The organism is Candidatus Ornithobacterium hominis, assembly GCF_900538215.1.
Taxonomy (GTDB): Bacteria; Bacteroidota; Bacteroidia; order Flavobacteriales; family Weeksellaceae; genus Ornithobacterium; species Ornithobacterium hominis.
Map to the genome: position 1 here is coordinate 1 of NZ_UNSD01000001.1, position 57,671 is coordinate 57,671.

The 57,671-nt window shown below is 36.1% G+C and carries 53 protein-coding genes (1 of these 53 running past the window's edge); 27 read left to right on the forward strand and 26 right to left on the reverse strand.

Going from position 1 to position 57,671, the window contains the following annotated elements:
• Window positions 1–320: 320 nt before the first annotated feature.
• On the forward strand, window positions 321–1,952 hold the full coding sequence (gene pruA / locus D5J18_RS00005) for an L-glutamate gamma-semialdehyde dehydrogenase (RefSeq protein ID WP_119056970.1): 1,632 nt from the start codon (window positions 321–323) through the stop codon (window positions 1,950–1,952).
• A 90-nt stretch (window positions 1,953–2,042) separates the two neighbouring features.
• On the opposite strand, the gene lon is transcribed toward pruA, so the two are convergent.
• Together lon and D5J18_RS00015 are read right to left on the reverse strand one after the other, a co-directional pair.
• The gene (lon, locus tag D5J18_RS00010) at window positions 2,043–4,460 is read right to left on the reverse strand and encodes an endopeptidase La (RefSeq protein WP_119056971.1); all 2,418 of its coding nucleotides are present in this window, start codon (window positions 4,458–4,460) and stop codon (window positions 2,043–2,045) included.
• Between the two features lie 150 nt (window positions 4,461–4,610).
• Window positions 4,611–6,926, reverse strand: a complete 2,316-nt coding sequence (locus D5J18_RS00015) for an inorganic phosphate transporter (RefSeq protein ID WP_119056972.1) — start codon at window positions 6,924–6,926, stop codon at window positions 4,611–4,613.
• 128 nt (window positions 6,927–7,054) lie between these two features.
• Between D5J18_RS00015 and fabD the strand changes: the two genes are divergently transcribed.
• Complete coding sequence (gene fabD, locus D5J18_RS00020; protein ID WP_119056973.1) at window positions 7,055–7,930, forward strand: ACP S-malonyltransferase; 876 nt, start codon at window positions 7,055–7,057, stop codon at window positions 7,928–7,930.
• On the forward strand, window positions 7,917–8,810 hold the full coding sequence (locus D5J18_RS00025; RefSeq protein WP_119056974.1) for a GYDIA family GHMP kinase: 894 nt from the start codon (window positions 7,917–7,919) through the stop codon (window positions 8,808–8,810). Before fabD ends, D5J18_RS00025 begins: the two co-directional genes overlap by 14 nt.
• A gap of 93 nt (window positions 8,811–8,903) precedes the next feature.
• Here the strand turns inward: D5J18_RS00025 and metK are convergent, their stop codons facing one another.
• Window positions 8,904–10,160, reverse strand: coding sequence for a methionine adenosyltransferase (metK, locus tag D5J18_RS00030; protein ID WP_119056975.1), 1,257 nt, complete (start codon window positions 10,158–10,160; stop codon window positions 8,904–8,906).
• A 311-nt stretch (window positions 10,161–10,471) separates the two neighbouring features.
• On the opposite strand from metK, the gene rpsO reads away from it, so the two are divergent.
• Window positions 10,472–10,741 (forward strand): 30S ribosomal protein S15, encoded by a 270-nt coding sequence (rpsO, locus tag D5J18_RS00035; protein ID WP_119056976.1) that lies wholly within the window; start codon window positions 10,472–10,474, stop codon window positions 10,739–10,741.
• A 211-nt stretch (window positions 10,742–10,952) separates the two neighbouring features.
• On the opposite strand, the gene xerA is transcribed toward rpsO, so the two are convergent.
• Genes xerA through dusB form a run of 4 tightly spaced genes read right to left on the reverse strand, consistent with a single transcriptional unit; the run spans window position 10,953 to window position 14,872 of the window.
• On the reverse strand, window positions 10,953–11,846 hold the full coding sequence (gene xerA, locus D5J18_RS00040; RefSeq protein WP_311394694.1) for a site-specific tyrosine recombinase/integron integrase: 894 nt from the start codon (window positions 11,844–11,846) through the stop codon (window positions 10,953–10,955).
• Complete coding sequence (locus tag D5J18_RS00045; protein WP_119056977.1) at window positions 11,821–13,410, reverse strand: S41 family peptidase; 1,590 nt, start codon at window positions 13,408–13,410, stop codon at window positions 11,821–11,823. Before D5J18_RS00045 ends, xerA begins: the two co-directional genes overlap by 26 nt.
• A 4-nt stretch (window positions 13,411–13,414) precedes the next feature.
• A complete protein-coding gene (locus D5J18_RS00050; protein ID WP_119056978.1) occupies window positions 13,415–13,840 on the reverse strand; it encodes a deoxycytidylate deaminase in 426 nt (141 codons plus the stop codon).
• A 42-nt stretch (window positions 13,841–13,882) separates the two neighbouring features.
• Window positions 13,883–14,872: a tRNA dihydrouridine synthase DusB gene (gene dusB / locus D5J18_RS00055; protein ID WP_119056979.1), complete on the reverse strand. Its 990-nt coding sequence runs from the start codon at window positions 14,870–14,872 to the stop codon at window positions 13,883–13,885.
• Between the two features lie 25 nt (window positions 14,873–14,897).
• Between dusB and D5J18_RS00060 the strand changes: the two genes are divergently transcribed.
• The 7 genes from D5J18_RS00060 (at window position 14,898) to atpG (ending at window position 20,492) form a co-directional block, all read left to right on the forward strand.
• A complete protein-coding gene (locus tag D5J18_RS00060) occupies window positions 14,898–15,104 on the forward strand; it encodes an AtpZ/AtpI family protein (RefSeq protein ID WP_119056980.1) in 207 nt (68 codons plus the stop codon).
• Window positions 15,105–15,530: 426 nt separating this feature from the next.
• Window positions 15,531–16,652 (forward strand): F0F1 ATP synthase subunit A, encoded by a 1,122-nt coding sequence (gene atpB, locus D5J18_RS00070; RefSeq protein ID WP_119056982.1) that lies wholly within the window; start codon window positions 15,531–15,533, stop codon window positions 16,650–16,652.
• A gap of 34 nt (window positions 16,653–16,686) precedes the next feature.
• Window positions 16,687–16,878 carry an ATP synthase F0 subunit C gene (gene atpE, locus D5J18_RS00075; protein ID WP_165844929.1) on the forward strand — a complete coding sequence of 64 codons (192 nt, stop codon included), beginning with the start codon at window positions 16,687–16,689 and terminating at the stop codon, window positions 16,876–16,878.
• 91 nt (window positions 16,879–16,969) lie between these two features.
• The gene (gene atpF / locus D5J18_RS00080; protein WP_119056984.1) at window positions 16,970–17,470 is read left to right on the forward strand and encodes a F0F1 ATP synthase subunit B; all 501 of its coding nucleotides are present in this window, start codon (window positions 16,970–16,972) and stop codon (window positions 17,468–17,470) included.
• A complete protein-coding gene (atpH, locus tag D5J18_RS00085; RefSeq protein WP_119056985.1) occupies window positions 17,470–18,012 on the forward strand; it encodes an ATP synthase F1 subunit delta in 543 nt (180 codons plus the stop codon). Before atpF ends, atpH begins: the two co-directional genes overlap by 1 nt.
• 27 nt (window positions 18,013–18,039) lie before the next feature.
• On the forward strand, window positions 18,040–19,620 hold the full coding sequence (gene atpA, locus D5J18_RS00090) for a F0F1 ATP synthase subunit alpha (protein WP_119056986.1): 1,581 nt from the start codon (window positions 18,040–18,042) through the stop codon (window positions 19,618–19,620).
• Window positions 19,621–19,625: 5 nt separating this feature from the next.
• Complete coding sequence (gene atpG, locus D5J18_RS00095; protein ID WP_119056987.1) at window positions 19,626–20,492, forward strand: ATP synthase F1 subunit gamma; 867 nt, start codon at window positions 19,626–19,628, stop codon at window positions 20,490–20,492.
• Window positions 20,493–20,571: 79 nt separating this feature from the next.
• On the opposite strand, the gene recO is transcribed toward atpG, so the two are convergent.
• On the reverse strand, window positions 20,572–21,288 hold the full coding sequence (gene recO / locus D5J18_RS00100) for a DNA repair protein RecO (protein ID WP_119056988.1): 717 nt from the start codon (window positions 21,286–21,288) through the stop codon (window positions 20,572–20,574).
• A gap of 101 nt (window positions 21,289–21,389) precedes the next feature.
• Here recO and D5J18_RS00105 point away from each other — a divergent pair, with 101 nt between their 5' ends.
• From D5J18_RS00105 to D5J18_RS00115, 3 genes are read left to right on the forward strand one after another with little or no spacing between them, the layout of a single operon-like run.
• On the forward strand, window positions 21,390–22,634 hold the full coding sequence (locus tag D5J18_RS00105; protein WP_119056989.1) for a peptidase U32 family protein: 1,245 nt from the start codon (window positions 21,390–21,392) through the stop codon (window positions 22,632–22,634).
• Entirely contained in the window at window positions 22,631–22,861 is a 231-nt protein-coding gene (locus D5J18_RS00110) for a ferredoxin (RefSeq protein WP_119056990.1), read from the forward strand. The genes D5J18_RS00105 and D5J18_RS00110 overlap by 4 nt, the downstream gene beginning before the upstream one ends.
• A complete protein-coding gene (locus tag D5J18_RS00115; protein WP_119056991.1) occupies window positions 22,861–23,415 on the forward strand; it encodes a 5-formyltetrahydrofolate cyclo-ligase in 555 nt (184 codons plus the stop codon). The genes D5J18_RS00110 and D5J18_RS00115 overlap by 1 nt, the downstream gene beginning before the upstream one ends.
• Before the next feature lie 93 nt (window positions 23,416–23,508).
• Here D5J18_RS00115 and D5J18_RS00120 read toward each other — a convergent pair whose 3' ends face one another.
• Together D5J18_RS00120 and folK are read right to left on the reverse strand one after the other, a co-directional pair.
• Entirely contained in the window at window positions 23,509–24,954 is a 1,446-nt protein-coding gene (locus D5J18_RS00120) for an OmpA family protein (RefSeq protein WP_119056992.1), read from the reverse strand.
• A gap of 100 nt (window positions 24,955–25,054) precedes the next feature.
• Window positions 25,055–25,465 (reverse strand): 2-amino-4-hydroxy-6-hydroxymethyldihydropteridine diphosphokinase, encoded by a 411-nt coding sequence (gene folK / locus D5J18_RS00125; protein ID WP_119056993.1) that lies wholly within the window; start codon window positions 25,463–25,465, stop codon window positions 25,055–25,057.
• Window positions 25,466–25,489: 24 nt separating this feature from the next.
• Here folK and sppA point away from each other — a divergent pair, with 24 nt between their 5' ends.
• A complete protein-coding gene (gene sppA / locus D5J18_RS00130; RefSeq protein ID WP_119056994.1) occupies window positions 25,490–27,235 on the forward strand; it encodes a signal peptide peptidase SppA in 1,746 nt (581 codons plus the stop codon).
• A gap of 55 nt (window positions 27,236–27,290) precedes the next feature.
• On the opposite strand, the gene D5J18_RS00135 is transcribed toward sppA, so the two are convergent.
• The 3 genes from D5J18_RS00135 to D5J18_RS00145 form a co-directional block, all read right to left on the reverse strand.
• Window positions 27,291–28,133 carry a pseudouridine synthase gene (locus tag D5J18_RS00135; protein ID WP_119056995.1) on the reverse strand — a complete coding sequence of 281 codons (843 nt, stop codon included), beginning with the start codon at window positions 28,131–28,133 and terminating at the stop codon, window positions 27,291–27,293.
• Between the two features lie 4 nt (window positions 28,134–28,137).
• Complete coding sequence (locus D5J18_RS00140; protein ID WP_119056996.1) at window positions 28,138–29,058, reverse strand: UbiA family prenyltransferase; 921 nt, start codon at window positions 29,056–29,058, stop codon at window positions 28,138–28,140.
• 107 nt (window positions 29,059–29,165) lie between these two features.
• Window positions 29,166–30,074, reverse strand: coding sequence for a mevalonate kinase family protein (locus tag D5J18_RS00145; RefSeq protein WP_119056997.1), 909 nt, complete (start codon window positions 30,072–30,074; stop codon window positions 29,166–29,168).
• Between the two features lie 127 nt (window positions 30,075–30,201).
• On the opposite strand from D5J18_RS00145, the gene D5J18_RS00150 reads away from it, so the two are divergent.
• The 8 genes from D5J18_RS00150 (at window position 30,202) to rfbD (ending at window position 38,160) form a co-directional block, all read left to right on the forward strand.
• A complete protein-coding gene (locus tag D5J18_RS00150; protein WP_119056998.1) occupies window positions 30,202–30,858 on the forward strand; it encodes a CBS domain-containing protein in 657 nt (218 codons plus the stop codon).
• A 2-nt stretch (window positions 30,859–30,860) separates the two neighbouring features.
• Window positions 30,861–31,751, forward strand: a complete 891-nt coding sequence (locus tag D5J18_RS00155; protein WP_119056999.1) for an NAD kinase — start codon at window positions 30,861–30,863, stop codon at window positions 31,749–31,751.
• Between the two features lie 152 nt (window positions 31,752–31,903).
• A complete protein-coding gene (gene porG, locus D5J18_RS00160; protein ID WP_133298080.1) occupies window positions 31,904–32,746 on the forward strand; it encodes a type IX secretion system protein PorG in 843 nt (280 codons plus the stop codon).
• A gap of 8 nt (window positions 32,747–32,754) precedes the next feature.
• Entirely contained in the window at window positions 32,755–33,501 is a 747-nt protein-coding gene (uppS, locus tag D5J18_RS00165; protein WP_119057023.1) for an undecaprenyl pyrophosphate synthase, read from the forward strand.
• A 10-nt stretch (window positions 33,502–33,511) separates the two neighbouring features.
• Complete coding sequence (locus tag D5J18_RS00170) at window positions 33,512–36,109, forward strand: BamA/OMP85 family outer membrane protein (RefSeq protein ID WP_119057001.1); 2,598 nt, start codon at window positions 33,512–33,514, stop codon at window positions 36,107–36,109.
• A 28-nt stretch (window positions 36,110–36,137) separates the two neighbouring features.
• Complete coding sequence (locus tag D5J18_RS00175) at window positions 36,138–36,653, forward strand: OmpH/Skp family outer membrane protein (RefSeq protein ID WP_119057002.1); 516 nt, start codon at window positions 36,138–36,140, stop codon at window positions 36,651–36,653.
• Window positions 36,654–36,670: 17 nt separating this feature from the next.
• Entirely contained in the window at window positions 36,671–37,216 is a 546-nt protein-coding gene (locus tag D5J18_RS00180; RefSeq protein WP_119057003.1) for an OmpH/Skp family outer membrane protein, read from the forward strand.
• Between the two features lie 80 nt (window positions 37,217–37,296).
• Window positions 37,297–38,160, forward strand: a complete 864-nt coding sequence (rfbD, locus tag D5J18_RS00185) for a dTDP-4-dehydrorhamnose reductase (protein WP_119057004.1) — start codon at window positions 37,297–37,299, stop codon at window positions 38,158–38,160.
• A gap of 85 nt (window positions 38,161–38,245) precedes the next feature.
• Here the strand turns inward: rfbD and D5J18_RS00190 are convergent, their stop codons facing one another.
• Window positions 38,246–38,464 (reverse strand): hypothetical protein, encoded by a 219-nt coding sequence (locus D5J18_RS00190; protein ID WP_119057005.1) that lies wholly within the window; start codon window positions 38,462–38,464, stop codon window positions 38,246–38,248.
• 33 nt (window positions 38,465–38,497) lie between these two features.
• Here D5J18_RS00190 and D5J18_RS00195 point away from each other — a divergent pair, with 33 nt between their 5' ends.
• The gene (locus D5J18_RS00195) at window positions 38,498–39,436 is read left to right on the forward strand and encodes a DUF6427 family protein (protein WP_119057006.1); all 939 of its coding nucleotides are present in this window, start codon (window positions 38,498–38,500) and stop codon (window positions 39,434–39,436) included.
• Here the strand turns inward: D5J18_RS00195 and D5J18_RS00200 are convergent.
• Both D5J18_RS00200 and D5J18_RS00205 read right to left on the reverse strand, forming a co-directional pair.
• Window positions 39,416–40,198, reverse strand: coding sequence for a UDP-2,3-diacylglucosamine diphosphatase (locus D5J18_RS00200; RefSeq protein WP_119057007.1), 783 nt, complete (start codon window positions 40,196–40,198; stop codon window positions 39,416–39,418). The two genes, D5J18_RS00195 and D5J18_RS00200, sit on opposite strands and share 21 nt — an antisense overlap.
• A complete protein-coding gene (locus D5J18_RS00205; protein ID WP_119057008.1) occupies window positions 40,171–40,626 on the reverse strand; it encodes a 6-pyruvoyl trahydropterin synthase family protein in 456 nt (151 codons plus the stop codon). The genes D5J18_RS00200 and D5J18_RS00205 overlap by 28 nt, the downstream gene beginning before the upstream one ends.
• 26 nt (window positions 40,627–40,652) lie before the next feature.
• On the opposite strand from D5J18_RS00205, the gene D5J18_RS00210 reads away from it, so the two are divergent.
• A complete protein-coding gene (locus D5J18_RS00210) occupies window positions 40,653–41,309 on the forward strand; it encodes a ComF family protein (RefSeq protein ID WP_119057009.1) in 657 nt (218 codons plus the stop codon).
• Here the strand turns inward: D5J18_RS00210 and D5J18_RS00215 are convergent.
• Together D5J18_RS00215 and D5J18_RS00220 are read right to left on the reverse strand one after the other, a co-directional pair.
• Window positions 41,306–42,865 (reverse strand): Rne/Rng family ribonuclease, encoded by a 1,560-nt coding sequence (locus D5J18_RS00215; protein WP_119057010.1) that lies wholly within the window; start codon window positions 42,863–42,865, stop codon window positions 41,306–41,308. The genes D5J18_RS00210 and D5J18_RS00215 overlap by 4 nt on opposite strands.
• Before the next feature lie 191 nt (window positions 42,866–43,056).
• Window positions 43,057–43,353: an HU family DNA-binding protein gene (locus D5J18_RS00220; protein WP_119057011.1), complete on the reverse strand. Its 297-nt coding sequence runs from the start codon at window positions 43,351–43,353 to the stop codon at window positions 43,057–43,059.
• An 86-nt stretch (window positions 43,354–43,439) separates the two neighbouring features.
• Here D5J18_RS00220 and mutY point away from each other — a divergent pair, with 86 nt between their 5' ends.
• The gene (gene mutY / locus D5J18_RS00225; protein WP_119057012.1) at window positions 43,440–44,450 is read left to right on the forward strand and encodes an A/G-specific adenine glycosylase; all 1,011 of its coding nucleotides are present in this window, start codon (window positions 43,440–43,442) and stop codon (window positions 44,448–44,450) included.
• On the forward strand, window positions 44,447–45,202 hold the full coding sequence (locus D5J18_RS00230) for an alpha/beta fold hydrolase (RefSeq protein ID WP_119057013.1): 756 nt from the start codon (window positions 44,447–44,449) through the stop codon (window positions 45,200–45,202). Before mutY ends, D5J18_RS00230 begins: the two co-directional genes overlap by 4 nt.
• A gap of 58 nt (window positions 45,203–45,260) precedes the next feature.
• Here the strand turns inward: D5J18_RS00230 and D5J18_RS00235 are convergent, their stop codons facing one another.
• From D5J18_RS00235 to D5J18_RS00270, 8 genes are all read right to left on the reverse strand, one after another.
• Window positions 45,261–46,343, reverse strand: coding sequence for an FISUMP domain-containing protein (locus D5J18_RS00235; protein WP_119057014.1), 1,083 nt, complete (start codon window positions 46,341–46,343; stop codon window positions 45,261–45,263).
• 468 nt (window positions 46,344–46,811) lie between these two features.
• Window positions 46,812–49,946, reverse strand: a complete 3,135-nt coding sequence (locus D5J18_RS00240; protein WP_119057015.1) for a cytochrome c biogenesis protein CcsA — start codon at window positions 49,944–49,946, stop codon at window positions 46,812–46,814.
• Window positions 49,947–50,028: 82 nt separating this feature from the next.
• Window positions 50,029–51,522 (reverse strand): ammonia-forming cytochrome c nitrite reductase, encoded by a 1,494-nt coding sequence (gene nrfA, locus D5J18_RS00245; RefSeq protein ID WP_119057016.1) that lies wholly within the window; start codon window positions 51,520–51,522, stop codon window positions 50,029–50,031.
• An 11-nt stretch (window positions 51,523–51,533) separates the two neighbouring features.
• Window positions 51,534–52,154: a cytochrome c nitrite reductase small subunit gene (nrfH, locus tag D5J18_RS00250; RefSeq protein ID WP_119057017.1), complete on the reverse strand. Its 621-nt coding sequence runs from the start codon at window positions 52,152–52,154 to the stop codon at window positions 51,534–51,536.
• 21 nt (window positions 52,155–52,175) lie between these two features.
• Window positions 52,176–53,414 (reverse strand): alginate export family protein, encoded by a 1,239-nt coding sequence (locus D5J18_RS00255; RefSeq protein ID WP_119057024.1) that lies wholly within the window; start codon window positions 53,412–53,414, stop codon window positions 52,176–52,178.
• A gap of 114 nt (window positions 53,415–53,528) precedes the next feature.
• Window positions 53,529–54,185 (reverse strand): rhomboid family intramembrane serine protease, encoded by a 657-nt coding sequence (locus D5J18_RS00260; RefSeq protein WP_119057018.1) that lies wholly within the window; start codon window positions 54,183–54,185, stop codon window positions 53,529–53,531.
• Window positions 54,186–54,208: 23 nt separating this feature from the next.
• Window positions 54,209–56,791 (reverse strand): DNA gyrase/topoisomerase IV subunit A, encoded by a 2,583-nt coding sequence (locus D5J18_RS00265; protein ID WP_119057019.1) that lies wholly within the window; start codon window positions 56,789–56,791, stop codon window positions 54,209–54,211.
• A 77-nt stretch (window positions 56,792–56,868) separates the two neighbouring features.
• On the reverse strand, window positions 56,869–57,671 hold the 3' end of the coding sequence (locus D5J18_RS00270; RefSeq protein WP_119057020.1) for a DNA topoisomerase IV subunit B. Its footprint extends 1,054 nt past the window's final position; only the last 803 of its 1,857 coding nucleotides appear in the window; the start codon falls outside the window, past its right edge; it ends in the stop codon at window positions 56,869–56,871.

Sequence of the window (57,671 nt, forward strand, 5' to 3'; positions counted from 1 at the left end):
TAGCTCATTGCTTGTGTGTGTGTGTGTGTGTGTTTACACTTTATTTTGAAACTCACAAATTTCATTTGTTAAAATTTCGTTATTTTTTTGTTAAAAATTTTCGTTGAGATTTTTCTCTTCTCTCAACCTGCCCGCAAATGTATTTTACGTTTTTGAATTATGCAAATTTGTTTTTTTTAAAGCAGAGGTATTTTTTTTTAAAGGCTTTAGAAATTTTTGAGAATTGGCGTTTTTTGGCTTTTTTTGGTTGAATTATAATATTTTCTTTGATTTTTAGTAACTTTGGGAAACATCAATAAATCATAAAATTAAATTATATTATGCCAAAAGGAATTTATAATGTGCCTTATGCAGTGAACGAACCTGTTTTGTCTTATGCTCCGGGTTCTCCTGAGAGAGCTTCTCTGCAGGCGGCTTACGACGAAATGTACAACCAAGTAACGGAAGTGCCAATGAGGATTGGGAACCAAGATGTTACAACAGGTAATAGTGTAGATATTCGCCCTCCACATGACCACCAGAAGGTTGTAGGGCATTTCTACAAAGGGGATGCGAGCCACGTGAAACAAGCGATTGCTTCGGCTTTGGAGGCGAGGGAAGAATGGGCTAACCTGCCGTGGGAGCATCGTGCTTCTATCTTCTTGAAGGCTGCTGATTTGATTGCTGGGCCATACCGCGACAAAATGAATGCGGCTACCATGATTGGGCAAGGGAAAAATGCTATGCAGGCTGAGATTGATTCTGCTTGTGAGTTGATTGATTTCTTGAGATTTAACGTTCAGTTTATGACTGAAATTTATGCTGAACAACCCATTACTGAAGGGGCCATCTGGAATCGTGTGGAATATAGGCCATTAGAGGGTTTCTTGTATGCTGTTACGCCGTTTAACTTTACTGCGATTTCTGGTAATTTGCCTACTTGCATGGCTATGCTGGGGAATGTTGTAGTCTGGAAACCAAGTAATAAGCAAATGCTGAGTGCTGGTGTTTTGATGGAAGTTTTCAGGGAAGCTGGTGTGCCAGATGGGGTCATCAATATGATTCAAGGTAGTGCGGCAGAAATTACAGAAGAATGCTTTAATCACCCAGATTTTGCTGGGGTTCACTTCACGGGTTCTACGGCTGTTTTCCACCAATTCTGGAAAAAAATCGGTGATAATATCGGCATCTATAAAAGCTACCCGAAAATTGTAGGCGAAACTGGCGGAAAGGATTTCATTTGGGCTCATCCAACGGCGGATAGGAAGGCTTTGGCAACGGCTATGACTCGTGGTGCTTTTGAATATCAAGGGCAAAAATGTTCTGCGGCCTCTAGAGCTTATGTTCCGCAAAGTATGTGGGAGGAAGTGAAAGGGTACATGCAAGAGGATTTGAATGAAATCAAAGTAGGTGACCCGAGAGATTTTACCAATTTTGTGAATGCCGTTATCAGCAAAGAATCTTTTGATAAAATTAAAGGTTATATTGATAGAGCTAAAGAAAGTGCTGATTCTGAAGTTATTTTTGGTGGAAATTGTGATGATAGCAAAGGTTACTTCATTGAACCGACTGTGATTTTGGCTAAAAAACCTAAGTATGAGTCTATGTGTGAGGAAATCTTCGGCCCTGTGTTGACGGTTTATGTTTATGAGGATGAGCAATGGGAAGAAACGCTGGATACGGTGGATTCCACCTCTGTGTATGCCCTGACGGGAGCTATCTTTGCGCAAGATAGGTATGTTATCAAAAAAGCTACGGATAAATTGGTGAACGCTGCGGGTAATTTCTACATCAATGATAAACCGACTGGAGCCGTGGTGGGGCAACAACCTTTTGGCGGAGCTAGAGCTTCTGGTACAAATGATAAAGCGGGGTCTGCACAAAATCTGTTGCGTTGGTTATCTCCACGCTTGATTAAAGAAAATTTTATTCCACCAAAAGATTATCGTTATTCGTTTTTAGACGAAGACTAATATTTTTTTAAAGGCTTAAAAAATTATTCTAAAAAAAACCACCTTTTTCTGAGGTGGTTTTTCTGTTTATATTTCTGTTTATATTTTTGTTTATGCCTTTGTTTTCAGTAGAGCAATTTCCAAAACTTCTTCCATTCGGTTTACGAAATGAAATTTCAAACCCGTTAAATACTGTTCATTTATTTCTTGAACGTCTTTTTGATTTTGTTCACACAAAATAATTTCTTTGATTCCTGCGCGTTTTGCTGCTAGAATTTTCTCTTTGATTCCCCCCACTGGCAAAACTTTCCCCCGCAATGTGATTTCGCCTGTCATCGCAATATTTTTTTTAACTTTTCTGCGGGTGAATGTACTCACAATACTTGTAAGCATTGTGATTCCGGCCGAAGGACCATCTTTGGGTACAGCCCCCTCTGGAACATGAATGTGCACGTTGCTCTCTTCTATTTTTTGCAGCGGAATATCAAAGCTCTCGTGATTAGCTTTCACGTATTCTAAAGCAATTTGAGCTGATTCTTTCATGACTTTACCCAAATTCCCCGTCATAGACAGATTTCCCTTTCCTTTTGATAAAATGGATTCGATGAATAAAATATCTCCGCCCACGCTCGTCCAGGCCAGCCCAGTTACAACCCCAGGAACATCATTGTTTTCATATTTATTAGACTCCTGCGGGGGGCCTAAAATTTCTTCTATTTTTTCTCTCGTCAATTTAGGGTCAACATCTTTCTCCATTGCGACATCCTTGGCAATGAAACGTGCCAGCGAAGCTATCTTTTTATCTAGCATACGCACACCAGACTCTCGTGTGTACCCATCTACCAAAAAGGTTAACTCCTTCTTCCCTATCTTGATGAAGTCTTTCGCCAAACCATGATCTTCTAGCTGCTTGGGTAATAGATGTTTTTTAGCAATCTGTATTTTTTCCTCAACGGTGTAGCCATTGACTTGCACCATTTCCATGCGGTCTCGCAGTGGAGCCGGAATGTTTGAAATATCATTAGCCGTGGCAATGAACATGACGTTAGACAAATCGTATGCCTGATCTAAATAATTATCATGAAACGTCGTGTTCTGCTCTGGGTCTAGAACTTCTAGCATGGCAGAAGTTGGGTCGCCCTGATTACTACGCCCGAGTTTATCAATCTCATCTAACACAAAAACGGGGTTTGAAACGCCAGCTCTTTTGATGTTTTGTAAAATTCGCCCCGGCATTGCTCCAATGTAAGTTTTGCGGTGCCCACGAATTTCTGACTCATCATGTAGCCCCCCTAGCGACATGCGCTGGTACTCGCGCTGGAGTGCCCGTGCAATGGATTTACCGAGTGAAGTCTTCCCTACACCGGGTGGGCCATACAGGCATAGAATTGGCGACTTCATGTCTCCTTTTAATTTCAATACTGCTAAATATTCCAAAATTCGCTCTTTGACTTTCTCTAGGCCATAGTGATCTTGGTTTAAAATTTTCTTGGCGTAGTTGATGTTTAATTTATCTTTAGAAACTTTTTGCCAAGGCAAGTCAAGCATGAATTCCAAATAATTTCTTTGAATAGAAAATTCTGGCATCTGCGGGTTGAGACGCTCCATTCTCTTCAACTCTTTATCAAAGTATTGTTGTGGTTCCTTGCCCCATTTTTTATTCTTCGCTCTTTGCCTTAATTCTTGAATTTCTTGGTCGCTACTGAATCCTCCACCCAATTCTTCTTGAATGGTTCTCATCTGCTGATTAAGAAAATATTCGCGCTGTTGCTGGTCTAGCTCGTATTTAGTTTTGGAATGGATGTCATTTTTAAGCTTTAATTTCTGAAGCTCAAAATTCAAGTGACGTAAAGTTTTTGTGGCTCGTTCTTTTATAGAAGATTCATTCAATAAATTTTGCTTGTCTTCCATGTTCAAATCCATATTGGAACTCACAAAATTGACTAGAAATGAGGGGCTCTCAATGCTTTTCACCGCAAAGCTTGCTTCTGAAGGCAAGTTGGGGCTGTTTTTCACGATTTGAATCGCTACATCTTTGATGGAATCAATAATGGCGTCATATTCTGCATCGTTTTTCTTTGGTTTTTTGTCTGAAAGTAATGTTATCTCGGCTTTGAAGTAGGGGTCTTCTGATATGAATTCAATAATCTTAAATCTTCTTAAGCCTTGTAGAATAACAGTCGTGTTGCCATCTGGCATTTTTATCATTTTATGAATTTTGGCAACTGTACCGATTTTTGAAATATCGTTTTGCTCAGGTTCATCTTGCTTTACATCTTTTTGGGAAGTTACCCCGATATATTGTTTCTTGGCGTAAGCTTCTTTTAGAAGGTGAATGGATTTATCTCGCCCTGCCGTGATGGGAATTACCACTCCTGGGAATAAAACTGTGTTTCTTAGTGGTAAAATAGCTAATACATTAGGTACATCTGTATTGAGTAATTGCTGCTCTTCTTCCTCAGAAAGCAATGGAATGAATTCAGAATCTTCTGTAATGTTATCTTGAAATGTCAAATTGTCAATTTTCATGAAATGGGGTGCTAATAAAATATTCGAATTAATTTAAACTTTAAAAATTTTATTTGCTTAATTTTTAAAGGCTTAAAAAAATTATTTAAATCGTTTCAATTTAATATGAAACGTGTAGAGACAAATTCAATACCAATTAAACGGAAACTGCTATTTTGTCAATTTACCTTCTTTAGAAATTCGTGTGTAGAGTTTTAAGAAGCGAGCTGCTACGGCGACTAAATCCTTCATTTCTAGTAATAGTGTGAAATAAAGAGATGTGTTTTTGAAGCCATATTTTTTGTTCATAATACCGTTGATTTGCTGGCTGGTAGCTTCTTCGATTTCTCTCAAGAAATTATTTTTCCTAGTGATGAGTTCTTCCAATCGTGCATCAGAAAAATCTCTAGCCGCTATCGTTTCTCTCAAATACGTCAAGTAGTCAGATAATAAATATTTGATGACACCTAAATGCTTGCACTGTTCCTTAGTAAGTGGTTTGTGATTATTTTTCACATGCACGGTAGCGGATTCTACAATTAGGGTTAAACTTTGTAGAATATCTTGCATCAAATCGTAAGTCAAAACATATAAATGAGCTGAAGTTGTCTCGTTGGAATGGTTTTTCTTGATGATTTTAAAAAGGCCATTTTTCACCATGGAATATTTCAAATTCAGGTCGTTTAATTTATCATTGGCATCATTGAGTGCTCTTCGGTTTTCTTTGGTAATTCCAATATTTGTCAACTCAAGCGTTCGTTTAATTTCGCCCAAAGAGCTTTCCACATTTTCTGTCAGTAGCCCCAGGGTTTCATTTACATCTTTATAATTAATTGCTTCTCGAGTTTCAGATAATTTATCTCGTTTTAATTTATTGGTATGAAGTTTTGAAGTTTTATAAATACTGAATACAACTAATAAAGCTAGAAATGATATACCATAAATCCCGCCATAGTACATGATTGCTGCAAACAAAGCGGCGACAGAAGAGGCCGTGAGGGCAGTCAAAAACCATCCGCCAATTACATTCATCACCCCGGCAACTCTGTAAACTGCACTTTCTCTACCCCAAGCTCGGTCGGCCAAAGAAGTACCCATTGCTACCATGAAGGAAACATACGTGGTGGAAAGCGGCAGCTTCAAATCTGTTGCAATGGCTATCAATACCGAAGCTGTCACTAAATTGACTGAAGCTCTCACTAAGTCAAAATGAGCTACAGCTTTCTCATTTTCAGTCACGTCTACAGCAGTGAATTTAAGATTTAGTCGGGCAATCAAAGAAGAGGGCAAAACCTTTATCAGTTCTTTATTTATACTTGAAGAGCTGTTCACAATAGCTCTTGCCACATAATTCGGTTTAAATCTTTCTGCTACTTCAGACTGTGCTCCTAGTTTAATTTCAGTTTCCGTGACTGTTTTTGCTTTTTTTGAAAACCAAAGCGTCAGAGACATAACAATGCCCGCCATTAAAAGCATAAAATAAGGTGTCGCAACTTTTCCTGCCAAGCCAATCATCAGTAAATCAGTCGGTGCTGCTGCTGACTGATTCCATAGGTTAAATGCCTGCCACCCAGCTATAGGAACGCCAATGAAGTTAACTAAATCGTTCCCTGCAAACGCCATGGCTAAAGAAAAAGTACCAAATAGCACCACCATTCTCAAGGGATTGACATTCCATTTTTGAAGTAAAAACAGAGTTATACTTGAAATAATGAAAGTAATGAACAAAAATACTGGAATATTTATAGCTACCCAATCATAGAAATACTTGAAATTTTGCTGAAATAAATTCATTTGATTTGGGTCTACATCCTTCACCACAGAACCCATTCCTTTAAAAATCAAAAAATATAAAATCGCGGCAAAAGCTACCCCACTGAAGATAGAGCCAGCAAATTTCAATCGATTATCATACCTAAATGAAAAGAATAATCTAGAAATGAATTGCACCAAGGCTCCTACCGTAAATGCAATTACAACTGAAAGTAAAATGCTATAAACAATCTCGCCCGCTTTTTCCCAATTCATAAAGCCTGTAATGCCTGCCTCAGGATTATCATGATTAAATAAAACATTCATCGGCAAACCATCTTCCAGTACTTTGATTACAGAAAGCGCAAATGAAGCTCCTAAAATCTCAAACACAATAGAAACCGTTGTAGAAGTCGGCATCCCAAACGTATTAAATACATCTAGTAAAATGATATCCGTAATCATCACTGCCAAGAATATCACCATAATTTCATTAAAATAGAAATACTGCGGATTGAAGATCCCCTTTCGGGCTACTTCCATCATTCCGCCAGATGTCATGGCTCCCAGCATTATCCCCACAGAGGCAATAATCATGATCGTTCTCCACTTTGCAGCATTAGACCCAATTGCGGAATTCAAGAAATTCACAGCGTCGTTACTCACCCCTACAACCAAATCAAAAAAGGCTAAACAAAACAAAAGACCGACAATGATGATATATATTTGATCCATAAATTTATGTTAACACTCAAATGCAAAAATAAAATTTCTTGCTAGCTTTAATGTTAAATTAATGTATAATTTAATTTTTGTTTCTAAATAAAAGTTGGATATTGCCAATATTTATAAAAAAGAAATTTATGAAAGCATTTGTTTTCCCAGGTCAAGGAGCTCAATTTACTGGAATGGGCAAAGATTTATATCAAAAATCAAAAGAAGTTCAACTTCTGTTTGAACAAGCTAAAGATTTATTAGGTTTCGATATTCAAAAAATCATGTTTGAAGGCAACCCCGAAGATCTAAAGCAAACTAAAGTCACTCAACCAGCCGTTTTTTTGCACTCCATTGCTGCACTAAAATTCATCAGCTCAGAAAAACCTTCTGCCGTTGCCGGGCATTCTTTAGGCGAATTCAGCGCTTTGGTGGCGGCTAATGTTTTGAATTTCGAAGACGCTTTACGCTTAGTCAGCCAACGAGCTCATGCCATGCAAGCTGCTTGTGAAAAACAAAATTCTACAATGGCTGCAATTATAGGATTGGAAGATGAAAAAGTTGAAGAAATCTGCCAAAATGTAGCAGATATTGTCGCCCCCGCAAACTACAATTGCCCAGGCCAATTAGTCATTTCTGGCGAAACCAAAGCAGTAGAACAAGCTTGTGAGAAGTTAAAGGAAATCGGCGCAAAACGTGCCTTGATTCTTCCCGTGAGCGGAGCCTTCCACTCTCCGCTAATGCAACCAGCAGAAGATGACTTGGCTAAGGCGATAAAAAACATTGAATTCCAAGAAGCTGTGTGCCCCGTTTATCAAAATTTCACCGCAAAAGGCACTACCAATCCTACCCAAATTCAAAACAACTTAATTAGTCAATTAACAGGAGCTGTCCGCTGGACGCAATGCGTGCAAAATATGATAGCTGATGGTGTGGAAGAATTCGTGGAAATCGGCCCTGGCAAAACCTTGCAAGGTTTAATCAAAAAAATCAACGGAAACGTAGAAATCAGTGGTATCAGCTAAAAGTTTCTATGCCCACGGGAAATTATTGCTAACGGGAGAATACGCCGTTTTGGACGGAGCTGAAGCGCTTTGCCTACCCTTGCAGTTGGGGCAAAAAATGAGAATCAAAAGTTGCAAAAACGACTTTCTGAGCTGGGAAGCTTATTTGCCAAATCAGAGAGTTTGGTTTACCGCACGCTATGATTTGAATCTCAATTTGATAGAAGCTAATAATGCTGAACCTGCGAAATCTCTTGAAGGAATTTTAAAAGCCTTAAAAAATTTAAACCAAAATTTATTTTTAAAAGGCTTAAAAATTTCAACTTTTTTAGAATTTGATAAAAACTGGGGGCTAGGCAGTAGCTCGACTTTAATCAGTTTATTAGCCCAATGGGCTGAAGTCAATCCATACCAATTCCTGAATAAAACCTTCGGTGGGAGTGGGTATGATGTTGCCTGTGCCACGGCTCAGAAACCTCTTATTTTCAAGAATGGAAATGCGCAGCCCGTGAATTTTGATCCGCCGTTTAAAGATTTGATTTATTTTGTTTATCTAAATCAAAAACAAAATAGCCGAGATTCCATCAATTTATACCGTCAAAAAGAAAAAAATGAAAGCTTCATTCAAGAAATGTCTCTTTTAACACAGAAAATCACAAAAGCTCAAAATTTATCTGAATTTGAAACATTAATATGCCAACACGAGGAAATCGTGAGCCAACAGATTGGGGAAGAGCCTGTTCAGCAAAAGCTATTTCCTAATTACTCCAGTGGAGTTATAAAAAGTTTAGGGGGCTGGGGCGGCGATTTTGTTTTAGTTACAGGAAAAAAAGAAGCTTTAAATTATTTTTCAGAAAAAGGATTCTCAACGATTTTTAATTACTCTGAATTAATTTTGTAAAGCTTCTATAAATTTTATAAAAAAGAAAAACTTCAAAATCGATTTTAGTTAATTCATTTTGAAGTTTTTTTAAGGCTTAAAAAATTCTCACTTTTATTTAAATTGAACTAAACCTTTTAGCTCATCGGTAATGTCTAATTTTTCCCACGTGAAGAGTTCTACTTCTACTTCGATTTTTTCTCCACCATTGCCGATAAAAGTTTTTTTCACATTTTGTGGTTTTCTACCCATGTGGCCGTAAGATGCCGTTTCTTGATAAATCGGATTTCTTAACTTAAAACGTTGTTCTATAGCATAAGGGCGGTAGTCAAATTTATCTAAAATAAGATTTGCTAATGCTGCATCACTCTCTACAATCTTGCTGGTCCCGTAGGTGTTAATAAATAAATTCATTGGCTTGGCCATGCCTATTGCATAGGAAACTTGCACCAATGCTTCGTCGCAAATCCCTGCTGCGACAATGTTTTTAGCTAAATGACGCATTGCGTAAGCGGCTGACCTATCGACTTTGCTCGGGTCTTTTCCGCTAAAAGCACCGCCACCATGTGCGCCCTTACCTCCGTAAGTGTCTACAATAATTTTTCTTCCCGTCAAGCCACTGTCGCCATGTGGGCCACCAATCACAAATTTACCAGTTGGGTTGATATGATATTCGGTTTCGGTACTAAACAGGTTTCGTAATTCTATTGGCAATTTTTGCAAAACACGCGGAATAATGTATTGGATAATATCTCTTTTGATTCTTTGTTGCATGGCCTCATCATCACCAAAGGGGTCATGTTGCGTAGAAATCACTACCGTTTTCACAGAAACAGGTTGATTATCATCACTGTACTCTACTGTCACTTGCGCTTTGGCATCAGGGCGAAGATACTCCATCCCCTCACCATTTTTTCTCACGTCGGCAAGTTCCATCATCAGTCGGTGTGATAAATCTAGCGCCAGCGGCATATAATCTTCGGTTTCACGCGTGGCGTAGCCAAACATCATCCCTTGGTCACCAGCTCCTTGCTCTAATTTTTCTTCGCGGTCTACACCTTGGCGAATGTCTGAAGATTGCTCGTGAATTGCTGATAAAATCCCACAAGATTCAGCAGAGAAATTTAATTCACTATTATTATAACCGATTTTGGAAATAACGCCACGTGTAATCCGCTGTAAATCAACGTAAGCCTTAGAGTTCACTTCTCCTGCTAAAATCACTTGCCCTGTAGTCACTAGAGTTTCACAAGCGACTTTGCTCTCGGCGTCGAAGGCTAATAAATGGTCTAAAATGGCGTCAGAAATTTGGTCTGCAATTTTATCTGGATGCCCTTCTGATACTGATTCTGATGTAAAATAATATGACATAAATTATACTATTAATAGAAAAATCAGCGGGGTGCAAAATAAAAAAATGAAGTTTTCGTATTAGCATTTTTTAGAGAGGTTGCAACCCGTCAAATTTGTCCTCATTTTATTTTTAGGCTACAAATATAATTTTTTTCTTTACTTTAAACCAAAAATTTATCAAATTATTTGCTTTAGATAGATTGAGAGTTTTAATCTGTTTTAATTATTTTTTGATTCTTCTCTTTTTTTCTTGAAAATTTTCTAAGCCTTAAAAAATTTTGTTCTATATTTGCCAACTCGTACATAATAATCATTTAAATAATATTGGAATGTATTTAGATCCACAAAAGAAAAGAGAAATTTTTGAAAAACATGGCGAAGGCCCTAACGATACGGGCTCGCCAGAGAGCCAAATCGCGCTATTCACTTACCGCATCAACCATCTTTCTGAACATTTAAAAAAGAACAGAAAGGATTTTAATACCGAAAGGTCTTTGGTGAAATTGGTGGGTAAAAGAAAGAGTTTACTTGATTACCTCATTAAAAACGATATCGAGAGATACCGTAACATTATTAAAGAATTGGGTATCAGAAAGTAAATTGATTTTTCATAGATTTTTTTGAATGGCAGATTTAAATAAATCTGCCATTTTTTTAAGGCTTAAAGTCTTTCGTTTTTCTTCTGTTGTAAACGTTTTTTTCCCTTTTATTTTCTGAATATACAGCGGGTTTCACTGCTGATGAAATTCAACAAATGGCACTCATGGCTGATGAAATTTCACTTGTAGTGCGTAAATTCTAACCAAATACTCAATCATATCTCAGCTTTTCTATCGTAGCACGTAGATGTTCTCGGCTCACATGCGTGTAAATTTCCGTCGTCATAATGCTCTCGTGCCCCAACATCAGCTGTATTGACCTGAGATTTGCTCCGTTTTCTAAAAGATGCGTTGCAAAACTGTGACGAAACGTGTGCGGACTAATGTTTTTTTGAATTCCAGCTAATTTTGTATATTTCTTCACAAGAGTAAAGATCATCACGCGCGTCAAAGCTTCTCCTCGGTTATTGATAAACACATGGTCTGAGAATTTCTCTTTCACTTTTTGATGCCGTCTAGCCTCATTTAGATAAAGTTTAATTAATTTTTTGGTATACGCTGCCAGAGGCACCAGCCTGGCCTTCCCCCCTTTCCCCCAAACTTTGATGAAATCTTCTTCGAAGAATAAATCAGAGATTTTTAATGCTGTGATTTCAGAAACACGCAATCCACATCCGTACAAAGTCTCAAAAATAGCTCGGTTTCTATGTCCATGCTTTTGGCTTACGTCAACAGCTGCAATGATTTTATTGATTTCCTCTAACATTAAAGTTTCAGGAATTTCTCTACCCACGGACGGCTTCTCTATTTGTTCGGTAGGATTTTCTACAATTTTTTTTTCAAGCCTTAAAAAATCAAAAAAACTCCGCACTCCCGAAATCAATCGTGCTTGTGAAGTGGGAGCTAATTCCCTGCTCATTTGGTAATTAAACTCACGCACCTCATCAATATCAATTTCAGTAGGATGCTTATCGGGGTAGAATTGCATGAGTTTTCTTACATCTCTCTTGTAGTTTTCTATTGTATTTTGGGAGAGATTCCTTTCTAATTTTAAATAAATTAAAAATTCATTTAAAGCTTCATTCCATTCCATGAGCAATTTCATAAGCTTTGTTTATAATTTCATCTTGATGACGCCAAATGCGGTAAAAAGCCTTTTGGTCATACAACATTTCTGCCATGCGTGCCTTGATGTAAGTTGCCAAGTAATCTTTATCTTTTGGCTCAAAGGGGTGCTTGACTGTGCTGGATTCTTGAATGAATTTCAGTGCCAAATCATCTGCATTATAAAAGATGATAAAATGTTCTCTTTTAATTTTTTTAAACTTTGATAAATTTTCGTCTAAATTTTTAAAAATAAAATAACTCAAAGCCTGTTCAAATTCCTGAGTATAAACCAAATACTTCAGGCGAAGGGTATCTAGCGGAATAAAAACATCTGGAATAATGCCCCCGCCACCATAGACGATTTTTCCTTTTGGTGTTTTGAATTTGAGTGAATCTATTTTTTTAATGCTATCTAAACTAAAAAATTCTCCTCTCATGAATCGGTTAGATAAATCTTTTTTATACTCCTCTGAGTTGATTGCATAAGGTTTCTGTATCGAACGCCCCGTTGGTGTAAAGTAATGAGCTGTGGTCAATCGAACTTTTGAGCCATCTCCCAAGCTGATTTCTTTCTGCACCAATCCCTTGCCATAGGTTCTTCTGCCGATGATGGTACCGGCGTCTTGGTCTTGAATTGCCCCGGCAACAATTTCGCTTGCTGATGCTGATGATTCATCTACTAAAATGTAAAGCGGCATTTGCTCAAAGTCGCCTTCGGCAGTTGCATATCTATAAGATCTTTTCCCTGATTTGTCTTGAGTAAAAACAATGAGCTGATCTTCTCTGAGAAATTCATCTGTGATTTTTTCAGCCACACTCATCAGCCCTCCTGCGTTCCCTCTTAAATCAAAGATTAGACTTTTCATGCCTTGTTTTTTTAAGGCTAAAATGGCTTGGTGAAACTCATCGTAAGAAGAGTCTACGAATCGAATCAATTTGATATAGCCTACACGGTCATCTATCATATAAAAATCTACAACACTGGGCGAAGAAATAGTTCCTCTATCTACATTGACTTTCAAAATTTCCCCTCCGCGTAAAATTTTAAGCTCTATATTTTTTTCAGGATTTGATTCAATGTAGGCTGGTATACTATCTACATTTTGTTCTATAACATTTTTTTGATTGATTGCCAATAATCGATCTCCAAAAAATAATTTATCTTTATTAGGCGAGTTTGATAAAATTCTAATAATGACGGCGGTATCTTTTGGGCTATAGAATTCCACACCAATACCTTGGTAGCGCCCGTTCTGACTCTGTAAATTCCCAGCTGAATTATGCTTGGGGATATACATGCTGTGCGGATCTAAATTTTCCATGATGAAGTCAATGGTTCTATCTACCAAACTATCGGTATCTAAATCATCAACATATTGATGCTCTATCAAATTCATCAATCTTCTCATTTTTTGCTCATTGATGGAATAAGAAATCGCTATATAGTCATCGTTTTCATCTATGGCTATATCATAATTTTTCCCGAGGTGGTAGCCGAGCAGAATCAGCAAAATCACGGCGAGAATAATTAATAAAAAATTGAGAATTTTAAAGCCTTTCAAATTATTATAAAATATCTATTTGTTCTATCTTCACTCCAGCTTTTTCTAAAAATTCAAGCCCCGAAGTGTCTGAATATTTTCGGGAAAAGACTACACGCTTGATTCCCGATTGATGAATTAATTTACTACACTCTTTGCATGGCGAAAGCGTGATGTATAAGGTTGCTCCTTCACAGCTTTGGGTAGAAGAAGCTACCTTTAGTATCGCATTGGCTTCAGCATGGAGCACATACCATTTGGTATACCCCTCATTATCTTCACATGCGTTTTCAAATCCACTGGGAGTCCCATTGTACCCGTCTGAAATAATCATTCGCTCTTTCACAATCAGTGCTCCTACTTTTTTTCTTTTGCAATAAGACAACTCTCCCCATTCTTGCGCCATTCGAAGATAGGCTAAATCATATTTTTTCTGTTTTGAATCGCTCATTGTCTAAAAGTAATAAATTTAAAGTATATTTTTTTAAAGCCTTTAAAAATTTTCTTCTTTATAAAAATCTTTAATTTCTTCCAATAATTCTAAAATTAAAGATAAATCTAGAAGTTCTACCAATGTTTTTTTATACGGCCTGAAATGAGGTATTCCTTTAAAGTAATTATTATAGTGTTTTCTCATCTCCAGTAGCCCTAGCCTTTCGCCTTTCCACTCGCAGCTAAATTCCACGTGTTTTTTTACGACATCAATACGCTCTTCAATGCTAGCTTCTGGTAGCGTTTCGCCAGTCTGCAAAAAATGCTTGATTTCCTTAAAAATCCAGGGATTCCCTATAGCTGCTCGACCGATCATAATGCCATCAATCCCATATTTATTTTTATAAATTTCTGCTTTCTGTGGGCTATCAATATCTCCATTCCCAAAAATTGGAATCTCGATGTTGGGGTTCTTTTTCACGGCTGCAATTGGCTCCCAATCCGCTGTTCCTTTGTACATTTGCGCACGTGTTCGCCCATGAATCGATAAAGCTTTGATGCCAACCTCTTGCAATCGCTCAGCCACTTCATGAATATTGATAGAATCTGCATCCCAGCCTAAGCGCGTTTTTACCGTCACTGGAAGATGCGTAGAACTCACCACAGCCTTGGTGAGCCGCACCATTAAGTCTACATCTTTTAAAACGCCAGCTCCCGCACCTTTGGATACCACTTTTTTCACAGGGCAACCAAAATTAATGTCTACCAAATCTGGCTGTACGGTTTCTATTATTTTAGCCGATGAGGCCATCGCTTCTTCATCTCCACCAAAGATTTGAATCCCTACGGGGCGTTCATAGTCAAAAATGTCAAGCTTTTGCTTGCTTTTAATAGCATCTCTGATTAAGCCTTCTGAGGATATAAACTCTGAATACATCAAATCTGCGCCATTTTCTTTGCAAACTCTTCTAAAAGGTGGGTCGCTCACGTCTTCCATTGGCGCCAAAAGCAACGGAAAATCAGGCAATTCTATGTTTCCTATTTTAATCATAAATTTGCTGCAAATTTAATCTTTCATGGTCAACAATTCAAAAAATGATTGGGTAAAACTCAGCGGGGTAGGTTTAGAGATCGCCATCATTTTATTTATCTTAACTTGGGGTGGAAATTATTTAGACAAATATTTTGAGCAGGAGAAACCATGGTTAACTATTTTGGGTGCGCTAATAGGTATGGGATTTTCAGTTTTTTTATTAATTCAAATGACTACTAATGAAAAGTAATAATTTTTTAAGCCTTATATTTTTCTTACTATTATTGGCTCACAATGCGATTTGTTTTTATTTCGACATCCCAATCAAACTAATTTTAAAAACAGACGCTATCATGCTGATTCTCTTGCTTAGTATCATCGGAGCAATGTCTTATTCTCTCAAAAAAACTCCTCACCGTGCTGGTTTTGTTTTTTTAATTTTAATTGCTCTAAAGCTATTTATTGTCAAACTTTATTTAAATCAACTCCAAGAAAACATTAATTTAGATAATTCAAGTGTTTTTTTACTCCTATCATGCAATTTTATAATTTTTTTATTCTCAGTTGCATGGGCGGCTCGACGCCTCAATGATTTATAAAAAATAAAAAAAAGTTCATTTTTTTTCTAAATCTATTATCAAATGTATATTTTTGCGAAATCAAACACATGAAGTAAATGTCGAGACAATTTTTTAAGGCTTTAATAATTTTATTGATTTTATTTTCCACCAATATTTATGGGCAAGGTCACCATCAGGGCACAACGCCTGCTCATGATTCTCCTGCAGATCTTTCTATAGTGGATAAGAAAAGTCTTAGAGAAGAAATAAAAGAAGAGATTCAGCATCACTTGCTAGATTCACATTATTTTGACATTGCTCATGATAAAGAAACGCATGAGCACTATGGCTTTGCGTTGCCAGTTATTTTGGTTGACGATGGCTTAAAAGTCTTCATGTCGAGCGAATTTGAGCATGGTAAAAAAGTGGTACAAAAGAATAATAATTTCTATAAATTATACCATAATAAGATTTATAAAACTGACTCAGAAGGAAATATTCACTATGATGAGAATCATAAAGTGACAAACGAAAAACCATTGGATTTATCCATCACCAAAAATGTCTTCGTGATGTTTATTGCAACGATTCTTTTACTTTTACTATTCTCTACGGCAGCTAAATCTTACAAAAGAAAAGCTTTACCCAAAGGGATTGCAAGATTTTTAGAGCCTTTAATTTTATACATCAGAGATGAAATTGCTATTCCTAACATTGGGAAGAAACATTACAAAAAGTATATGAGCTTTTTATTAACCATTTTCTTTTTCATTTGGGTATTAAACATGCTAGGGTTAACCCCTTTTGGCATCAATGTAACGGGGAATATTTCAGTAACTTTTGTATTGGCTTTATTCACTTTCTTAACCACCAATTTGACAGGAAACAAAACGTATTGGAAGCACGTATTTGACCCATTAGGAGACAGCATGCCTTGGATTGCAAAACTTCCGATTTATATCATTTTGGTTCCGATTGAAATTTTGGGATTATTCGTCAAGCCATTCTCACTGCTGATTCGTTTATATGCAAACATTTCAGCGGGGCACATTGTGATGATGAGTTTAATTGGTTTAATCTTTTTATTTAAAAACTTAATTGGCGGCTCGATGTCATTTTTATTGGCCGTTGCCATTTCGATGATTGAATTCTTTGTGGCTTTGCTGCAAGCTTATATATTTACCATGCTATCAGCTTTATATTTTGGCTTAGCCGTAGAAGAACATAACGAGCATTAAAATTTAAAAATTCATTAACTAAATATTTATTATTATGGAAATTCCAGCTATTGTAGGTGCAGGTTTAATTCTAATTGGGGCAAGTCTTGGTATCGGTCGTATCGGGAGCTCTGCAATGGAAGCCATCGCACGTCAACCAGAAGCTTCAGGTAAAATTCAAGTTGCTATGATTATCGCAGCAGCTTTGATTGAAGGTTTGGCTTTTGCTGCATTATTTGCGGCTTAAAAAACAAAAAAAGCTACTGTTTAGCGGTTGGCGACAGTGGCTTTTTTAAATTATTTTTAGTAAATTTAGTTATAATTATTCTTTAAATCAGATGGAAAAACTTATAGAACAATTTTCTTTAGGACTTGTATTTTGGTCAGCGCTATGGTTTTTGGTTTTACTTTTTATTTTGCGTGCATTTGCTTGGAAACCTATATTAAAAGCAGTAGAAGAACGTGAAGAAGGAATAGAGAATGCCATGTTTGAAGCTCAAAAGGCGCGTGCCGAAATCGAAGAACTAAAAAGAGAAAACGAGAATAGAAGACAGCAAGCCTTGGCAGAAAGAGATGCTATATTGAAAGAAGCTCGTGATCTAAAAAATCAAACAATTAATCAAGCGAAAGAAGAAGCGAAGAAAGAAGCTGATAAAATCATATCTAATGCTAGGGAAAGTATTCAAATAGATAAAAATGCTGCTTTGGCTGAAATTAAAAGCGAAGTGGCTGCTATGTCTATTGGTATCGCAGAAAAAATTCTTGATAAAGAGTTAAATAAAGACCAGGCACAGCATCAATACATCGATTCTTTGATTAATGACATTAAACTAAGCTAATGACTCACTACAGAGCTGCTAAAAGATACGCTAAAGCCTTTATGCTTTTTCTCTCTAATAAAGAACAACGAGAGGAAATTATCAATGAAATTAAAAATTTAAATTTCATTTTATCTTCAAATCGAAAATTACGAGTTTTTTTAAAAAATCCTGTGATTGATGAGCAACAGAAATTAGGCATCCTTATGGAATTATTTAAACCTTACTCTACTGAAACCAAAAAATTAGTACAACTAATCATAAGAAATGGGCGTAGCGAAATTTTACCGAAAGTTGTAGAGGAAGTCATTACATACAATCGAAGAGAAAAAGGCATCAAAAAAGCTATTATCACTTCAACTCAACCTCTTAGCAATGAGCAAAATGATGCCATTAAGCAAAAATTACTTAACTTAGTAGAAGCCAACGATATTGAAGTTGAAAGTAAAATCAACCCTTCTCTATTGGGTGGCTTTAAAGTTAGAATAGAAGATTTATTGTTTGACGCAAGTGTTCAATCAAAATTAGACAACCTGAAAAAGGAATTTAATCTTAAAAAATAATAGTTTAAAGAATTACGAAATATCATCATGGCAGAAATAAATCCAGCTGAAATTTCAGCAATATTAAATCAACAGCTCTCCAACTATAATGCAGGTGAAGAGCTGTCTGAAGTTGGAACCGTCTTACAAGTAGGTGACGGTATTGCACGAGTTTATGGACTTGAAAACGCTCAATACGGCGAGTTAATTACCTTTGACAATGGCGTGGAAGGTATGGTGCAAAACTTAGAAGAAGACAATGTAGGTATCGTTTTACTTGGCGAATCCAATGAGGTAAAAGAAGGTGATACGGCTAAACGCACCAAGAAGATTGCTTCCATCAAAGTTGGTGAAGGAATGTTAGGTCGAGTGGTAAATACTTTAGGAATTCCCATCGACGGAAAAGGACCTCTTGAAGGCGAGCTATTGGATTTACCTTTAGAAAGAAAAGCTCCAGGCGTGATTTTCCGTGAGCCCGTTTCTGAGCCTCTTCAAACTGGGATTATTTCTATTGACTCCATGATTCCGATTGGTAGAGGACAGCGTGAGCTAATTATCGGTGACCGCCAAACTGGTAAATCAACAGTAGCCATAGACACTATCCTAAACCAAAAAGAATTCTACGACAGAGGAGAACCTGTTTTCTGTATTTACGTAGCCATCGGGCAAAAAGCCTCTACCGTAGCTCAGACTGTGAATGTATTAGAAGAGCATGGGGCGTTGCCATACACCGTTGTTGTAGCAGCCAACGCATCAGATCCTGCTCCTATGCAAGTTTGGGCTCCATTTGCTGGTGCGGCGATTGGCGAATACTTTAGAGACACAGGCCGTCCAGCCTTGATTGTTTATGATGATTTGTCTAAACAAGCTGTTGCCTATCGTGAGGTTTCTCTTCTTTTGAGAAGGCCACCAGGGCGTGAAGCTTACCCTGGAGACGTTTTCTATCTTCACTCCCGTTTATTAGAAAGAGCAGCAAAAATCATCAATGATGATGAAGTAGCTAAAAACATGAACGACTTACCAGAGTCATTAAAAGATAAAGTAAAAGGTGGTGGTTCTTTAACAGCTCTCCCAATCATCGAAACGCAGGCAGGCGACGTCTCTGCCTATATCCCAACTAATGTGATTTCCATTACAGACGGACAGATTTTCCTTGAATCTGATTTATTCAACTCGGGAGTTCGCCCTGCGATTAACGTAGGCGTATCAGTCTCTCGTGTAGGGGGGGCTGCTCAGATTAAATCTATGAAAAAAGTCTCAGGAACATTGAAGCTAGACCAAGCACAATATCGTGAACTAGAAGCCTTTGCAAAATTTGGCTCTGATTTAGATGCGGCAACGATGGCTGTCATCGGGAAAGGAGAAAGAAACGTTGAAATCTTAAAGCAACCAGTTAACTCCCCAATTCCTGTAGAAAATCAAGTAGCTTTGATATATGCTGGTACCAATAATTTATTGAGAAATGTTCCAATCGATAAAATAAAAGAATTCGAAGAAGAGTATATTAACTTTTTAAACACAAAGCATAGAGATGTTTTAGATCAATTAAAATCAGGTAAATATACCGACCAGCAAACTTCTGTCTTGAAAGGGGTTGCTCAAGAGTTAACCGCAAAATACAGTAGCTAAGTCCTATGGCAAATTTAAAGGAAATACGTAGTCGAATTTCTTCTGTTGGCTCAACCATGCAGATTACCAACGCTATGAAAATGGTTTCTGCTGCAAAGCTGAAAAAAGCACAAGATGCTGTAGAAAAAATGGGGCCTTATGCTGAGAAACTACGTGAATTGATTGCAAATGTAAGTATGAACCTTGAAGGTGAGATTAATAATGTCTATACCGAAAAACGAGAGGTAAAAAAGATTTTGTACATTGCTATTTCTTCCAATCGCGGTTTGGCTGGTGCTTTCAACACAAATGTGATTCGAGAAGTTAACCACTCATCTGAATTGCAAGATAAAAATGCCAAAATCTATCTCATGACTATTGGTAAAAAGGCAAATGATATTTTAAAAAAGAATTATTCTGTTTATGATAATGAAAGTCATTTATGGGATAATTTCAACTTTGAAACATCTTCTACATTAGCCAATAAAATCATGAAAGCCTTTGAAAATAAGGAATTTGATGAAGTGAGATTGGTCTACAATCATTTCAAAAATGCAGCAACACAAATTATCAAAAATGAGTTGCTACTCCCCATCGTTATCGAAAAAAATTCGGATGCAAATCAACATTCTGTTGACTATATCTTTGAGCCGAATAGAGATGAAATTTTATTAGATTTAATTCCTAAAACTATAAAAACACAATTATTTAAAGCTTTGCTCGATTCTAATGCCTCTGAGCACGGGGCTCGAATGACGGCAATGCATAAAGCTACTGATAATGCAGAAGAACTACGCCGAGATTTAATCTTACAGTATAATAAAGCGCGGCAAGCGGCAATTACTAATGAGATTTTGGAAATTGTGGGTGGTGCTGATGCTCTTGATGGCTAAAATTTTTGATGCATTTAAGAAATAAATTAAAATCCCAAAACGATAAATTTTGGGATTTTTTTTTAAGCCTTAAAAAATTTCAGTGAATAAGATGTTTTAAAATTTCTAAAGATTGAGGCGATCTGAAATTTGAGAGATGAAATTCAAAATATTTAAATAAAATATCCAACAGTATCCTTCTTTCTTTTTGGTTAAAAATTGTTTTTGACGTTAACGTAAATTCTTGATGTAATAATTTTTTAAATAACAAGGATTCTTCTTCTCCTATTGAGTAATCATAATTTTGACTTTCTAAGAAATTTCCTTCTTTAAGATTAAAGAAATTATTATTTGGATTATTCATGGGTTTAAGCCCGAAAAGACTAATGATTTCTTTAAAAAAAATCAAGTGAAAATCAGCAAAATTGTCTTTTTTCTCTGAAAAATTTTTTAAGGCTTTTAAAATATATTCATACAAATCACTATTTAGTGGTTCTTCTTTGAAGGTGTTTTTAAGAAATTCTGCAATTAGCTGAATTTGTAAACTTTTTATCGGGTGAGAAAAAATATCATCAAAATAATTCAAAATATCTACAGAATAGATATTGATTAATTTATTTTTATCGGCATTAGAGGGTAAAATAAAGGTAATTTCTGTGAGGGGATAAAGAATCGCTTTATTTTTCTTTTTTTTATTAAAAAAGCCTTTGAGCATCAAACTCAAATAGCCGTATTCTAGGCTATAAACATACAAAATCAAGCTACTTTCGCTATATTTGATGTAACCTAGGCTTATGGCTTTTAATTTTTCACTCATTTTTTTAAGGCTTAAATTTTTTCTAAAAATTTTTATCGCAAAAAGATAGGATTTAAATAAAGATTCAAAATCGCTAAATTTGCGTTTTAGATTAATAATTTATGACCAAAGATAATAAGATTGAACTAATGGCACCTGCTGGAAACTTCACTTCCTTGCAAGCGGCACTTGATAACGGAGCGGACTCTGTCTATTTTGGTGTGGAACAACTGAACATGCGTGCGCGAGCTTCTATCAATTTCACTTTAAATGATTTAGAAGAAATTGCTGAACGATGTAAAGCAAAAAATGTGCGAACTTATTTGACTTTGAACACCATTATTTACGATCATGATTTATCCGTCATCAAAACACTTTTAGATGCGGCGAAAAAAGCTAAAATCACTGCGGTTATCGCTATGGATCAAGCTGTGATTGCTTATGCTAGGCAAATCGGTATGGAGGTTCATATTTCTACACAAATTAATGTGACTAATATAGAAACGGTTAAATTCTACGCTTTGTTTGCAGATACGATTGTATTATCGCGTGAATTAAGTTTAAATCAGGTAAAAAGAATTACTCAACAAATTGAGAAAGAAAACATTACTGGGCCTAGTGGCAAACTTGTTGAAATTGAAATTTTTGGTCATGGGGCTTTGTGCATGGCGGTTTCTGGTAAATGCTATTTGAGCTTACATTCGCATAATTCTAGTGCTAACAGAGGGGCTTGTAAACAAAATTGCCGAAAAAAGTATACGGTGATAGACCAAGAAAGTGGTTTTGAAATTGAGCTGGATAATGAGTATATGATGTCTCCAAAAGATTTAGCTACGATTGGTTTTCTTAACCAAATCAAAGATGCTGGAGTAAAAGTTTTGAAGATTGAAGGTAGAGGACGCGCCCCAGAATATGTGGCTACGACCATCAAATGTTACCGAGAAGCCATTGACGCTTTGTATGATGGCTCATTTTCTGAAGAAAAAGTAGAAGAATGGATGTCTGAACTAGAAAAAGTTTATAACCGAGGCTTCTGGAGCGGCTATTATTTAGGGCAAAAATTAGGCGAATGGAGTGAGAATCCTGGTTCAAACGCTACACAAAAGAAGGTTTACATCGGTAAAGGGCAGCATTACTACACACAAGCAGGAATTGCTGAGTTTTTGATTGAGGCTTATGATTTAAAAATTAATGACACTATATTGATTCAAGGTCCTACTACAGGTTCCAAGGAATTGAAATTAGAATCTTTTATGGTCGATGATCAAGAGGTAAATATGGCGAAGAAAGGAGATGTTGTTACTTTCCCCATAGATTTTAGAATTCGGCTATCAGATAAATTGTATAAAATTGTTCCCAACACATGATTGTAATTACACTACAACGCGATAAATGCATTGGGTGCAACTATTGTGCTGAATTTGCTCCTGAATTTTTTAGAATGTCTAAAAAAGATGGGAAATCTGTTTTATTAAAATCAGAAAATAAAAAAGGTTTTCATACACGTAAAGAAAAAAACATGGCAGGTCTAGAAGCATGTGATAAAGCCTCTGATGCTTGCCCCGTTAATATCATCAGTGTAAAAGTTGTCTAATGAAGAAAAAAGAAGAGTTTAGAAAATATTATAAGCACAAGAGAAGTATGCTGAGTGATGAAAAAATTGATGTGTATAGCTCATCAATTGCAAAATCATTCTTAGAAAATTTCCTTGAGAAAGGGGTAGTTTTTCATGTCTTTAAAAACATGAAAAAATTCAATGAAGTTGATACTTCTTTTATCATTGAATCCTTACTCCATCTTGGTAAAACAGTTGCCTTACCCAAAATGAATAAAGATGATTTGTTATCTTGCCAAATTGAAGAAAAACAGCGTTATAAAACAAATTCTTTTGGAGTTCAAGAGCCAAATCCATGCATAGAAATAAATTCAGATAAAATTGACATCGTTATTGTTCCATTATTAATTTGTGACAAAGAAGGTTATCGTATTGGTTACGGTGGCGGTTTTTATGATCGTTTTTTGAATGATTTAAATGCTATAAAAGTTGGTATTAACTTTTTCAAGCCTTTAGAAAATGTTTCTTTCAAAGAAGAGCATGATATTTCGTTAGACTATCTTATTACCCCAGATTTATTCATTAAATTTTAAAAATTTTTAAAGCTTTAAAAATTTTTTAATTCATCAAAAAAGCTACTTCAATGAAGCAGCTTTTTTGATTAGTTTATCATTTTATTTATTCAATCATTTCAGAACAAATACTACACGTCTATTGGCGTGGTTTTTCCACTCGGGGCATTTACTTGCAGGTTTACACTCGGGAAATCTTAAATCTTCTTCTCCCATTGCTACTACATTCAATTGATTTGCGTTAACTCCTCCTTTCTCTACCAAATAAGATTTTACTGCCTCTGCTCTTCTCTGAGACAAGTTCATGTTATAAGCCTTACTTGCTCTTGCGTCTGTATGACCTATAACATCATACGTATTGTCTTTATAATATTTTAAATACTCAGCAGCTCTATCTAATAGTGGGTAGTATGATGGAGAAATCACATCTGAATCTAAAGTAAACTCAAGATTAGCAATCGCGAAGTTCAATAGAGATTCAGAATCAGCATTTGTAGGGCAACCATCATTTTCAGCAGGGCCAGCTAAAGTCACACACTTATCATATAAATCAATGATTCCATCCAAATCAGTGTCAAGTGCTCTACCTGCACCGTCTACACGTGCACCAGCAGGTGTGTCAAGTTCTCTATCCCAATCATCACATACGCCATCATCATCTTTATCACCTTGTGCACAAACGACTAGCATATCTTGTAAATCTTGTGGGGAATGGCCAGGATAAATGTCAGCTAAAGGATCTGCCCATGCTAAGTGCTCGTAGTGCTTACCTATTTTCCAAATTAAACCAAGATTGAAGACAAACATTCCATCTTCTTTTCTTTCGTTAACCTCAGATAATCCAGGAACAGAAGTAGACCCATCAAATTCCTCATCACCAGTATAGTAATACATTGCTTTTAGCTCGGCATCAATACTTTGATTGATTTTATAGCGGAGACCTCCTCCCCCAACGATTCCTAAAGAACCAGAACCCATATTTGTTCCAGTTTTTTTATTTATTCTTTGGTTACTTTTAGGCGAAATATTAGTGTCATAACCAAAAGTCGCCAAACCTCCGTACCCATGAAGCGCCCATGCATATCTTGATTTATTATCTACTCTTCTCAATAAATTACTAAAGTTAATATCACCAATCAATGATAAAACACGGTATTGTACATCACCTTCATATCCACCCAATGCAGGAGTTTGAAGACCAGCCTTACCATAGTTAAATTGAAGCCCTAAACCAAATGCATGGGTGATTTGTTTAGTCAAAACTGCTTGCAAATCATAGCCCCACTTCATTCCTTCGCCACTCACAGAACTATTCAAATCAGAACCCTGCACCATTGGCACACCAGCATAAATAGCTAAAGTCCAATCTTTAAATTTCTTCTGTTCTGAGGTGAAGTTTACATAATTTTGATTCATCCCGTAGTAGTTGTTTTCCCATTCTTGTTGATCTAAAGAGATAGGCTCAGAATTAACTACTACTACTTCCGTATTCTCTTGTGCTGTTAGCACAGGAAAACTTAATGCTAACGAAAGCATAGTAAATAATTTAAGTTGCTTCATAAGTTTAATTTAATCAGTTATTGTTGCAAATTTATAATTTACTCCTTTAAATACAAATATTTAAATTTAATAATCGTTGATTATCTTCATAATTTAACTTTTACTCGCACAAAATTTCTTTCACAAACGGCCTCTCTTCCACTTGAGGGTGCGGCAAAACCAACAAATCAGACCAGATCTTTATCTGCTCAAATTTCAAAATATCCAAATCAATAATTCTAGAGCAATACTTCTCACCAAATTTAGGCTCAGTGTAAACGCGCCCCATTGATTTCTCAATTTTTTTTAAAGCCTTTAATAATTTAACGGGGCCCAGCGCTGTTTTTATTCGTATAATTTGATTGAGAAACAAATCCTCACTAGTAAACCCCACGGGTTCTGTCTCTAGAATTTTACTCTCAAAAAAGATTTCACCGATTTTATCTGCTATATTTTCTCTAGCAAATTTTAAGTTCTCTTCCCGATTATTTAAATTTGTACCCAATAACAGCTCAGCATTCCATAATTTCATGCTGCTAATTTATAAATTTTTAAAATGAAAACATTTTTAGGCAGAGTCATAGCTGTCGTCGTAGGGATTTTCCTGTTCATTTACCTTTGCTTTCTATTACTCACTGCTCTAGGAAGTTTCTTGGGCGATGAAGAAAAAATAAGCCTTAAAAAAAATAGTATCTTGCACATTCAGCTCGATGATTCTATTTTAGAAAGCCCTTTTGAGGCAGATTTTTTTTCGTTTAACCTAAAACAAACTAAGAACATTTATCTTTATAACATTTTAAAAGAAATTAAAAATGCTGCTGATGATGAAAATATAAAAGGAGTTTTCTTGGATTTAGAATTCCCTAGCCAAACTTCTATAAATAAAATTAGTGAAATCAGAAAAGCCTTGGCTGATTTCAAAACATCAGGAAAATTCATATATGCTTACACCAATCGTACCGACCAAAATGATTTCTTCTTGGCAAGCTTAGCTGACAGCATTTTTCATCATCCCATGGGAAGCATCGAGTGGAAAGGCCTAGGGAGCGAAGTTACCTTCTATAAAAATTTAGGTGACAAATACGGAATCGAATTTGAAATCATCCGCCACGGGAAATATAAATCTGCAGTAGAACCATTCATCCGCACCGATTTATCTGAAGAAAATAAATTCCAAATGAAAACTCTACTCACAAACTTTTGGGAAGCATTAGTCTCTAAAGTTTCTGAAAGTAGAAAAGTTTCCCCAGAAGAACTACACCAAGCGGCCAACCAATTAGCTGGGCTAAATGCAGAAGAAGCCAAAAGTGCAAAATTAATTGACGTTTTAGCTCAAAAAGAGGAAGTTTATTCTTTTTTAAAGCAAAAATTAGACACAGATGAAGATTTAAAAGAAAATCATTTTATCAATTGGGTTGACTATGCTTCGACAAAAAAAGAAAAATACAGTAGCCAAAAAATTGCCATTCTCTACGCTGGTGGCAACATTTTGCCTGGCGAAGGCTCTACAGGAATTCAGTCCAGAACTTACCTAGACGCCATTCAAGCTATTGAAAAAAATGATGCAGTGAAAGCCGTAGTCCTGAGAATTAACTCAGGCGGTGGAGATGCCGTTACTTCAGATGAAATACTTTTTCAATTAAAAAAACTACACACCAAAATCCCTATCATAGTTTCCATTGGTGACGTAGCAGCTTCGGGCGGATACTACATCGCTCAAAGCTCTGACAGGATTTTTGCCGAAGATTTTAGCATCACTGGCTCCATCGGCGTTTTTGGAATCATCCCCAATTTCAAAGACCTAGCAAATTCCGTTGGGATAACGACTGACACCGTAAGCACCAATGCTAATACCATTTACTATTCACCACTGCGTGGGTTAACGCCCTTTGCCAAAGAAAAATTAAGGCAAAGCGTGGAGAAAACCTACGACCGATTTACGGAAATCGTAGCAAAAGGCAGAAAACTACCAATAGCTCAAGTTGACTCCCTTGGTGGCGGAAGAGTTTACACAGCGAGCGAAGCTTTGCAAGAGAACTTAGTTGATGAATTAGGTGGTATAGATAAAGCCATCAGCTTTGCAGCCCAAAAAGCAGAAATCAAAGATTTTGAAATCGTTCATTACCCCAAACGAGCCGATAATCTTGAGTCGCTAATAAAGGAGCTTAATCTCTCCACACAAATTGCTGAGCAAATCATCGGGACTCAGAATACTGCATTGCTACAGCAATACATTCAAATCCGTAGTTTACAGAAAATGAAAGGAATACAAATGTGGTGGCCTTACCAAGTTCATTTCTAATAAGAAATTTTTAAAGGCTTAAAAAAATATAATTTTTTTAAGCCTTTAAAAATTCTCACATCATTTTAAGGAAATTAATCTCATCTCTTTCAAGTATTCGCCAGTCGCCTCTTTTCAGATTCTTTTTCGTCAACCCAGCAAAAGATACGCGATCCAAATGCTCAATTTTGTAGCCCAATTTCTCAAAAATTCTTCTCACCACACGATTCCACCCGATGTGAATTTCCACACCAACTTCATTGTGAGCTTTCCCTTCAATAAATGAAATCTTATCCACTTTAGCTACCCCCTCTTCCATTCGGATTCCATCCATAATTTTTTGCAGATCTTCACCGTGCAAAGATTTATCTAATACAACATGATAAATTTTCCTTACCTGATGGCTGGGGTGCGTTAATTTCTTGGTCAAATCGCCATCATTTGTGAACAGTAAAACTCCTGTTGTCTGCCTATCTAGCCGCCCAACAGGGAAAATTCGTGCGGATGTAGCATTTGCAATTAAATCCATTACTGTTTTCCTGTCTCGCTCATCACTGGTTGTCGTGATAAAGTTTTTAGGTTTATTTAGTAATACATAAACCTTCTTTTCGGGCGTGAGCAGCTCTCCATCATAGCGAACTTCATCATCAGGTTTTACTTTATAGCCCATTTCGGTAATCATCATCCCGTTAACTTCTACTGCTCCAGTTTTTATTAATTCATCTGCTTCTCTCCTACTGCATACCCCGGCATTAGCAATGAATTTATTTAGTCTCATTAAATCATCATTGGGTTTTTTATCTGCCTTTTGGGGTTTGGGTTTATTAAACTTTTTAGAAAAATTTGGTTTTCTATTTTTATTCCCACCAAAATTCTTTTGGGTTCTTTTATTTCTATTGTCGTCTGATTTTCTTCTCATTTAATTAATTGATAATAAAGAATTTTTGCAAATCTAATGGATTTATTTTTATCCATGCAATACTAATTACTCCTATGCCCAACAAAGTTTTAATAGCGTATTGATAGAGTAGGTACTCGACCTTTGAATGAATGAACCATATAATGATGCTTAAAAAAAATAAGGCTACCGCCATCAGCAGAAAATAAAGCCGCATGTGCCCCAATTTTTCTATATTTTGCATGAAGATCCCGAGCGAGATGATTATCATTATAAATATTGAAATTACAATTTTTGATGTTTGGGTTCCATAAACAGTTACTAAAGTTTTGTAATTATAAATTAAATCTGCTTTTTGCGTCAACAAATCTTTACTTAAATCAGCTATTAGCAAGAGTCCTCCCAAGAAAAATCCATGCAAGAAAATCACAGGTGCATGGTTGTTGTAATATAAAAGCAATGCCAAAAAGGGAAAGAGCGATAAAATGGTGTGAGATATGTTGTTAAGAAAAACTATTTTTGAGAGTTTGTGACTATAAAACCAAACCAAAACTTGATATACGACAAAAAATAATGCTACACGCCAACTAGCTATGAGCGCCGTAAGCAGGGCCAAAAAATTAAGCAAAAGGTAAACATTTAGCTTAAATTCTTGACTCACAAATCGGCTGATGTAGGTCATCACTGGTCTGCCTAATCTGTCTTTTTGAGCGTCATAGAAATTGTTAATAATATAGCCTGCAGCCACCGTTAGTGCGGAAGCTAAAATAATCAAGTGAATTTTATTGGATTTAACGAAGTCAAATAGTGTCGTGTCTGAAGAAAAAATAAAATATGCCGTAAAATACATCGCCAAAATCAGCATTAGAATATTGTAACCCCTCACCACCGTGAAAAGTGCAAATAGCTTCCAGCCTATTTTGTTTTTAAAATTTTTATTTAACATTAATAGTCTGTTTAAATTTTAATGGGATCTATTTTTTATGACATTTACCTTACATCTTATTTTAAATTTTCTAAATAAAAAAGTTTTACTTAGGTTCTAAATAGATTCTAAAAACGATAAACAGTCTCTAACTCAAAATCAGACAGCATTTCCTGTGCTTTCTCAAAATCCTTTGTAAATCCTAAAACATAGCCGCCCCCGCCCGAGCCACAAAGCTTCAAATAATAATCATTGGTTTTGATGCCATTCTCCCAAGCAGAGATGATTTTAGCGGGAATCATGGGTTTTAAGTTTACCAAAGCCCAAGTTGATAAATTTTTCAAGTTTTGGAAAAGCGGCTCTTTTTTCCCTTTCACAAAAGCATCTATACACGCATTATTATACTTATTAAATTCCTTGTGCAGGGTTTTACGAAAACCTTCTTGCTTTAATTTCTCAAAAAATATTTGCACCATAGGACCAGTTTCGCCTGGTGCACCGCTGTTAATTAAAAAAACAGCTCCTTTCCCGTTGCCTTTTGGGATGCTGATGGTATCTATATCTTCTTTTGAATTAATGAGCAAAGGAATATTGAGATAGCAAATCAACGGGTCGATTCCTGAGCTTCTCCCATGAAAATAAGATTCCATATGCCCAAATTTCTCTTTCAGCTTAGAGATACTTTCTTTGTTCAACTGGTTTTTATCAATTCTATGTACTGCATAACGATCATACACGGCAGCTACCAAAGCGCCAGAGCTTCCAACACCATAGCCTTGGGGAATATCAGAATCGAAATACATTCCTTTTTTTAAATCTCCCCAAAGACTTAGAAAATCAAATTCCTCAGGCATATTTTGCTCCAAATATTCAGCATATTTTACAATATCCTTGTGAGATTTGGATTGAAAGTTCGCCTCATCAAACTTCAGACTCCCTTTGTAGAAATCAAAAGGAATAGTCAAACCTTTTGCATTTTCTATAATGCCGTATTCCCCAAAGAGTAAAATTTTAGCAAAAAAAGAAGGTATCTTCATTCATCGGTTATAAACAATGCAAATTTAAGTATTTTAATTGAATAAATATTATGCTAAAATTTGTTTTAAATATTCTCCCGCTAGCAGACTTCTCACCTATTTTTGTAACTTCGCCACAAATATTTCTATGACGATAGCGCATTTTTTAATCAATGATTTAAAACCCATTGGCTTCGATACTGAACCTACGGAAGCACTGAATTTAATGGAAGAATTTCGTTTTTCGCACTTCCCGGTTTTAAACGAAAACCAAACTTGGGCAGGAAATATTTCGTACGATCAGTTGATTTCTGAATTCAATATCTCGAAACGCATTACGCCTGATTTATTGGAAGATTTCTATGCAACTGAAGAAGATTTTTTCTTAGCTTGTATCTCAAAGTTTGGAAACTTCAGGGCCAACTTTATTCCTGTCATCAATCATCAAAATAAATATTTAGGCTACGTGACTTTAGAGGATTTAATGGCAGAAATGGCAAAACACCCATTCTATGCAGAGCCTTTCACTTGGCTGAGCGTGAAAAATAATACGGTGAAGTTTGCCATGAGCGAGATAAGCAAAATTCTGGAGTCTAATAATGCTAAAACTTTTGGCATTGCGATTCAATATCAGAACGAGATCCATACCTCTGCTTACATAAAACTTCAAGTTGAGCACATTGATTCCTTGATTCAAACGTTTGAACGCTTTGGCTACGTGGTAGAAATTTATAAAAAAGAGGGTGAGCACTACGATTTGCTCAACGACAGATTTGGTAATTTACTAAAATACATGGAATTGTGACAATGAGAGTAGCATTGTTTGGACGAAAAACCAGCTCAAGTGATTTGAATGATTTTTTCCCTGAATTTTTTAATTTTTTAAGGCTTAAAAAAATTGAAATTCAAGTGGAAGAAAAATTTTTTAAAGCTTTGAAAAAAATTAAGAACATCTCTACCGAAGGCTGTTCTACCTTTACGAGTCATGAAGATTTGTGGGGTGATTTAGATTTATTTTTCACCTTTGGCGGAGATGGGACTATCTTAAATGCCGTGAATTTTGTGCGGGAGGCGAGAGTACCAATCGTGGGCATCAATACTGGGCGACTGGGTTTTTTGGCTTCTATCAATAAATCCGAAATCATGGAAAACATTGATGACATCTTGGCTAAAAATTTCAAACTAAGTCAGCGGTCACTTTTGTGCGTAGAGTCTGAAGATTTAGAGGAACCTTTTAAAATCGCTCTGAATGAAATTTCAGTCTTGAGGAAAGAGACCACTAGCATGATTACTATCGATACGTATGTGGATGATGTTTTTCTAAACTCTTACTGGGCTGATGGTTTAATTATCGCTACACCTACAGGTTCTACGGGCTATTCACTGAGTTGCAATGGACCTATCATCACACCAACGACAGAAAATTTTGTCATCACACCAATTGCACCTCATCACCTAAATGTTCGTCCGCTAATTATTTCTGATAAATCAAAAATTAGCTTAGAAGTTCACAGCCGCGTCCCAGAATTTTCTTTCTCGCTAGACTCAAGATTGAATTCAATGCCTGTGGATAAAAAAATTACGATAAGAAAAGCCGATTTCCCTATTTTCTTAGTTGATTTAAACAATAAAAATTACTTGGAAACCTTACGGAAAAAACTTTTTTGGGGCAAAGATTCGAGAAATCAACCACAATAATTTCTTCTATTTTTTTTAAGCCTTGAAAAATAAGGTTTAATAATTTTTGTTAATAGATAGGGAGAGGGAATCAAAATTTATATATTTGTGCATTGTTAAAAAAAATAGATTATTTAAGGGCTAAATTTAACTTATACTTTTCAAATCAAAGTATGAAGAAATTATTTTTGTCTATGCTTATCAGCTTCAGTTTCTCTCTACAGGCTCAGAAACACGAAATAGGTGGTTTCTTAGGGGCAACTAATTTAATTAGTGATATCGGAAGAACTGATTATATCAACCCTTTCCCCAAGGAGATGAGTGACGGGTATTCTATCCCCATTGCTGTGGGTTTATTGTATCGATTGAATTACAATCCTCAGCACACTTTGCGTTTTAGCCTAGGATATTATAACGAAGCTTATAATGATAAAGCCGCAATAGAAGATTACAGATACCAGCGAGGCTATCAGTTTAGAAACTCCATCATAGAAGCTGCAGCAGTTTTTGAATATAATTTTTTTCCCATCAATAGCGAGCAAGAAAGAGCTTACTCTCCTTATATCTTTGGTGGAATTGGTGGTTTTTTATCAAACACACCTGTTGTAAATGTTTATCATCAATTTCAAAGAGATGCCTTGGGAATGCCAATCAAAGGAGGAATACCTTTTGACTCTTCAATAGAATACGAGACAAAGAAAAATATTGGTTTTTCTTTGCCGATTGGTTTAGGTTTTAAATATAAATTTGGTTGGAACTGGGTTGTTTCAGCTGAAGTTGGATTTAGACCCACCTTTAATGATAATTTAGATTTAAGTTCTCCAAAAGATGGAAATTATCATTTTTTTGTAGAAAATGATTTGCTAAAATTTTATGCCGAAAATGATGTTATTTCTAGAAATAATGAAATATTAGAAAACACAAAAATTGGCAATCCTTCTACAAACGATTGGTATGTGTTTTCGGGATTAACTTTAACTTACGCTTTTGGGCGGCCGCCATGTTTTTGTGATTAATGAAAAGAATGTCTGCAACTTTAAAAAATAAAATAAATTTAGCTCGAGTCCCTCAGCATCTTGCCATCATCATGGATGGGAATGGGCGATGGGCTAAAAAAAAGGGAATGCTGAGAACCTTTGGTCATCAAAATGCCATCAAGGCAGTGCGTTCTGCCATAGAAGGATGTAATGAGCTAAACATCCCCTACCTTACGCTATATGCTTTCTCATCAGAGAATTGGAAACGCCCCACTGAAGAAGTCAATTTCTTGATGAATTTACTCTTTAAAACTTTGACTAAAGAGCTTCATACTTTCCAAGAAAACAACATCCGATTACGCACTATTGGCTCAACGCAACTTTTGCCTGCACAGGCACAAGCTGAATTGAATAAAGTTATAGATGCGACTAAAAATAATACAAAAGCAACATTGACTCTGGCTTTGAGCTATGGCTCTCAAGATGAAATCATAGATGCCGTTAAGAAAATTTGCAAAGAAGTTGTTGGTAACCAAAAAAGCATTGAAAGTATTTCGCCAGAAGATTTCAGAAATTATCTATACACGACAGAATTGCCTGATGTAGATTTAATGATTCGTACAAGTGGGGAATTGAGAATCAGCAATTTCTTGCTGTGGCAAAGTGCTTACGCTGAATTGCACTTTACCAAAGTGCTTTGGCCAGATTTTAGAAAAAAAGATTTATTTAAAGCTGTGATTGATTATCAGAGCCGCGAGAGAAGGTTTGGAAAAACCGGTGAACAGTTAGTTTAATGAAATTTTTATGAAAAGAAACTTATTTATTTTTTTATTTTCAATTTTCAGCTTGTTACAAGCTCAGGTAGATAGTTTGGTGACCGATAGCACTAAATTATCATTGGATTTGGAAAAATTACAAACTGATGGGAATAATTTTAATCCTCAAGTCAAACCTCAAAATCATTTTTTGCCACTGAGCGGCAGATATGTCTTGGGCGGCATCGAAATTGTAGGCGGGGTACCCTATACATCCAAACAAATTTTAAATTTCACTGGTCTGCAAATCGGTGAAAGTATAGATTTGAGAGGAAATGAACTGAATAATGCCATAAAAAAACTATGGAAAACCTCTCGTTTTTCTGAAGTTGAAGTTTATTTGAACAAGGTAGAAGAAGGAAAAGCTTATCTTATCTTCAATTTAGAAGGCGTTCCATCTATTCACAAAGTTGAATTTATTGGCGTAAAAAAATCAGCTCAAGAAGATTTTGTGAAAAACAATGAATTGAAACCTGGAGTCAAAATCACTCAAAATCTACTAAATCAAACTCGACTCAATATCAAAAAACATTATACCGAAAAGGGATACCCTGACGCCATAGTCAACATCTCTCATACCCCTGCCGAGGGACGTGATTATACTGATATATTGACAATAAATGTGGATAGAGGAAAAAGGATAAAAATTCAAGATATTATTTTTGAAGGAAATCAAGTTTTTAGTGATTCTAAACTAAGAAGGAAAGCACTAAAAGAAACCAAAAGAAAAGGAATCCTAAGAAAGTATATCTTTCAAATCTTTAAAGGCTCTAAATTAATTCCTGAAAAATATGAAGAAGATTTGGGCAATTTGATTGAGTTCTACAAGAGTTACGGTTATCGTGATGCAAAAGTGGTTTGGGACAGTATTTCTAGAACAGAAAACAATGATTATTTGATTGAAATTGGTTTGGATGAAGGAAACCAATATTACCTCGGCAATGTAAACTTTATTGGAAATTCCGTTTATGATACCGAACTTCTAAACCGAATTTTTGGCTACAAAAAGGGCGACCCCTACGATGCAGTAGGCATTGAAAAAAAACTAAGCTCTGGAGATAGAGATGACAACGTAATTACACTCTACCAAGACAATGGCTATTTATTTTCTCGTGTGATTCCTGTAGAGAAATCAGTTGTGAATGATACGATTAATCTAGATATCATCATTCAAGAAGGTTCACAAGCCCGCTGGAATTATGTAACCTTTGATGGGAATACGCAAACACACGACCATGTAATTGCACGAGAAATTTATACCAAACCAGGTGAATTGTTTAGTAAAACTGACTTGAAAAGAACCTACATCAATCTTGGGCAGCTAGGCTACTTTGACCCTCAACAAATCACCTATGATATACAACCCAACCAAGAAAGCAACACCGTAGATGTAAAATGGGGATTAACGCCACAAAGTTCCAGCCAAGTGGAATTACAAGGTGGCTATGGCGGCGGAAGATTTATTGGGACTTTAGGACTAAGCTTTAAAAATTTCTCTCTAAAGAATTTACTCAAAGGAAAACATTGGAAACCCGTACCCCTAGGCGATGGGCAAACTTTGTCATTACGTGCACAGGCAGGTAGCTACTTCTCCAACTTCAGTTTCTCATTTATAGAACCATGGATTGGTGGAAGCCGACCTACAGCATTGAGTATCTCTATTTATAACTCAAATTATAAAAATTTATACCAAAATGATGAATCTCGACTTACCATATGGGGGGCATCATTGGGATTGAACAAGCTTTTAACTTGGCCCGATAATTATTTCCGTCTAAGTAATTCAGTTTCTTATCAGCGTTACGATTTCAAAAATTATGGGTATAATATTGGATCAATTCGTTACCGAGATGGCCAAGCAAATAATTTAGCTTATCAAATAGGGCTCAGCCGCCAATCAACAGGCGACCCCATATTCCCAAAAAGTGGTTCAGATTTTAATGTAAGTTTAAAGCTAACTCCTCCTTATTCATTATTAAATAATAAAGATTATAAAAAATTAAAAGAGGAAGGAAATTTTGAAAGCCTTTATAAATGGTTGGAATATTATAAAGTACAATTTAGCGGGAACTGGTACAAAGAAATCATTGGTAAATTAGTTTTGAGAACAGGTGCAGAATTTGGATTTATGGGAGCCTATAATAAAACAATTGGTGTTTCCCCATTTGAGAGATTCTTCATGGGAGGTACTGGTTTGCAAGCTAACCGATTTGATGGTAGAGAAATCATCCCTTTGAGAGGTTATGAAGACTTTACCGATGGTGGTGGTGGCAAAAAGGACATCACACCGCTTGGAGGTGGAACCATTTATGATAAATTTTTACTAGAGCTTAGATACCCTATTACTATGGGGCAGCAAGCAAAAATATTTGGGCTTGGCTTCATAGAAGCTGGTAACACTTGGGACAACTCAAGTAGTTTTCAGCCATTTGAGCTAAAACGCTCAGCTGGAGTTGGTGTACGTGTATTTATGTCAGCTTTTGGTATGCTAGGATTTGACTTTGGGTATGGATTTGATCAATACCCTAACTCTGCTGGCAAACCTTCTGGTTGGCAAACACACTTTATTTTCGGGCAATCTTTATAATGGAATAAATATTGTAAGATTAAGAAAGATGAAACAAAAAATTTCTTTTGCACTAATTTTTGTCGGAATTTCTATTTTTGCACAACGGTTTGGGTATGTAGATACCGATTATGTTTTGAAAAACCTACCTGCTTACCAACAAGCACAAGATAGGTTAGATAAACAAACAGAACATTGGGAAGTCGAAATTACTCAACACCAATCTGAGCTAGATGAAATGATTAATGCATTGAATAATGAAAAAATCATTTTAAGCGAAGAAAAGATTAAGGAACGAGAAAAAGAAATCGTAGAAAAAAAGAAAAATATCGCAGATTTAGAGCAAAAAAGATATGGCCCAAAGGGAGATTTAATCAGTGCTCAGCTAAGTTTCATTAAACCTCTACAAGATCAAATTTACAATGCAGTAAATAAAGTTGCTAAACGGAGAAATTACGGCTTTGTATTTGATAAAGGTAATGGGGATTTAATTTTAATCTTCTCTGACCCCAAATATGACATCAGTGAGGAGGTTTTAAAGACACTAAAGGAAAATAATAAATAAATAGAAAATTTAATAATATGAAGAAGTTTACCTTAATTGCATTCTTATCTTTTTTCATGTTCAGCTTTGCTAATTTAAATGCACAAGCCGTAGCACATGTAAATTCAAATGACATCTTAAATGCAATGCCTGCGTTCAAAGAAGCGCAGACAAAACTAGAAGCTGAAGCTAATCGACACAAAACAGAAGTCGAGCGCCAGCAGAAAGAAATCCAAGAAATTTACACCAAAGCACAAAAGGATATAGAATCTGTCCAGAATAAGTCTGATGCAGAAAAACAAGCAATGATGCAAAAATTGCAACCTGTAGAGCAAAATTTACAGCAAAAACAACAAACTTTGGCTCAGTATCAACAAAAAGCCACACAAGATTTAGCTAAAATGGAAGGTGAATTGACTGAACCAATTTATACCAAAATAGAAAATGCCATTGCAGAAGTCGGTAAAAAGAAAAACATCAGCTATATCTTTGATTTAGCTACAGCTGCCAAAAATGGAAGTTTGGTTTACTTTCAAGGAGGTACGGATTTAACTTCAGAGGTGAAAAAACTTTTAGGCTTGTAAAAAAATTAAAATTTTAATCAATGAACCGTTCCTGTATGGAACGGTTTTTTTTATATCTTTACTTTAGTCAACAAAATTCTATGAAAAAAGTACTTGTAACTGGAGGCTATGGCCAGCTAGCCCAGTGTATCAAAGAAATTATTGATAAAAATCCATTAAAAGATTATGACTTTATTTTTAAAGATAAAGATTCCTTTGATTTATTTAATTTTGAAATTATTGAAGATTATTTCTCCACCAATAAAGTCCATGCCGTTATAAACTGTGCAGCTTACACCGCTGTAGATAAGGCTGAGGATGATATAGAAAATGCATTTAAAGTCAACGCCGATGCTGTGGGCTATTTGGCCAAAGAATGTGCTAAGCAAAATGCTATCTTTATACACATTTCTACTGATTATGTTTTTGACGGAAATGCTTCTCAAGCTTTGCAAGAAGATGATTTGACTAATCCACAAAATGTCTACGGAAAATCAAAACTAGAAGGCGAGCGTTTAGCTTTGGATTACAACCCTAGTAGTATCATCATCAGAACGGCTTGGGTTTACTCTCAATATGGTAAAAATTTTCTCAAAACCATGCTTCATCTATTTAATGAAAAGGATGAAATCAGCGTTGTTGAAGACCAATTAGGAACTCCAACCAACGCCAATGACATTGCAAAAGCTATCTTAAAAATTTTATTTTCAGAAAATAAAAAGCCTGGAATTTTCAATTTCACCAATGCTGGGCAGGCATCTTGGTTTGAATTTGCTAATGAAATAAAAAAACAAACGGGAGCTCAGATTAAAATCAACCCTATCTCAACCGCTGCTTATCCTACCCCAGCAAAAAGACCGAAATTTAGCGTTTTAGACAATCAAAAGATCATCAAAACCTACCAAGTTAAACAATCTGAGTGGAAGGATGCTTTGCATGAAGTTTTACAAAAAATTTATAATTAAATTTTTTAAGGCTTAAAAAAATTGTCAATAATTTTCAAACGATAGTTATCGCCATTTTTATTTTCAAAATTTTACTTGAAGAAATTTAATCTAAAAAATTATGCGGTTCACGATAATCAACTTCCCTTTTATCATCTTTGCCGTAAGAAATAATTTTCAGACACCAAAAAATTAATAGACCTAAGACAACTAGTGATAAAATGCAGTTAGCAACAATACCAATCGGAGGCAAAATTTGAAAACTCCACTCAAAAAAGCTTCCTATGCCATAAAATATTTCTTTAAAAAATGCAAAATGTACCATTTATCCTTTACTTTGCACCAAATTTAAAAAAAAATGATTACAACTTTATTAAAAGTTAATCAATTATTTGTTTCTGCCATACTCGTAGGCTTAAGTTTACTTGGCTTATTTCTGTTATTTAATGAAGATCTGGTAGCAATGCCACAGCTTATCTCATTTATACTGGTGGCGATACTTTTTGTCTCAGTCGCAGGGTACAATCAAGTGGTAGATTTTGTAAAAAAAAGTCATTTTATCGTTTTCTTCTATCTTTTGTTTATTCTTAATTTTCTAGAAGATTTGGGTGACATTAGTTTCTATAGTGGTTACTTTTTTTTAAGCCTTATTTTTTTTCAGATGCTAGACGGGAAGGATTTCTCCAAAAAAATATTTAATCCTTTCGATTTTGGTTTTTTTGGTTGTATTATGTTACCCATCCACCCGCCTTTTATCATTTTTTTCGTAGCGATTATCTTTCATTTCATCATGATGGGGAGAACACAAGTCAGTGCTCTTACCTCTTGTTTTTTGGGGATTTTAACAGGCTCATTCTTATGGATAGAAATCATATTTATTTTTGATTTACAAGATTTTTTTTATTTGCAGTTAGGCCAGTTAGACAGTCTTAAAAAGATAGAATTTCATGAGAGTTCGAATTATTACTATTTCGCTCCAATATTAGGGTTAAGCTTATTTTCTTTGGTCGATTATTTCCAGAATATTAACCGACAGAAGACTGAGAAAAAAATTATTTTCACTAATATTCTTATGCTACTTTTTGCTAGTGCTTTTTATCTTTATTTTTTTGGCAAATCCTCCAAAAATTTTTTGGTTTTAGCTCTACCGCTATCTCTTCTTTTGTCCAATTTTTCACTTCACGGGGCGAAAGTGAGGCGGGAAATCATCGTTTGGCTTGTTGTTTTATCTTTTTCTTTATATCAGATTTCACGGCATATAGAACTGATTCAGATTTTAAACACAGTACGTTTTTAAGCTAAAATTAAAGCCATCAAATTCGCCGTAGGTGAAATGCTTTATCCAATCGCCAATATTGAAATAAGTCGATTTTTCACCAACTTTTTTTTCTAATGCTAAATGCCTGTGCCCAAAAACCAAATAGTCAAATTTTTCTTTCTCTTGCATCGCCTGAGCATATTGAAAAAGCCATTCTTTACCATCTCCTTGGTAGGAATCTTCTTCATTCCCGCTCAGGTATTTATTTCTTTCGCTTAGCATTTTACCAAGCCAAATCGAAAAATCGGGGTGTAGAAGATAAAATAAAGTTTTTGCTACTGGGTTTGTGAAGATTCTTTTCAAAAATTTATACCCATAATCTCCTGGCCCTAAACCATCTCCATGGGCAATCAAAAATCGCTTGTCATTCATCAGAAAACGCTGTGGCTCTTTGAATATATTTGCATTTAATTCTTGCTTCAAGTAATCTCTCATCCACAAATCATGATTCCCAATAAAAAAGTAAATCGGAATCCCAGCATCTGCTAGTTCAGCTAGTTTGCCCAAAACTCTCACAAAACCTTTAGGGACGACTTGTTTGTACTCAAACCAAAAATCAAATAAATCGCCCAATAGGAATAAAGCACAAGCATCGGGTTTTATTTCATCGAGCCATTGGATGAATTTTTTTTCCCGAATGATACTCTCTTTAGTATTTGGTGAGCCAAAATGCTGATCTGATGCAAAATAAATTTTCCTTCCTTTCGGTATTTTTATTTGATGTTGTCGCTTGCTAACCATTCTCCGTAGCTATTTTCCGTTTCAAAGAGTTTTAATTTGACCAATTCTACCTCATCGGGCAATGCTTTTTTTAAAATTCCAGCAAAATGAATCAACATATTTTCGCAAGTCGGTTGGTAATCAAGCATTATCACATCGTGATTTTCTTGCTTAAGTTTATCTCCCAATGCTGCATGTGGTGAATTTTGATTAAGAATTATTGCGTGGTCAAACGGATCTACAATCAACTCTTTCACAATTTTTTTTAATTCTCCAAAGTCGATGAGCATTCCGTTTTTAGAATCAGTTTGTTCCTGCACGGGCTCTCCCAGTACCGTGACAAACAGCTTGTATGAGTGCCCATGAATATTTTTACACTTCCCATCATAACCAAAAAGTGCATGAGATGTTTCAAAATTGAAAATTTTAGTAACTCTTACTTTTTTCATTGCTACAAATATAATAAATTGAAGGCATGCAACGCTTATTAGATATCATTATACCATCGCGCTGTCTTCATTGCAGCAGAATTCTACCAACTCATCAGCATTTATGCATTTCTTGTTTGCATCAGCTGCCCTATACGCATTGGGAGTTTCATCGTCCCAATCAAATTCATGAAAATTTTTCAAGCCTTAAAAATTTTTTAGGTGGAAATGCTCTACTATTTTACACACATGGTAATGCTACGTATAAGCTACTGCACGCCAATAAATATTACAATCAACCGCAAGTCGGGAAGTTTTTGGCTCAATTATCGTTCTACAAACTTCACGAAATTGATTTTGAGGCTGTAATCCCTATCCCAAGTTATTCTAAGACTTTAAAATCAAGGGGTTACAACCAAACGCATCTCATTGCAGAAAGCATCGCTAATGAATTTAACGTTCCTGTTTATAAAAGTTGTCTCAAAAGAATCAAACAAAGTTCTTCGCAGACCAAAAAAAACCGCAAGCAGCGTTTATCTGTTTCTGCTGAAAATTTTATTTGCCAACAAAAAATCAGTGAGAAGAAAGTCTTGTTTATAGATGATGTCATCACCACTGGAGGAACTTTAAAAGCTTGTATTCAATCCTTTCTAGAAAAGAATGATACAAGCTTCTACATTTTTTGTTTAGCTCAGGCTAATTAATTCGATTCGCTATAAAGTTCTTCGTCTTTCTCATTAGTTATATGAATCTCCAAATATTTATACGCATCGTGTGGCATAATTTTAATAGGCAGTTTATAGTTCCAAGCCCATTTTTTCCTGATAGAAGGAATTCCCTGCTTCAAATATGCTGCAACAAAAGGGTGCAGATGGATTGTAATTTTTTTAGCTTTCCCATTTTCAGCGATATTTCGTACGCTCGTCTCTATCCTTTCCATTATCACGATAGGGGCTTCTACTTCCCCGTTTTTATTGGGGTTTTCCTCAAATGTCTTTATCGAAAGCTCTGGGCGAACACGCTGACGAGTAATCTGAACTAAACCAAACTTAGTTGGTGGCAGGACTTTATGTTTAGCTCCATCTTTTTTCATTTCCTCTTTCATGTGGTCATAAAACTTCCTACGGTTTTTAGCCTCTCGCATATCTATAAAATCTACCACTACGATTCCCCCCATGTCTCTTAAGCGAAGCTGGCGGGCTACTTCTGTTGCTGCCTGCATATTTACATCTAGTGCATTCTGCTCTTGGCTTTCTTTTTTTCCTTTGATGTTACCTGAGTTTACATCTATCACATGCAACGCCTCGGTATGCTCTATGACTAGGTATGCTCCTTTAGATTTAGAAATATTAACGTTTTTCCCAAAGGAAGTTTTGATTTGTTTCTCAACATTGAAAAATTCAAGGATTGGTTGATTTTTCTTATAAGCCTCGACTATTTTTTCTTTTCCAGGAGCTATGATTTTCAACAGCTCTTTTAACTCCTCGGTCAAATCTTCATCATCACAATAAATTTTTGTAAAATCTTCTGAAAATTTATCACGTAAAATCGATGAAGCTCTTCCCATTTCAGTGTGAACTACCTTTGGTAACTTCTTAGCTCTAAGGTTATTAAAGATTTGCTCCCATTTATTCACAAGGTCTTCAAGATCGGCATGCAGTTCTACCACTTTTCTATTCTCTGCCACGGTTCTGATGATGACTCCAAAGCCTTCTGGCTTTATACTTTCCACCAACATCGTGAGGCGGTCCCTCTCACTTTTTTCTTTAATTTTTTGTGAAATAGAAACCTTATCTTGAAAAGGAACTAAAACCAAATAGCGCCCAGCTACAGAGATCTCTGAAGTTACGCGCGGGCCCTTTGTTGAGATGGGTTCTTTGGCAATTTGCACCAAAACATTCTGCCCAGGTTGTAAAACATCTTCTAGCCTACCATTTTTATCAATTTCTTCTTGATCTCGAAAGTTTTTTAATAGGTGAGATTTAAACTTTCCTGACCTTACGATTTGAATATAATTCAGTAGAGATTTTATATTCGAGCCCAAGTCATGATAGTGTAGAAAAGCATCTTTTTCACCGCCAAGATTGACGAATGCCGCATTCATGCCTGGGGCTAATTTTTTTATTTTGGCTAAATAAACGTCTCCAACATTGAACTTCTGGTTATTTTCCTCTTGATGAAATTCCATCAAGCGTCCATCTTCAAGCAAGGCTATCTTCACGCATTCCTCTGCGGAATTAATAACTAATTGCTTATCCATTCAATTTTTTTTAATATCAAAATGCACCACCAGTCAAAAGTAGGTGGTGCATTTCATGCATTTATTTTCAATTATTTTTTCTTTTTGTGACGGTTAAGTCTTCTTCTTTTTTTTCTTTTGTGTGTTGACACCTTATGTCTCTTTCTTTTCTTTCCGCTTGGCATATTAATATTATTTTTACAATTATTTTTTTATTTTTCTACTACATCTACTTTTTCCTTCACGCTATCCATAAATGTTTTCGCTGGTTTAAACGCTGGGATATTATGAGCAGGAATAATGATTGATTTATTCTTAGATATGTTTCTGCCCGTTTTCTGAGCTCTTGTTTTTATAATAAAAGAACCAAAACCTCGCAAATACACATTTTCTCCTTGTGTCAGAGATGTTTTCACCTCTTCCATAAAAGCCTCCACAACACTTTGCGTATCGCTTTTCTCCAATCCTAATTTATTAGAAATATTAGATACAATTTCTGCCTTCGTCATTATATAATAGATTTTTAATTAATTTCGTGTTCTCAAGATTGCAAATATACCAATATTTTTCTATTTACCGTACAAGTTTCCTTTTTATGTCTTTCATTCACTACATTTTAGATTGGTTTCATCAAAATAAAAGACCTCTCCCATGGCGAGAACAGTCCTCTCCCTACCATGTTTGGGTTTCAGAAATCATCCTTCAGCAAACAAGAGTAGACCAAGGAATCCATTACTATATTCGTTTCATTTCTGAGTTTCCAACGCTGCAAGATTTAGCCAATGCTAACGAACAAAGCGTCTTACGCCAATGGCAAGGCTTGGGCTACTATTCCCGAGCTCGTAACTTGCATAAGGCTGCAAAAATCATAAATGATGAACTCAACGGGAAGATTCCTACAAATTTTATAAGCCTTAAAAAATTACCTGGCATCGGCCCCTACACCGCAGCCGCTATTGCCTCAATTTGTTTTGGTGAAGCCGTTCCCGCCATTGATGGGAATGCCTACCGAGTCTATGCACGCTACTTTGGCATTGCTGAAAACATCGCTGGGGGAAAAGCTTTCAACGTTTTTTTTGAATTAGGAAAAAACATTATATCAGAAGAAAATCCTGGCGACTTTAATGAAGCGGTGATGGAACTCGGCGCAACTATTTGCTTGCCCAAAAACCCGAAATGCGAAATTTGCCCCATCGTAAACACTTGTTTCGCTTATCAAAAAAAAGAAATTCAAAATTTACCCCTCAAAGTTACTCAGCTTAAAATCAAAGAAATTCAGCTAAATTATTTCTTCATTTCTCAAAACAAAAAATTTCTCGTTCATTACCGAGCCCAAAAAGGTTTTTGGCAAAATCTCTACGACTTCCCAACTCAAATTCCTTTAGAATATGAAAACCAAGCAAGACTCACCGAGCAAACATCGCATATTTTATCTCACCGTAAATTGAATATTTCTTTTCATGAATTGAAAATTTCTAAAGGCTTAAAAAATTTAGCTCAAAAGCTGAATTGCACGATTGTTGATTTGACTTCTGTTCAAAATTACCCCGTGCCTAAACCGATCGAAAATTTTATCAATCAAAAAATTAAAGACAAAAAAAAATGACAAATCTGAATTTTAAAATCCTCGGCACTGGCGAACCTGTATTTCTGCTACACGGCTACCTAGAAACTGCCAAAATGTGGGGAAATATGATAACCAATGTGAAAAATCACCAATTCATCTTACCCGATCTCTTAGGGCACGGGAAAACAAAAAAATCACTAGAAATCAACACAATGGAAGCTCAAGCAGCAGAAATCATTCAATTGATGGATGATTTAGGCATTCAGAAAGCAAAGCTGGTGGGGCATAGCATGGGTGGCTACATCGCATTGTCTATCGCCCGTGACTTCCCAGAACGTGTGGCTGGGCTGTTTTTATTCTATTCCAAATCTCTGCCCGATAGTGATGAAGGAAAGAGAAAACGGGACAAAGTGGCTGAAATAGCACCTAAAAACAAATCTCTTTTCATCAGAAATTCCATCACAAGTCTTTTTAAGCCTGAGGATTTAGATAAATTCTCAGAAGAATTGGAGCAAGCCATAGCCATGGCTGAGGAAACAACAGTAAAAGGCATCGTAGCCTGTGCACTTGGCATGAAAGAAAGGAAAGACACCACAGACATTTTATCTTCTGCAGATTACCCTATCTATATTCAATTGGGTGAAAATGACGTTGCTGTAGATATTTCTTATCTAAACGAAATACCAAAACGAGATAACATCAAAATCAAAGTGACAAAAACGGGGCATCTAGGGCATTATGAAGCACCCGAAGAATCACGTGAATTTTTAATTAAATTTTTAAAGGCTTAGAAAATTTTTCTCTAAGCCTTTAATTTTAATTGATGATTTTCTGATTTTAAATAAACGTTTAATTATTCTTAATACAACGCACGCTGTACCCTTCAGCTAGGCGGTAGCTGTTGGTGACAATAGAGCTGTTTTCATTGTTGAATATAAAGCTATTAACGCGTTTCAAGTCTATAGTATTATTGTTACTCCAGTAGTACCCGTAAGGATCCTTCTCATCTATTTCTATTGAACCATCTGAATAGCTACGTGAGCCAGCAGCTGCAAGGTTTGGCAACTTAGTCTGTGTCCACATTTGATTAGTATCAACATGATAAAGGCTACCCGTTACAGCCTGATGAAATTTGTCCCACTCCTGCTCAGTCGGAACGTGGTAACCTGACGGGCAAGGGTCATTAACTCCTACTGCTCCCCACAACTTTAAATCTGGTGCCTCTCTAGTATTCTTTACCCAGTTAGCGTCTCCAGTAATAAACTTCCCTTGTAAATAACCATGATGTGTTGCGTATGCCCATGTCCAACTTGGGGCTGGTTCAGTGGTAGTTTCTGAATCCCTAAACTCATGCCCATCACTCGCTCTCTGCCATTGGTATAATGAACCGTAGGTTCTATCATCTCCATGGGCAGCTTCTCCTGTTTTATTAACGGTAGGGTCAAAATGAGAACTATTTATGTCTGCATATTCTGCTCCAAGGTTGAGGTTGAGCCATGTTCTATTGTAGCTGCCCACGCTTACAAGTGTAGCGCAATACACAAAATCATGTTTGCCTTCGATGTAGTCGACACCAAATAATTTATCAAAAAGTATGTTTTCTGGTGCACATTTTTTGATTTTATTGATGATCTCATCTGCTCTGTCTGGCTGCTTATCGCGGATGTAATTTATTCTCCCTTTATCTAATATCATATCATATTTGAGGTCTGAGAGACTTCTGCGCTTCACCTTTTGGTCTTTTTCATCCCAAACTAAAAGCCATTGGGTAGATTTTCCCTCCTTAACACCTTCTATGCGCAAGTCACCACCTTCTTGGTTGTCTTTTGCGCTGATGTCTAATGTCGCTTTTGGAGTATCTGTGTTAATGCCCACCTGAGCGGTGGCTAAAGCTCCTGGCAATACAACGAAAGAAAGTAATAATTTCTTCATTTATTTTAATTTTTTTGGTTAATATTTGATTGATTTATTCTTTTCTTAATTAAATTTTTGCTGTTTTTTATTCAACTTTTTTTGCTTCTTCATTTAGAAAGAGCCCCAACCCGTGAGGCTCTTCTTTTTGAAGAAATTACTACTCTCACACAGGTGAAAATAGAAAAACCGCACAAGATTTTCTTGCACGGCTTTGCGGTTCGCTCCCGAGGGGAAGCAAAAAATTATTACAAGTTACTGATAATGAGTTGTTTAGCTCATTACTTTGTGTGTGTGTGTTTACACTTTATTTTGAAACTCACAAATTTCATTTGTTAAAATTTCGTTATTTTTTTGTTAAAAATTTCCGTTGAGATTTTTCATTTTTCTCAACCTGCCCGCAAATGTATTTTACGTTTTTGAATTACGCAAATTTGTTTTTTTTGAGGCAGAGGATTTTTTTAAAGGCTTTAGAAATTTTCAAACAGATTATTTCATTCTTTTTTTCTTGTTTTTTATCCCTGCCCAAACGGCTATAATTATCATCGCTCCGGCTACAAAATAAACGAATTTCGGGATTGGCATCGGGTCGCCAGAGGCATAGCTATGCAAGCCTGATAGATAATAATTCACGCCAAATGATGTCATTATGATAGACCAAAAAGCAAACATACTCGCCGTGTTCAGCACATAATGGTTGCCGAGTTTTGGCACAAATCTTAAATGCAAAACAATGGCGTAAACTATTACGCTAATCAATGCCCAAGTTTCCTTTGGGTCCCAAGCCCAATATCTTCCCCAGGATTCATTGGCCCAGATTCCGCCCAAAAATGTCCCCACGGTGAGTAGGAATAGACCTACCGTCATAGACATTTCATTAATGTAAGTTAATTCCCTGATTTTTAAATCTATGATAGCTTTATTTTTTTCGGTTCTGAAAATGTAAAACAATAAAACCATCAAACCTAAAACGGCGGAAAAAGCCAGCGGAGCATAGCCGCTCACAATCGTAGCTACGTGAATTTTCAGCCAATAGGATTTCAAAACTGGCATCAAATTCGTGATTTCGGGATTTATCCAATCCAACCAACTGACCAAAAGCAAAGCCCCTGAAAATAAAGTTGCTAACGGAAGTGAAAAGTCTGACTTTCTGAACGTTACCAATCCACTCAACAATAAAATCAAAGCTACAAAAACTAACATTTCATAGCCATTACTCCACGGAGCGTGCTGTGCAACATACCATCTCAAAATTACATTCCCCACAAAGGCAATGAACGATAACAAAATCAAAATCACTAAAAGATTCCAAAAAAATTGAATGATTTTGCCGTGATTGAACATTTTAATAATTGCTAAAATCAGCATTACAAAGCCTAAGGTGAATAAGATTTGGAATAGCCAAAAATTAAGATTCAACCTGTTGTACCACAGCTCGGCTTCTAATCTTTCGGGCGAGGGTATAATTTTTTCGCCAATTACATCTTGATAAGTCTTGATGTAATTTAATTTTTCTGAAGCGGCCTCATAATCTCGTTTAGCTACATCATTGAAGTAAGCTGGCAAAATATGCTCAGCAAATTGAGCATCTTCTTGCGGAAAATTTTTGAAATCGTGGGTAAAGCTGTACCAAGTATTATTATCATCTTCTTTATTCGGTAAAACTTTTAAATAATTTCCAATAAAAAGGTTGTACAGAATATTGAATTTTTCGTCTAATTTCAGAATTTCTTTATCAAATTCATTTCGTTCAGCAGGTTTCTTTTGGTTTGCTTCTTCCACTTTGTCAGACAAAATATAATCGCCTTTTTCATTCAACAAATCAGAGAATGCCAACCAGCCATTTTTTCCTTTTTTCAGGTTTGGATAGTGTTCCTCAATTTTATATAAATCAATCTCTATCAATGGAATATGTTGCCATAAATTCGGAGCAGTATGCATCGCCAGAAAAGTTTGATTCACATCCAAGGTAAACTTTCCATCACTGGTAGGGTAAAAGAAATAGGATTTCCTAGATATTTTTCTGATAATTTCAGACGCCAAAGTATTTATCGGCTTAATTCTTCCGTCCAAATCTTGCACCAGCAAACGCCCAAATTGCTCAGCAAGGTCTTTATCAATTTCTTGTGATAGAATAATCGTGTCATTAATAGCGAAACGATTGCTTTTTTCTTGCTCTTGAGCATTTACAAAACTCAATAAAAACAAGAAAAATAAAGGTGCGATTTGCTTTAACTTTTTTAATTTATTGCCCACAATATTAAATCTTGATTTTTTTCCGAATAAAGTAAAAATCATTCCTACCGTCATTAAAAAATAACCGAAATAAGTAACCCAAGTTCCCCAAAAATCATGGTTTACAGACAAAACTGTACCTCGCTCATCGGTATCATAACTTGCCTGAAAAAATCGGTAACCCTTGTAATCCAGCACATTATTCATAAAAATACGATACGGAATTTGCTCTTCACCATCCAAAATCGTTACTTCACTAGCATAAGAAGACGGACTGGAAGAACCTGGGTAACGCTCTAATTGAAAGTCATTTAACCTTATTTTGAATGGGATTTCAATCGCTTTTGAACCGTAAGATAACTTAACATCTACATCGTTAATGGTGGCATCGCTCGCCAAAGGAATAAATCCTTTTCTGTACAAAATATTCACCTCTTCAGATTGATCGTCCACCGATAATTTCACCAACAAAGCATCATCTTGCGTTTCACTATTGTCTTTTAATTTTTCTGCAGTGGATTTAATTTCAAATTTCCCATGTTGATGGAAAGTCAATGGGACAAAGGAAACATCGCCCGAACGATACAGGGTTCTCAGCGTAATATCTTGCAAAGAATCCGCTTTCAAAACGCCTGTTCTTTGTTCATTCATAATAAAAAAGCTCAATTCTTTTGGTGACAAAACCTTGAATTGCCCATTTTCTTGAATGATATTCACGATATCTTTTTTATCAGATTGAAAACCGATTTCAAATTCAGGGTTTAATTTTTGTGTTTCGCCTTCGGTTAAGAAGATAGAACTTCTGCCATCACCTTGTGTTATCACTAATTCAAGCAAGGGTTTTCCGTTTTCTTTATCTTCTACTACATCTGCCACAGCATCGGGAATGAAATCTTTATAATCTATGGTAATTTTCTTTCCGTTGAAATCTGTTTTGATGCTGAAATCATTGTTTTTAAGTGTAGAAAAAGATAGTTTTTCTGAAATTACTTTCGTTTGTTTCCCGTCAGAAATTTCAGCGTTGAGATAATTCGTATCTGAAATTAAAATATTAGAGCTTTCACCTTCTCTGATTCTCATCACGCCTCCGTAAGAGGTGTACCGTGTAATCGCTGCACCTAAAATTATAATGATGAAAGCCAAATGAAACGCTAAAATTGCCCATTTCTCTTTTCTCAATAATTTATATTTGAAAATATTTGCTAAAAATGTGAGCGAAAGCCCAGCCATTACTAATTCAAACCACCAAGCATCATAAATCATCACCCAAGCAGCTGATGTACCAAAATCGTTCTCTACAAAGGTGGCAACAGCCATTGCTACGCCAAAGATGAACAGTAAGATTAAAAATAATTTAGATGAAGAAAAAATTTTATAAAGCCTTTCCATAAGCCATATTCTCAAATTTAGAAAAAATGGTTTTAAGCGAACTTAAAACCATTTTATTTTTTTATAACAAGTTGATTTTTAGTTATTTAGAAGAAACTGATTTACTAGTATATCCTGCTTCTCTTTTTTTAGCAGCTTCCATCCACTTTGGCAATAAATTTTTCTTGAACTCTGCTTTCTCTCTGTGCAATTTTTCCATATCAAGCCCAATGAATTTTTGTGCTTTTTCTTTTGTAGAAATATCTGGCATTGGCACAGGCTGGTTGTAGCCCAAATCACTCAATACGCGAGCTACTTTGATTCTACCTTCTTGTGCTATGTTCAATCCGCTATTAATAACTCTTGCGATTTCTACAGGTGCATGGAATGATGCTCCGTGAGATGCAGCAGAGAAATCCCAACGCCATTGTGCATGGCGGATGTCTTGCAATACTGGTTTCATTTGTGCTTCCGTTGCTCCTAAATCCCAAGCTTTTTTAGCTTCAACGTGTAGTTTGACCAAAGCATCTTCTAATCTAATTCTGTTTTCTAAAGATTTATTTTGTCTTTCATAAACATTTTGAACCAATTTAGTCGCTTCTTCTCTGTGGCAAACTTGGCAAGCGTTGGCTATATTGTTCAAAGGAGATTGAATATGGTGATCAGTAAATTTTTGTCCGCCTTCGCTCTTATATGGCATATGACAATCGGCACAAGAAACGCCTCTATCCGCATGAACGCCCATTTGCCAAGTTTCATAGCCTGGGTGTTGAGCTTTCAACATTGGAGCTCTACTCAGCTGGTGAGTCCAGTCAGAGAATTCAATTTCATCATAATATTTTTCCATGTCTTCCACTGTAAAGCCGTTTTTCCAAGGGAGAGTTAAGTAAGGTACTCCTTCTTCCACTGGATTTTTTTTATCAAAATAGTATTCTACGTGGCATTGTGCACAAACCAATGAACGCATTTCTTGATGTGTAGCATTGTTGATGTCTTTTCCTTGAGCTTGAAAAGCTTCTACCAAAGCTGGTCTTGTGATTTTCAGTTTCATTGTTTTCTCATCGTGGCAGTCTGCACAACCGATAGGGTTTACTACCTCGTGCCCTAAATCAGACCATTTTGCTTTGTAGAAAGCTGCTACGCCCATTTCATTCATCAATCTTGGAACATCTGGTCCTTTACAGGTCCAGCAAGTTGCAGGCATTGGCCCATCGCCATTTTCTTTGGGAGCACCTGTTCGTAATGTGTTATGAATATCTTCAATTGCATATTGGTGACCTCTACCTTGTGAATAATCTTTGGAGAAAGCATACCCTGCCCAAAGCACTACCATTCTAGGATCTTCTTCTAGCATGTCTATCCATGCGTTTCCTCCATGGGCAGTGGCAAAAGTAGTGTCTCTTGTCTGCATGAAAGACTGATATTCTGCTGGGTAATTTTCTCCCCAAACCTCATTACGTGGTTCATTTTTAGCTATTTCCACTTTTGGCACATAAGCGTACTTAGCTTCATTTTTCCTGTTGATAACACTTGATGCCAGCAATCCTAATAGGAATACGGCAACAGCAGTTACTGCAAATAATACCCAATTTTTCATGTGAATGAATTTTATTTTTCGTTTTTGTTTTTATCTTTATTTTTAATCTTTTCTCTCAGCCATTCAGGAACTACCGTTCCATCTTTATCTGTAGGAATTGGTGCAATATTATTTCGCACCGTTGTCAATCCGTGTAATTTGCCGTGAGGAACTTCTTTGTGGCAAGACCAGCATTGCCTATCTGTTCTATTAGAATAATGATTTGCTATAAATCCGTCATATTTTACTTGCGTTACTTGCTGAACGTGGCATCTGATACAATTGTTTTGCACTACTTCTTCTGATGCTTCTCGCATAAACATAACATCTGGCTCTGCTCTTGCGGTGAAAACCGATGCGTGAAACAAACCGTCTTTTGCTTTAAAATAATATTGATTGAAAATATTGTTGTGCGGAACGTGACAATCATTACAACTTGCCCATTCTCTGTGAGAACTGTGCATCCAGCTGTTATAGACCGATGTCATTACATGGCAATTGACACAAGCCTGCGGGTCGTCTGACATATAGGAAAGCATCTTTGCCTCTCTTGCTATAAAAAATCCCAATCCGCAGAAAGTAGCGAGTAAAAAAATTGCAACTAAACGCCATCTCGTATTCTTTTCTGGAAATATTCTCTTAAAAAAAGGCATAACTCTAATTTTTAGTAATAATTATTTTGTACTGAATAATGTTGGTTTGAAGGTAAACATCAGCCAAGCCCAATTATTGGTTTCGTTTGCCTTACCATTTTTAATTAACTCCATTCCATCGCTAGCAAACATATGAGAGTAGCCTGCATTTAAGGTTACATTATCATAAATTTTATAACCAAAAGTGATGTCTAATTCATTTCCAAATCGTTTTTTGTCTAAATCAGCGGCAGATGAGAAGTTATGCAAGGCTATGCCTACATTGGTTTTTTCACTGGTTTTGATGTTTGCTTTGGCATGTAAATCCAATAAACCAACGCTATTCAAATGATTGCCAACATAGAAATAATCCATCAAACCGTTGAATTTATGATTGGTACCAAAGAGTGGATTAAAGGCTTTGTTTTTATCGTTTGCTATTACTTTATTGTCATTACCACTTTGTAGCTCTGCCCCGATGCCTAAGTTAAACTTTGTCGTAACATTATAATTGGCTTCCAAACCTAGTAGATACGCACTTACATCATTAGCATCTATGTCTTTGCCCATTTGGTAATATGCATTTCCTATTAAATTTAACGCATTTGCTTTATAATTTAAGTGCGTACCGATCGTTTGGGTGTACTGAGTTTCTGATTTTCCGCTATTGGCATTCACTAATTGCCAGCCATTATTTACAAACAATAAACTTCCGGAGAAATCTACCCAATCGTGGTGCAACCAAGCGTATTGCATGCTTTTGTAGTTTCTATCTACCGTATAGATGTTTCCCGTTAATTTCTCACCATCTTGATTATAAGCAAATCCTACATCGGCTCTGAAGTTATTTTTCTTAAATTGTGCCAAGGCCGCATCATGGCTTCTTGCTTGTTGTGCCCAATCTACGTTCCCAAAAAATCGAGAATCATCGTATACAATTTCTTGGCGACCTAATTTTAAGGCTATTTCTTCTGTCACATTGAATTTCCCCCAAGCTTCATGAACGGCTAATTTATTCTTATCAGTAGCATTTAGTTGCGGAACATCACCCCAAACACGCACATCTTGCAAGCTTAAACGAAACTCCATGTTTTCATTTTTATAATTTGCATTCAATCTTGTTCTTTGGGAAACGAAAGCGGCCTCATCATCACTTTTATCAAACAACGTTTTAAATCCATGTCTGTATTCAAATCTTGGTCTCAATTCTGCTCCTACACTCAACTGTGCAAAAGCTGAAACTGATAATACCAACGCTCCTAATCCTAAGCTTAATTTCATTTTCTTCTTTGTTAAACTTCTTAACAAATGTAGGTAATTCCAAATTTTAAAAAAAATGATAATAATCATCAAGTATAAGATTATCAGTTATTTAGAATCTTTCTAAAATTCCTATTACTGATTCTTTTTATAAGTTAAAATTCCCATAATAGCAATGGGAATTAGCATACCTATAATGTATATAGCTTGTTGATTGATAAGCTGCGGAAAAAGAAAAATTGTGAACAACACCCCAGCTACGCTTCCTCCCAAATGGGCTGCATGTCCTGTATTATCTTTCAAATGCTTCATCCCAAACATAGAATAACCTAAATAAACTAAGCCAAACACCCAACCTGGGAAATTAAAAAACGGTAGAAAAATTAATTGTAATGGCATTTCTGGATTGATGATAATCGCTGAAAACACAATGCCTGATACTCCTCCTGAGGCTCCAACTGCCGTATACCAACCTTGATTTTTATGAAACAGGATTGTGAATAAACTGCCAAAAAATACTGCTGTAATATAAATTAAAATAAATACAACACTGGAAAAAATACTCAAAACTACTGGCGCAAAGACATACAATGCAAACATATTGAAAAATAAATGCATGGTATCTGCGTGTAGAAATGCCGATGTAAACATTCTATCATATTGCTTGTTATTCAATATAGCATTCATATCAAATTTCAACCGATTGAATAACTGATAATCACCCCAGCCTTGCCAACTAATCAATACTGTGATGCCGATTAAAATGTAGAGAATAATTATAGAATTCATCATTTTTTTTTAAGCCTTAAAAAATTTTATTCCTCTTCATCTACGAATAATGAACCTTGTGAGGTTTCATTCCTGAAAAACAAATGGGTTTCTTTCTTTGGCATTTCTTCCTCTTTTGGTTCTTCGTAAGGAATGGGGGGTAAAACCTTGATTTCCTTCACTGCATAGCTTGTCAACTGATTTCCCAATGCTGAAATACCTTTCACTGAAATAAACTCCTCTAAATTCACCGTTTCTGAGTCACGCTGATGTCCTTTAATTTTCTTGAAAATAATTTCAATTACAGGAATATAATCTACTGAAATCATTTCTATAAAGGAATTTTCATCTGCCAAATCATAAAACTCCTGAGGGTTTAATGTGTCTTCTAACGTAAATCGTTTTACGTAGTAGCGTTCTCTTTCTGAGTGATAATACACACAAGTAATCGGCTTGCTTGGCTCCCATTTTTCTAAGACCGAATATTCCTCATCAAATCTGTTGCTAAGTTCAAATGTATGAAGCTGAGCCACCCCTTTGGTACTGATGGTTAAAATTTTATCACTCCCTTTGAAGGCTCCTAGTAATTCACCTCTTCCCTCTGCATTGAGCCGCCTTACGGCATCATCAAACCAAATTTTGCGTGGAGCTAATGTAGACACTCCTTCCTCTTTCAATTCCACCTTTTTCACAGGATATTTGGTAACTAGATTGCCTTTAGCGCTACGCCCTTTCACGTCCAATTCTGCAAAATTAATATCTATGCGCAATTTTTTCAGGCGGGAATTGACTTTCAATAATACTTGCACAACTTCAGCTTCACCATTAGGATTAGCAGAAAAATACAAAATCTCTGAATGCTCCTTATCTTTGCAAACGCTGTATTCTTTGTCTCGAATCACGCTGGTGACATTAAATCGCTTTTGATAAACTGGCCCCGTCTTTCCGTAGCGATAGATAAGATTGTAGGTGGTTCTTTTGTCTTTTTTCTTCCAAACGGCAACGTGAATAATATTTTTCCCGATAAATGTTTTGTCATCAACCTTGGTTACAATCATGGTGCCGTCTCTGCGGAAAGCTATAATATCATCAATATCAGAACATTCAAATAAATATTCATCTTTTTTAAGCGAAGTCCCGATGAAACCTTCTTCAAAATTAGCATAAAACTTCACATTCGCTGCTGCAACTTTCGCTGCATCTATATCTTCAAACAGGCGAATCTCCGTCAGCCGCTCTTTTTCTTTGCCATATTTTTCTTTCAGTTTCTGGTAATAGGCTATGGCATATTCCACCAAATGATTTAAATGATGCTGAACTTGAGCTATTTTTCCTTCTAATGAGTCGATGTATTGTTGAGCTTTATCTAAATCAAATTTTGAAATTCGTTTGATTTTAATCTCTGTTAAGCGCACAATATCTTCTTGGGTAACTTCTCTTTTTAAGTGCCCGATAAATGGCTTCAAACCTTCATCTATAGCTGAAATAACGCCTTCCCACGTGGTTTCTTCTTCAATGTTGCGGTAAATTCTGTTTTCAATAAAAATCCGTTCCAAAGAAGAGTAATGCCATTGGTCTTCTAATTCGCCCAATTCAATTTCCAATTCTCTTTTCAGGAGATTTACGGTATTATCTGTATTAATTTTTAAAATTTCAGAAACAGATAAAAATTCTGGTTTATTGTTGACAATTACACAAGCATTTGGGGATACAGAAACCTCGCAATTTGTGAAGGCATATAAAGCATCTATGGTTTTATCTGGCGAAGTTCCTGGGGCTAAATGCACCAAAATATCTACGTCTCTTGCCGTATTGTCCTCAATATGTTTGATTTTAATTTTCCCCTTTTCATTGGCTTTAATCACACTCTCAATCAATGTTCCAGTATTGGTCCCGTAAGGGATTTCAGTAATTTGAAGCGTATTTTTATCCAACTGCGTAATTTTAGCTCTTATTCTGATTCTCCCGCCACGTTCGCCATCGTTGTAATCAGAAACATCTATCATTCCGCCCGTTTGAAAATCAGGGTATAATATGAATTTCTTCCCTCTCAAATGATGAATCGAAGCATCTATCAATTCATTAAAATTATGTGGAAGAATTTTGGTTGAAAGCCCCACGGCAATCCCCTCCACGCCCTGCGCTAGCAAGAGTGGAAATTTCACAGGGAGATCTACTGGTTCGCGGTTTCTCCCGTCGTAAGAGAGTTGCCAATTCGTTGTTTTGGGATTGAAGATTACCTCTAAGGCGAATTTCGTCAATCTCGCTTCGATGTAACGTGCCGCCGCCGCCCCGTCACCCGTAAATACATTTCCCCAGTTTCCCTGCGTGTCTATGAGCAAACTTTTTTGCCCTAATTGCACCATGGCATCTGTAATTGCCATATCCCCGTGCGGGTGATACTTCATGGTATTCCCTACGATGTTGGCTACTTTATTATAGCGCCCGTCCTCCATCTCCCGCATGGAATGCATAATGCGGCGTTGCACTGGCTTGAATCCGTCATGTACGGAGGGGATAGCTCGTTCTAAAATCACATACGAAGCGTAGTCTAAAAACCACTCCTCATACATACCTGAAATTTTCTTGAGCGATTCGCCTTCGTGTTTATCTGGGGTTAATTCTGCCATAGATTGTTAGATTTTTTTTAAGCCTTTAAAAATTTAATCTCAATTTTGCTGTAAAAATAAGGACTTTGGTTAATTTACTAAATGGCATTTAAAACTTCCATTCCTTCATCATTTTCTACCACCAAATTTTCGATGATAAATTCCTGACGTTCTGGCGTATTTCTTCCCATATAAAATTCCAAAAGTTCATCTATCGTCGTGTCTTTGCCCAGCATTACGGGCTCTAAGCGCATATCTTTCCCTATGAAGTTTTTAAATTCCCCTGGTGAGATTTCGCCTAAACCTTTAAATCGTGTAATTTCTGGATTTTTACCTAATTCTTTGATGGCTTTTCTCCTTTCCTCTTCTGTATAGCAATAGCGTGTTTCTTTTTTGTTTCGCACGCGGAATAGTGGCGTCTGCAAAATATACAAATGCCCCTCGCGAATCAATTCTGGGAAAAACTGCAAAAAGAAGGTGATAATCAAAAGGCGAATGTGCATACCGTCTACATCTGCATCGGTGGCTATCACAACATTGTTGTAGCGTAAATCTTCTAAACTTTCTTCAATATTGAGTGCCGCCTGTAGAAGATTAAACTCTTCATTTTCATAAACGATTTTCTTTGTCAACCCATAGGAATTCAGCGGTTTCCCACGCAAAGAAAACACCGCTTGAGTTTCTACATCTCGACTAGTGGTAATCGACCCCGAAGCTGAATCTCCCTCGGTAATGAAGATGGTTGTTTCTAAATTTCGGCTGTGCTTAGCATTGTTGTAATGTTGCTTGCAGTCTCTGAGTTTTTTGTTATGCAGGCTCACTTTTTTAGCTCGGTCTTTTGCTAATTTGCGAATGCCTGCTAAATCTTTTCTTTCCCTTTCAGATTGATTGATTTTACGTT

Bases quoted from the DNA above. Each gene is read 5' to 3' on its own strand.
- pruA (WP_119056970.1), top strand. From the start codon at position 321: ATGCCAAAAGGAATTTATAATGTGCCTTATGCAGTGAACGAACCTGTT.
- lon (WP_119056971.1), bottom strand. From the start codon at position 4,460: ATGAAAATTGACAATTTGACATTTCAAGATAACATTACAGAAGATTCT.
- D5J18_RS00015 (WP_119056972.1), bottom strand. From the start codon at position 6,926: ATGGATCAAATATATATCATCATTGTCGGTCTTTTGTTTTGTTTAGCC.
- fabD (WP_119056973.1), top strand. From the start codon at position 7,055: ATGAAAGCATTTGTTTTCCCAGGTCAAGGAGCTCAATTTACTGGAATG.
- metK (WP_119056975.1), bottom strand. From the start codon at position 10,160: ATGTCATATTATTTTACATCAGAATCAGTATCAGAAGGGCATCCAGAT.
- rpsO (WP_119056976.1), top strand. From the start codon at position 10,472: ATGTATTTAGATCCACAAAAGAAAAGAGAAATTTTTGAAAAACATGGC.
- xerA (WP_311394694.1), bottom strand. From the start codon at position 11,846: ATGAAATTGCTCATGGAATGGAATGAAGCTTTAAATGAATTTTTAATT.
- D5J18_RS00050 (WP_119056978.1), bottom strand. From the start codon at position 13,840: ATGAGCGATTCAAAACAGAAAAAATATGATTTAGCCTATCTTCGAATG.
- dusB (WP_119056979.1), bottom strand. From the start codon at position 14,872: ATGATTAAAATAGGAAACATAGAATTGCCTGATTTTCCGTTGCTTTTG.
- D5J18_RS00060 (WP_119056980.1), top strand. From the start codon at position 14,898: ATGGTCAACAATTCAAAAAATGATTGGGTAAAACTCAGCGGGGTAGGT.
- atpB (WP_119056982.1), top strand. From the start codon at position 15,531: ATGTCGAGACAATTTTTTAAGGCTTTAATAATTTTATTGATTTTATTT.
- atpE (WP_165844929.1), top strand. From the start codon at position 16,687: ATGGAAATTCCAGCTATTGTAGGTGCAGGTTTAATTCTAATTGGGGCA.
- atpF (WP_119056984.1), top strand. From the start codon at position 16,970: ATGGAAAAACTTATAGAACAATTTTCTTTAGGACTTGTATTTTGGTCA.
- atpH (WP_119056985.1), top strand. From the start codon at position 17,470: ATGACTCACTACAGAGCTGCTAAAAGATACGCTAAAGCCTTTATGCTT.
- atpA (WP_119056986.1), top strand. From the start codon at position 18,040: ATGGCAGAAATAAATCCAGCTGAAATTTCAGCAATATTAAATCAACAG.
- atpG (WP_119056987.1), top strand. From the start codon at position 19,626: ATGGCAAATTTAAAGGAAATACGTAGTCGAATTTCTTCTGTTGGCTCA.
- recO (WP_119056988.1), bottom strand. From the start codon at position 21,288: ATGAGTGAAAAATTAAAAGCCATAAGCCTAGGTTACATCAAATATAGC.
- D5J18_RS00105 (WP_119056989.1), top strand. From the start codon at position 21,390: ATGACCAAAGATAATAAGATTGAACTAATGGCACCTGCTGGAAACTTC.
- D5J18_RS00110 (WP_119056990.1), top strand. From the start codon at position 22,631: ATGATTGTAATTACACTACAACGCGATAAATGCATTGGGTGCAACTAT.
- D5J18_RS00115 (WP_119056991.1), top strand. From the start codon at position 22,861: ATGAAGAAAAAAGAAGAGTTTAGAAAATATTATAAGCACAAGAGAAGT.
- D5J18_RS00120 (WP_119056992.1), bottom strand. From the start codon at position 24,954: ATGAAGCAACTTAAATTATTTACTATGCTTTCGTTAGCATTAAGTTTT.
- folK (WP_119056993.1), bottom strand. From the start codon at position 25,465: ATGAAATTATGGAATGCTGAGCTGTTATTGGGTACAAATTTAAATAAT.
- sppA (WP_119056994.1), top strand. From the start codon at position 25,490: ATGAAAACATTTTTAGGCAGAGTCATAGCTGTCGTCGTAGGGATTTTC.
- D5J18_RS00135 (WP_119056995.1), bottom strand. From the start codon at position 28,133: ATGAGAAGAAAATCAGACGACAATAGAAATAAAAGAACCCAAAAGAAT.
- D5J18_RS00140 (WP_119056996.1), bottom strand. From the start codon at position 29,058: ATGTTAAATAAAAATTTTAAAAACAAAATAGGCTGGAAGCTATTTGCA.
- D5J18_RS00145 (WP_119056997.1), bottom strand. From the start codon at position 30,074: ATGAAGATACCTTCTTTTTTTGCTAAAATTTTACTCTTTGGGGAATAC.
- D5J18_RS00150 (WP_119056998.1), top strand. From the start codon at position 30,202: ATGACGATAGCGCATTTTTTAATCAATGATTTAAAACCCATTGGCTTC.
- D5J18_RS00155 (WP_119056999.1), top strand. From the start codon at position 30,861: ATGAGAGTAGCATTGTTTGGACGAAAAACCAGCTCAAGTGATTTGAAT.
- porG (WP_133298080.1), top strand. From the start codon at position 31,904: ATGAAGAAATTATTTTTGTCTATGCTTATCAGCTTCAGTTTCTCTCTA.
- uppS (WP_119057023.1), top strand. From the start codon at position 32,755: ATGTCTGCAACTTTAAAAAATAAAATAAATTTAGCTCGAGTCCCTCAG.
- D5J18_RS00170 (WP_119057001.1), top strand. From the start codon at position 33,512: ATGAAAAGAAACTTATTTATTTTTTTATTTTCAATTTTCAGCTTGTTA.
- D5J18_RS00175 (WP_119057002.1), top strand. From the start codon at position 36,138: ATGAAACAAAAAATTTCTTTTGCACTAATTTTTGTCGGAATTTCTATT.
- D5J18_RS00180 (WP_119057003.1), top strand. From the start codon at position 36,671: ATGAAGAAGTTTACCTTAATTGCATTCTTATCTTTTTTCATGTTCAGC.
- rfbD (WP_119057004.1), top strand. From the start codon at position 37,297: ATGAAAAAAGTACTTGTAACTGGAGGCTATGGCCAGCTAGCCCAGTGT.
- D5J18_RS00190 (WP_119057005.1), bottom strand. From the start codon at position 38,464: ATGGTACATTTTGCATTTTTTAAAGAAATATTTTATGGCATAGGAAGC.
- D5J18_RS00195 (WP_119057006.1), top strand. From the start codon at position 38,498: ATGATTACAACTTTATTAAAAGTTAATCAATTATTTGTTTCTGCCATA.
- D5J18_RS00200 (WP_119057007.1), bottom strand. From the start codon at position 40,198: ATGGTTAGCAAGCGACAACATCAAATAAAAATACCGAAAGGAAGGAAA.
- D5J18_RS00205 (WP_119057008.1), bottom strand. From the start codon at position 40,626: ATGAAAAAAGTAAGAGTTACTAAAATTTTCAATTTTGAAACATCTCAT.
- D5J18_RS00210 (WP_119057009.1), top strand. From the start codon at position 40,653: ATGCAACGCTTATTAGATATCATTATACCATCGCGCTGTCTTCATTGC.
- D5J18_RS00215 (WP_119057010.1), bottom strand. From the start codon at position 42,865: ATGGATAAGCAATTAGTTATTAATTCCGCAGAGGAATGCGTGAAGATA.
- D5J18_RS00220 (WP_119057011.1), bottom strand. From the start codon at position 43,353: ATGACGAAGGCAGAAATTGTATCTAATATTTCTAATAAATTAGGATTG.
- mutY (WP_119057012.1), top strand. From the start codon at position 43,440: ATGTCTTTCATTCACTACATTTTAGATTGGTTTCATCAAAATAAAAGA.
- D5J18_RS00230 (WP_119057013.1), top strand. From the start codon at position 44,447: ATGACAAATCTGAATTTTAAAATCCTCGGCACTGGCGAACCTGTATTT.
- D5J18_RS00235 (WP_119057014.1), bottom strand. From the start codon at position 46,343: ATGAAGAAATTATTACTTTCTTTCGTTGTATTGCCAGGAGCTTTAGCC.
- D5J18_RS00240 (WP_119057015.1), bottom strand. From the start codon at position 49,946: ATGGAAAGGCTTTATAAAATTTTTTCTTCATCTAAATTATTTTTAATC.
- nrfA (WP_119057016.1), bottom strand. From the start codon at position 51,522: ATGAAAAATTGGGTATTATTTGCAGTAACTGCTGTTGCCGTATTCCTA.
- nrfH (WP_119057017.1), bottom strand. From the start codon at position 52,154: ATGCCTTTTTTTAAGAGAATATTTCCAGAAAAGAATACGAGATGGCGT.
- D5J18_RS00255 (WP_119057024.1), bottom strand. From the start codon at position 53,414: ATGAAATTAAGCTTAGGATTAGGAGCGTTGGTATTATCAGTTTCAGCT.
- D5J18_RS00260 (WP_119057018.1), bottom strand. From the start codon at position 54,185: ATGATGAATTCTATAATTATTCTCTACATTTTAATCGGCATCACAGTA.
- D5J18_RS00265 (WP_119057019.1), bottom strand. From the start codon at position 56,791: ATGGCAGAATTAACCCCAGATAAACACGAAGGCGAATCGCTCAAGAAA.